The organism is Methylobacterium hispanicum, assembly GCF_022179285.1.
Taxonomy (GTDB): domain Bacteria; phylum Pseudomonadota; class Alphaproteobacteria; order Rhizobiales; family Beijerinckiaceae; genus Methylobacterium; species Methylobacterium hispanicum.
The window spans coordinates 165,519-222,730 of the sequence record NZ_BPQO01000003.1; the positions used below are offsets into that span (position 1 = coordinate 165,519).

General features: G+C 71.5%; 46 protein-coding genes, 1 tRNA gene and 2 pseudogenes (1 of these 49 only partly in view). 21 read left to right on the forward strand and 28 right to left on the reverse strand.

Features of this window, described 5'->3' with window-relative positions; all coding sequences use genetic code 11:
- Positions 1-245: 245 nt before the first annotated feature.
- The gene (gene argE, locus MFF56_RS04800) at positions 246-1,418 is read left to right on the forward strand and encodes an acetylornithine deacetylase (RefSeq protein WP_066919312.1); all 1,173 of its coding nucleotides are present in this window, start codon (positions 246-248) and stop codon (positions 1,416-1,418) included.
- 289 nt (positions 1,419-1,707) lie between these two features.
- Here the strand turns inward: argE and MFF56_RS04805 are convergent, their stop codons facing one another.
- From MFF56_RS04805 to MFF56_RS04865, 13 genes are all read right to left on the reverse strand, one after another.
- A complete protein-coding gene (locus tag MFF56_RS04805; RefSeq protein WP_066919314.1) occupies positions 1,708-2,316 on the reverse strand; it encodes a glutathione S-transferase in 609 nt (202 codons plus the stop codon).
- 52 nt (positions 2,317-2,368) lie between these two features.
- Positions 2,369-3,526, reverse strand: coding sequence for an ABC transporter ATP-binding protein (locus MFF56_RS04810; RefSeq protein ID WP_066919316.1), 1,158 nt, complete (start codon positions 3,524-3,526; stop codon positions 2,369-2,371).
- Positions 3,507-4,325, reverse strand: a complete 819-nt coding sequence (locus MFF56_RS04815; RefSeq protein WP_066919318.1) for an ABC transporter permease — start codon at positions 4,323-4,325, stop codon at positions 3,507-3,509. The genes MFF56_RS04810 and MFF56_RS04815 overlap by 20 nt, the downstream gene beginning before the upstream one ends.
- Positions 4,325-5,188, reverse strand: a complete 864-nt coding sequence (locus tag MFF56_RS04820; RefSeq protein ID WP_238229593.1) for an ABC transporter permease — start codon at positions 5,186-5,188, stop codon at positions 4,325-4,327. Before MFF56_RS04820 ends, MFF56_RS04815 begins: the two co-directional genes overlap by 1 nt.
- An 85-nt stretch (positions 5,189-5,273) precedes the next feature.
- Complete coding sequence (locus MFF56_RS04825) at positions 5,274-6,308, reverse strand: ABC transporter substrate-binding protein (RefSeq protein WP_238229594.1); 1,035 nt, start codon at positions 6,306-6,308, stop codon at positions 5,274-5,276.
- Positions 6,309-6,799: 491 nt separating this feature from the next.
- The gene (locus MFF56_RS04830; RefSeq protein WP_066919578.1) at positions 6,800-7,996 is read right to left on the reverse strand and encodes an alpha-hydroxy acid oxidase; all 1,197 of its coding nucleotides are present in this window, start codon (positions 7,994-7,996) and stop codon (positions 6,800-6,802) included.
- Between the two features lie 61 nt (positions 7,997-8,057).
- On the reverse strand, positions 8,058-8,375 hold the full coding sequence (locus MFF56_RS04835) for a hypothetical protein (protein ID WP_066919581.1): 318 nt from the start codon (positions 8,373-8,375) through the stop codon (positions 8,058-8,060).
- Positions 8,376-8,860: 485 nt separating this feature from the next.
- Positions 8,861-9,139 (reverse strand): hypothetical protein, encoded by a 279-nt coding sequence (locus MFF56_RS04840; protein ID WP_156453543.1) that lies wholly within the window; start codon positions 9,137-9,139, stop codon positions 8,861-8,863.
- A 106-nt stretch (positions 9,140-9,245) separates the two neighbouring features.
- The gene (locus MFF56_RS04845) at positions 9,246-9,881 is read right to left on the reverse strand and encodes a hypothetical protein (RefSeq protein ID WP_066919585.1); all 636 of its coding nucleotides are present in this window, start codon (positions 9,879-9,881) and stop codon (positions 9,246-9,248) included.
- Between the two features lie 8 nt (positions 9,882-9,889).
- Positions 9,890-11,350, reverse strand: coding sequence for an aspartate aminotransferase family protein (locus MFF56_RS04850; RefSeq protein WP_066919587.1), 1,461 nt, complete (start codon positions 11,348-11,350; stop codon positions 9,890-9,892).
- Entirely contained in the window at positions 11,347-12,006 is a 660-nt protein-coding gene (locus MFF56_RS04855) for a class II aldolase/adducin family protein (RefSeq protein ID WP_066919589.1), read from the reverse strand. Before MFF56_RS04855 ends, MFF56_RS04850 begins: the two co-directional genes overlap by 4 nt.
- Positions 11,999-13,627 carry a xylulokinase gene (locus MFF56_RS04860; protein ID WP_066919592.1) on the reverse strand — a complete coding sequence of 543 codons (1,629 nt, stop codon included), beginning with the start codon at positions 13,625-13,627 and terminating at the stop codon, positions 11,999-12,001. Before MFF56_RS04860 ends, MFF56_RS04855 begins: the two co-directional genes overlap by 8 nt.
- 90 nt (positions 13,628-13,717) lie before the next feature.
- Positions 13,718-14,815, reverse strand: a complete 1,098-nt coding sequence (locus MFF56_RS04865; protein ID WP_082772897.1) for an AraC family transcriptional regulator — start codon at positions 14,813-14,815, stop codon at positions 13,718-13,720.
- A 348-nt stretch (positions 14,816-15,163) separates the two neighbouring features.
- Here MFF56_RS04865 and MFF56_RS04870 point away from each other — a divergent pair, with 348 nt between their 5' ends.
- From MFF56_RS04870 to MFF56_RS04890, 5 genes are all read left to right on the forward strand, one after another.
- Positions 15,164-15,334 (forward strand): hypothetical protein, encoded by a 171-nt coding sequence (locus MFF56_RS04870; protein ID WP_156453544.1) that lies wholly within the window; start codon positions 15,164-15,166, stop codon positions 15,332-15,334.
- A 212-nt stretch (positions 15,335-15,546) separates the two neighbouring features.
- Positions 15,547-16,662, forward strand: coding sequence for an outer membrane protein transport protein (locus MFF56_RS04875; RefSeq protein ID WP_066919593.1), 1,116 nt, complete (start codon positions 15,547-15,549; stop codon positions 16,660-16,662).
- Between the two features lie 135 nt (positions 16,663-16,797).
- Positions 16,798-17,970: an alpha/beta hydrolase gene (locus tag MFF56_RS04880; protein ID WP_238229595.1), complete on the forward strand. Its 1,173-nt coding sequence runs from the start codon at positions 16,798-16,800 to the stop codon at positions 17,968-17,970.
- Positions 17,967-20,864 (forward strand): NAD(P)-binding domain-containing protein, encoded by a 2,898-nt coding sequence (locus tag MFF56_RS04885; protein ID WP_082773387.1) that lies wholly within the window; start codon positions 17,967-17,969, stop codon positions 20,862-20,864. Before MFF56_RS04880 ends, MFF56_RS04885 begins: the two co-directional genes overlap by 4 nt.
- A gap of 240 nt (positions 20,865-21,104) precedes the next feature.
- Positions 21,105-22,985, forward strand: a complete 1,881-nt coding sequence (locus tag MFF56_RS04890; RefSeq protein ID WP_066927852.1) for an autotransporter domain-containing protein — start codon at positions 21,105-21,107, stop codon at positions 22,983-22,985.
- Positions 22,986-23,221: 236 nt separating this feature from the next.
- Here MFF56_RS04890 and MFF56_RS04895 read toward each other — a convergent pair whose 3' ends face one another.
- Complete coding sequence (locus tag MFF56_RS04895) at positions 23,222-24,442, reverse strand: lactonase family protein (protein ID WP_238229596.1); 1,221 nt, start codon at positions 24,440-24,442, stop codon at positions 23,222-23,224.
- A gap of 133 nt (positions 24,443-24,575) precedes the next feature.
- Between MFF56_RS04895 and MFF56_RS04900 the strand changes: the two genes are divergently transcribed.
- From MFF56_RS04900 to MFF56_RS04920, 5 genes are all read left to right on the forward strand, one after another.
- Positions 24,576-25,493, forward strand: a complete 918-nt coding sequence (locus MFF56_RS04900; protein WP_066927854.1) for a GntR family transcriptional regulator — start codon at positions 24,576-24,578, stop codon at positions 25,491-25,493.
- 546 nt (positions 25,494-26,039) lie between these two features.
- On the forward strand, positions 26,040-27,698 hold the full coding sequence (locus tag MFF56_RS04905) for a porin (protein ID WP_238229622.1): 1,659 nt from the start codon (positions 26,040-26,042) through the stop codon (positions 27,696-27,698).
- Between the two features lie 387 nt (positions 27,699-28,085).
- Positions 28,086-29,405: an MFS transporter gene (locus MFF56_RS04910; protein ID WP_066921625.1), complete on the forward strand. Its 1,320-nt coding sequence runs from the start codon at positions 28,086-28,088 to the stop codon at positions 29,403-29,405.
- A 123-nt stretch (positions 29,406-29,528) separates the two neighbouring features.
- Positions 29,529-32,159 (forward strand): aconitate hydratase AcnA, encoded by a 2,631-nt coding sequence (acnA, locus tag MFF56_RS04915; protein WP_066921622.1) that lies wholly within the window; start codon positions 29,529-29,531, stop codon positions 32,157-32,159.
- Between the two features lie 186 nt (positions 32,160-32,345).
- Complete coding sequence (locus MFF56_RS04920) at positions 32,346-33,089, forward strand: transporter substrate-binding domain-containing protein (RefSeq protein ID WP_066921620.1); 744 nt, start codon at positions 32,346-32,348, stop codon at positions 33,087-33,089.
- Positions 33,090-34,109: 1,020 nt separating this feature from the next.
- Here the strand turns inward: MFF56_RS04920 and MFF56_RS32070 are convergent.
- Positions 34,110-34,241 (reverse strand): hypothetical protein, encoded by a 132-nt coding sequence (locus tag MFF56_RS32070; protein ID WP_283207405.1) that lies wholly within the window; start codon positions 34,239-34,241, stop codon positions 34,110-34,112.
- A gap of 43 nt (positions 34,242-34,284) precedes the next feature.
- On the opposite strand from MFF56_RS32070, the pseudogene MFF56_RS32265 reads away from it, so the two are divergent.
- A pseudogene (locus MFF56_RS32265) lies at positions 34,285-34,641 on the forward strand (methyl-accepting chemotaxis protein); the annotation flags it as partial.
- Between the two features lie 75 nt (positions 34,642-34,716).
- Here the strand turns inward: MFF56_RS32265 and MFF56_RS04930 are convergent.
- Positions 34,717-34,791, reverse strand: a tRNA-Glu gene (locus MFF56_RS04930).
- Between the two features lie 120 nt (positions 34,792-34,911).
- On the opposite strand from MFF56_RS04930, the gene rlmB reads away from it, so the two are divergent.
- Positions 34,912-35,709: a 23S rRNA (guanosine(2251)-2'-O)-methyltransferase RlmB gene (gene rlmB, locus MFF56_RS04935; RefSeq protein ID WP_066927107.1), complete on the forward strand. Its 798-nt coding sequence runs from the start codon at positions 34,912-34,914 to the stop codon at positions 35,707-35,709.
- Positions 35,710-35,769: 60 nt separating this feature from the next.
- On the opposite strand, the gene purD is transcribed toward rlmB, so the two are convergent.
- The 3 genes from purD to MFF56_RS04950 all read right to left on the reverse strand — a co-directional run bounded on the left by purD (position 35,770) and on the right by MFF56_RS04950 (position 40,485).
- Positions 35,770-37,044 (reverse strand): phosphoribosylamine--glycine ligase, encoded by a 1,275-nt coding sequence (gene purD / locus MFF56_RS04940; protein WP_066927106.1) that lies wholly within the window; start codon positions 37,042-37,044, stop codon positions 35,770-35,772.
- A gap of 1,215 nt (positions 37,045-38,259) precedes the next feature.
- Positions 38,260-39,969: a malate dehydrogenase (quinone) gene (gene mqo / locus MFF56_RS04945; RefSeq protein WP_066921908.1), complete on the reverse strand. Its 1,710-nt coding sequence runs from the start codon at positions 39,967-39,969 to the stop codon at positions 38,260-38,262.
- 156 nt (positions 39,970-40,125) lie between these two features.
- Positions 40,126-40,485 (reverse strand): hypothetical protein, encoded by a 360-nt coding sequence (locus MFF56_RS04950; protein ID WP_066921910.1) that lies wholly within the window; start codon positions 40,483-40,485, stop codon positions 40,126-40,128.
- Positions 40,486-40,728: 243 nt separating this feature from the next.
- Here MFF56_RS04950 and motA point away from each other — a divergent pair, with 243 nt between their 5' ends.
- The 8 genes from motA (at position 40,729) to MFF56_RS04990 (ending at position 47,292) form a co-directional block, all read left to right on the forward strand.
- Entirely contained in the window at positions 40,729-41,598 is an 870-nt protein-coding gene (gene motA, locus MFF56_RS04955) for a flagellar motor stator protein MotA (protein ID WP_066921912.1), read from the forward strand.
- Positions 41,599-41,608: 10 nt separating this feature from the next.
- Entirely contained in the window at positions 41,609-42,586 is a 978-nt protein-coding gene (locus MFF56_RS04960) for a flagellar motor switch protein FliM (protein WP_066921914.1), read from the forward strand.
- Positions 42,570-42,872, forward strand: coding sequence for a hypothetical protein (locus MFF56_RS04965; RefSeq protein WP_066921916.1), 303 nt, complete (start codon positions 42,570-42,572; stop codon positions 42,870-42,872). The genes MFF56_RS04960 and MFF56_RS04965 overlap by 17 nt, the downstream gene beginning before the upstream one ends.
- A gap of 98 nt (positions 42,873-42,970) precedes the next feature.
- Positions 42,971-43,312 carry a flagellar motor switch protein FliN gene (gene fliN, locus MFF56_RS04970; protein ID WP_066921918.1) on the forward strand — a complete coding sequence of 114 codons (342 nt, stop codon included), beginning with the start codon at positions 42,971-42,973 and terminating at the stop codon, positions 43,310-43,312.
- Between the two features lie 10 nt (positions 43,313-43,322).
- Complete coding sequence (locus MFF56_RS04975) at positions 43,323-44,411, forward strand: flagellar motor switch protein FliG (protein ID WP_066921924.1); 1,089 nt, start codon at positions 43,323-43,325, stop codon at positions 44,409-44,411.
- 176 nt (positions 44,412-44,587) lie between these two features.
- On the forward strand, positions 44,588-45,652 hold the full coding sequence (gene flhB, locus MFF56_RS04980) for a flagellar biosynthesis protein FlhB (RefSeq protein ID WP_066921926.1): 1,065 nt from the start codon (positions 44,588-44,590) through the stop codon (positions 45,650-45,652).
- A complete protein-coding gene (locus tag MFF56_RS04985) occupies positions 45,649-46,101 on the forward strand; it encodes a BspJ family T4SS effector nucleomodulin (protein ID WP_066921928.1) in 453 nt (150 codons plus the stop codon). Before flhB ends, MFF56_RS04985 begins: the two co-directional genes overlap by 4 nt.
- 498 nt (positions 46,102-46,599) lie before the next feature.
- Positions 46,600-47,292 carry a response regulator transcription factor gene (locus tag MFF56_RS04990; RefSeq protein ID WP_066921930.1) on the forward strand — a complete coding sequence of 231 codons (693 nt, stop codon included), beginning with the start codon at positions 46,600-46,602 and terminating at the stop codon, positions 47,290-47,292.
- Positions 47,293-47,510: 218 nt separating this feature from the next.
- Here the strand turns inward: MFF56_RS04990 and MFF56_RS04995 are convergent, their stop codons facing one another.
- The 9 genes and pseudogenes from MFF56_RS04995 to fliP all read right to left on the reverse strand — a co-directional run.
- Positions 47,511-47,765 (reverse strand): hypothetical protein, encoded by a 255-nt coding sequence (locus MFF56_RS04995; RefSeq protein ID WP_156453683.1) that lies wholly within the window; start codon positions 47,763-47,765, stop codon positions 47,511-47,513.
- A 214-nt stretch (positions 47,766-47,979) separates the two neighbouring features.
- Positions 47,980-48,363 (reverse strand): annotated as a pseudogene (gene rpsF, locus MFF56_RS05000) (30S ribosomal protein S6); the annotation flags it as partial.
- 179 nt (positions 48,364-48,542) lie between these two features.
- On the reverse strand, positions 48,543-49,172 hold the full coding sequence (locus tag MFF56_RS05005) for a transglycosylase SLT domain-containing protein (RefSeq protein ID WP_082772817.1): 630 nt from the start codon (positions 49,170-49,172) through the stop codon (positions 48,543-48,545).
- On the reverse strand, positions 49,126-50,943 hold the full coding sequence (fliK, locus tag MFF56_RS05010; protein ID WP_238229597.1) for a flagellar hook-length control protein FliK: 1,818 nt from the start codon (positions 50,941-50,943) through the stop codon (positions 49,126-49,128). The genes MFF56_RS05005 and fliK overlap by 47 nt, the downstream gene beginning before the upstream one ends.
- Complete coding sequence (locus tag MFF56_RS05015) at positions 50,940-52,205, reverse strand: MotC family chemotaxis protein (protein ID WP_082772903.1); 1,266 nt, start codon at positions 52,203-52,205, stop codon at positions 50,940-50,942. Before MFF56_RS05015 ends, fliK begins: the two co-directional genes overlap by 4 nt.
- Entirely contained in the window at positions 52,202-53,617 is a 1,416-nt protein-coding gene (locus MFF56_RS05020; protein WP_238229598.1) for a MotB family protein, read from the reverse strand. Before MFF56_RS05020 ends, MFF56_RS05015 begins: the two co-directional genes overlap by 4 nt.
- Position 53,618: 1 nt before the next feature.
- Positions 53,619-54,602 carry a hypothetical protein gene (locus MFF56_RS05025; RefSeq protein WP_066922790.1) on the reverse strand — a complete coding sequence of 328 codons (984 nt, stop codon included), beginning with the start codon at positions 54,600-54,602 and terminating at the stop codon, positions 53,619-53,621.
- Positions 54,599-56,293 (reverse strand): flagellar basal-body MS-ring/collar protein FliF, encoded by a 1,695-nt coding sequence (fliF, locus tag MFF56_RS05030; protein WP_238229599.1) that lies wholly within the window; start codon positions 56,291-56,293, stop codon positions 54,599-54,601. Before fliF ends, MFF56_RS05025 begins: the two co-directional genes overlap by 4 nt.
- A gap of 283 nt (positions 56,294-56,576) precedes the next feature.
- Positions 56,577-57,212, reverse strand: partial view of a flagellar type III secretion system pore protein FliP gene (gene fliP, locus MFF56_RS05035; RefSeq protein ID WP_066921999.1) — the 3' portion only. It continues 147 nt past the right edge of the window; the window shows 636 of its 783 coding nt (coding positions 148-783); its start codon lies off the right edge, out of view — the gene reads right to left on this strand; its stop codon occupies positions 56,577-56,579.

Consider the following 57,212-nt stretch of genomic DNA (forward strand, 5'->3'; position numbering starts at 1 on the left):
GGCGCCGCACGCGACCCGGCCGCTCGACGCATCGGGATCGACCGGCGGCGCCCGCTTCCAGGCTTGAGCGGGGCGAGGATATCGATCCGGCCGGTCCCAACAACTAGCACTTGCCGGGGTCGTGGTTCGGAAAATCCGAAGCCGCCGGAGGCCCCGCGACGGCCGCGGATACGGCTCCGCGTGTTGTCTCCGGTACGCGCCGACCGTAACCATCCGCCCGGTCCAGCGAGGCGCGGAATCCACTGATGGTCACCCCTGTCACGGCATCGCAAGCGCTCATCGAGACGCTGGACAGGCTCGTCGCCTTCGAGTCCGTCAGCGCCAGCAGCAACCTCGCGCTCGTCGACTCCGTCGAGGCGCTCGCCCGGGCGAGCGGGGCCGAGATCGACCGGGTGCCCTCGGAGACGGGCGAGAAGGCCGCGCTCTGGATCACGCTCGGCCCGCGGGACGTGCCGGGCTACGTGCTCTCCGGGCACAGCGACGTCGTGCCGGTGGCGGGGCAAGCCTGGTCGAGCGACCCGTTCCGGCTGACCGAGTGCGACGGGCGCCTCTACGGGCGCGGCACCTCGGACATGAAGGGCTTCGTCGCGGTCTGCCTGGCGCTGATGCCCGAGATGGCGGCGGCGGGGCTCGCCCGCCCGATCCACATCGCCCTCTCGTACGACGAGGAGGTCGGCTGCCTCGGCGTGCGCCCGCTGATCGCGCGGATGCGCGCGCGGGGCCTGCGGCCGCTCGGCTGCTTCGTGGGCGAGCCGACCGAGATGGGCGTGGTGGTCGGCCACAAGGGCAAGAGCGCGGCGCGGCTCACCTTCCGCGGACGGGCCTGCCACTCGGCGATGGCGCCGCAGGGGATCAACGCCGTCGAGTACGCCGCCCGCTTCATCGACCATGTCCGCCTGAGCGCCGAGGGGCTCGCCCGCGACGGCGCCCGCGACCCGCTCTACGACGTGCCCCACACCACCGGGCTCTGCAGCGTCGTCCGCGGCGGCACGGCGCTCAACATCGTGCCCGACGCCTGCGCGGTCGAGTTCGAGTACCGCGCCATCGCGGCCGACGATGCCGGGGCACTGGCCGGGGCCGCGATCGCCTACGCGACCGAGGTGCTGGGCGCCGAGATGCGCGCGCGAGACCCCGCCTGCGGCGTCACGGTCGAGCCGCTTGTCGATTATCCGGGGCTCGAGCTCGATCCGGGGGCGGATCTGGCGCGCCTCGCCAAGCGGCTCGCCGGCCGCGACGACCACGCCAAGGTGTCCTACGGGACCGAGGCGGGCCTGTTCCAGGCGCTGGGCGACGTTCCGGCCGTGGTGATCGGCCCGGGCGCGATGGCGCGCGCCCACAAGGCCGACGAGTACGTCACGCGGGACGAGCTGGAGAACTGCGCCGCCTTCGTCCGGCGCTTGATCGACGTGTCGCGCTGACGTGGAGACCGGGCGCGCGGGCTGCCGCGGCCCGCACCACCCATTTCCCGGGCGCCTGGAACGAAGTGGAAGGTGACCCGGGATCCAGCACAAGACGTCGCGAAGCGTCGATACGCTGCAACGGTGCTGGACATCGAGCCGCTTCGCGGCACGTCCTTCTCTGGGTCCCGGATCATCTTCCGCTGACGCTCCAGGCGTGCAGGCCCGAAGGGCCCGGAAAGGGGCGGGGTCTCTCATCCGCAAGGGTCGGAAGCCGGTCGCGACCGAGACCGCGTGCGGCACTCGCCCCTCAATCCTCGGGCGTGGTGCGCTGCATCGAGGGGCGCCGGCCGAACGCCTCGTACCACGCCGCGGCGGCAGGCCGGCCGGTCCGCCAGCCGAGGTCGGGGAAGCGGAAATCGAGGTAGCCGAGGGCGCAGGCCGTGGCGACGGCGCCGATATCGAGCGCGCTCGCAGGCCCGGCGAGCGTCGCCTCGATCCGGTCGAGGGCGCCGGCGATCTTCGCCACCTGGCCCGCTTCCCAGGCATCCCAGCGCGCGGTGGCCGGCCGCAGGACGCGCTCGTAGCGCAGCAGCAGCGCGGCATCGAGCAGGCCGTCGGCCAGCGCTTGGCGGGCGAGCGCGTCCCAGCGTGCCTCCCCGTCCGGGAAGAGGCGCGGGCCGGCCGAGCGCGCGTCGAGGTACTCGCAGATCACCCGGCTGTCGAACAGGGCAGTGCCGTCGTCCAGCACCAGGGTCGGGACTTTGCCGAGGGGGTTGTGGCCCACTGTGTCCGGGTTGCGCTCGGTCGGCACGGCGGCGACCGGCCCGATCTCGATCGCCTCCGCCTGGCCGGTCTCGTGGGCGAGGACCAGGACCTTGCGGACATAGGGCGAGGTGCGCGCGTAGAGGAGCTTCATCGGATGGAACCCTCCTGTCCCGAGCCTGTCGGCCCGGCTCTCCGTTAGAGCCTCACGGCTCGGGCGGGAAGGCGACGAGGCCCGCCTGCGGCACGAGCAGGCCCACCGGGGTCCCGGGGGCGTAGGTGGCGAGCGCCCCGTGCCCCGGCATCCGCACCACCACGCGCCCGCCTCCGGCGAGGTCGGGATGGAGGTCGGCGTGCAGGTCGATGTGGGAGCCCTGGTAGACCAGGGCCGCGACCCGGGCCGGCAGGGTCCCGGCCTCGCCCGCGGGGCGCACCCCGAGATGATCCGGCCGCACGAACACGTCCACCGTCGCGCCGGCCGCGCAAGCGCCCAGCGAGCCGGCCTCGACCTCGCGACGCAGGCCGCCGACCGCGACCGTGGCGCGCTCGCCCGCCCGGGTTTCCAGACGGCCGGGCAGGAGGTTCACGTCGCCGATGAACCCCGCCACGAAGCGGTCCTGCGGGTGACGGTAGACCTGGTCCGGCGTGCCGACCTGCCGGACGCGGCCGGCCGACATCACCACGATCCGGTCCGACATGCTGAGCGCCTCGCCCTGGTCGTGCGTGACGAAGACCGTCGTCACCCCGAGCCGGCGCTGGATCTCCTTCAGCTCGACCTGCATCGCCCCGCGCAGGTTCTTGTCGAGCGCCGAGAACGGCTCGTCGAGCAGCAGCACCTTCGGGCGGATGACGAGGGCGCGGGCGAGCGCGACGCGCTGTTGCTGGCCGCCGGAGAGCTGGCGGGGCGAACGGTCGGCGAAGCCCGAGAGCTTCACGAGGGCAAGCGCCTCCGCGACCCGCTCGGCGATCTCGCGCTTCGGGACCCCCCGCATGCGCAGGCCGTAGCCGACGTTCTTAGCCACGCTCATGTGCGGGAACAGGGCGTAGTTCTGGAAGACGATGCCGATCTCGCGCTCGTAGGGCGGGGTGGCGGTGACGAGGTCGTCCCCGATGAAGATCTCGCCCGCATCCGCCTCCAGGAAGCCCGCCATCAGGTTGAGGAGGGTGGTCTTGCCGCAGCCCGAGGGGCCGAGCAGCGTCAGGAACTCGCCCTGCTCCACCCGGAGCCAGGTCTCCTCCAGGGCGGTGACCGTGCCAAAGCGCTTCACCACCCCGTCGAGGCGGACCGCCGGGGCGGGCCGGGCGGACACGGCGGCGCCGGGCAGGCTCGCGGGCGGGGAGAGATCAGCGGCCTTGCTCAACATTCAACACCTTGCCGAGCCCGAGGAACGTGTTGGCGACGGTCAGCGCGAGCGCCGTCACCGCGATGTAGATGACCGAGACGGCCGCGAGCGTCGGGTCCGCGAACTCGCGGACGTAGCCGTACATCGCCACCGGCAGGGTCTGGGTCGCCTGCCCCGTCACGAAGAGCGAGGCGGTGAACTCGTTGAAGGAGAGGATCGCGGCGAAGAGCCAGCCGCTGACGAGACCGGGCGCCAGCAGCGGCAGGGTGATGGTCGAGAGCACGCGGCCCGGCCGGGCGCCGAGGCTGGCGGCGGCCAGTTCCAGCCGCTCGTCGATGTTCTGCAGCGAGATGTAGACCGAGCGGATCACGAAGGGCAGCACCACGATCACGTGGGTGAGGACCACGACGGAGAAGCCCCGGGCCGCGCCGATGCCGGTGGCGAGCACCAGGAGGCCGAGGCCGATGGTGAAGTGCGGCACGATCAGGGGCGAGAGCAGCACGCCCTCCAGCGTCGCCTTGAGGCGGAAGCTGTACCGCTTCAGCGCGATCGCGAAGCCGGTGCCGACGCCGAGCGCGATCGTGGAGGCCCAGGCGGTGACCACGAGGCTGTTCCACAGGCCCGTCTGGAAATCCCGGTAGGTCAGGGCCCGGGTGAACCAGCGGGTCGAGTACTTGGCCGGCGGGAAGCTCAGGATCGCCCGGTCGTTGAAGGCGGCGAGCGTCACCACGAAGGCCGGCAGGACGATGAAGGCGAGGATCAGCCCGACGAGGACCTTGCCGGAGATCCCCAGGAGACGGGTGCGGAGGCCGCGGCGCATCAGTGACCTCCGAGCGCTTCGAGCGGACGCGCGGCGCGGCGCACGAGCCACATCGTGCCGAGCGCCAGGACGAGGCCGGCGAGGCTGAGCGAGGCCGCGACCGGGAAATTGAACGAGGACAGGCCGAGCTGGTAGACCAGCGTCGAGACGACCCCGACCTTGCCGCCGCCGATCACCTGGGGCGTGGCGAAGGCGCTGAAGGTCCAGGCGAAGGCGGTGGTGAAGCCCGCCACCACGCCGGGCATCGAGAGCGGCAGCGTCACGGTGAGGAAGGCCCGCACCGGCCCGGCGCCGAGGCTCTGCGCCGCCCGCTCGTAGTCGCGGTCGATATGGGCGAGGGCGGCTGCCAGCATGATCACCATCACGGGCAGCGTCACGTGGACGAGGGCGATGATCACCCCGAGTTCCGTGAACATGAGCTGGATCGGCCGGTCGATCAGCCCGAGCTGGCGGAGCGTCGCGTTCACGAAGCCGGAATTGCCGAGCACCACCGTCCAGGCATAGGTGCGCACCACCTCGCCGAGGAAGAGCGGCGTCACCGCGGTGACCAGGATGACCGATTTCAGGAGCATCGAGCGGCAGCGCACCAGGGCGTAGGCGACGGGGTAGCCCACGACCAGGGTGATCAGCGCCGTCTCGAAGCAGATCAGCACCGTGTCGCGCAGCGCCCGCAGCACGATCGGGCGGCCGAGATCGGTGAAGTTCTCCAGCGTGAGCCCGCCGACGTCGAGGGAGCCCGGCATGTAGGCGTGCAGGCTGTAGCGCAGGATCGCCGCCATGGCGGCCACGATCGCAACGGCGACGAGCACCGCCGGCGTCACGAACAGGGGCAGGAAGGGCCGGCGGCGGATCGCGGGTGTCATCGGGCTTCCGGTCGATCGGGGCGGTGGGCACGATCCCCGCCCCCGGTCGCGGGGAGAGGATCGTGCCCAGGAGGACGATCGCGTCTCAGCGCGCCATGATGTTCTCGGCGAACCACTTGCGCCAGAGCGCCGTCTTCTCGGCCCTGAGCTTCGGGTCGATGTTGATGGCCTGGGTCTTCCACTGCTCGGCGGTGGTGAACACGCCCGGGAGCTTGGCGATCTCGGGATCGACCTTGGCGTTGGTGACGGTGGGGCTGCCCTTCTTCAGCTCGGCGATCTTGGCCTGAACCTCGGGGTCGAGCGCGATGTTGATGAACTTGTAGGCGAGATCGGCCTTCTTCGAGTCCTTGTTGATCGCCACCGTGTCGATGCCGAGCACCCCGCCCTCCTTTGGGATCACCACGGTGATCGGCACGTCCTGGCCCTTCATGTAGTAGGCGTTCATGGTCAGCACGACCTGGACGGGGGTCTCGCCGGTGGCGATCAACTGCTGGCTGTTGGCGTCGTTGGTGTAGAAGGCCCGGAAGTTGGGCTTGAGCGCCTCCAGCTTGGCCTGCCCCTTCTCCCAATGGGCGGGGTCGCTCCCCGAGAGGATCGCCGAGACCGCGATGATGTGGCTCGGGTCGAAATCGGGCGCGGCGAGGCTGTTCTTCAGCCTCGGGTCCCAGAGGTCCTCCCAGGAGCCGAAGGTCATGCCCTTGGGCGTGAGGTCGGCGCGGTAGCCGATCGTGTAGACGTAGCCCCAGGTGCCGAGATGGGCGGGGCTGACCCGGGCCTGCTCGACGAGGTTCTTGGCGTTCGGGATCCTGGCGAGGTCGAGGGTCTCGAAGAGGCCGTCGTTGACGTAGAGCCAGCCGACATGGGCGGTCGTGAAGGTCACGTCGCTCTCAGGGGAGCCCTTGGCGAGCTTGGCCTTGTTGAGCCGGTCGATGGTGCCGCCGGTGATGTACTCGACCTCGACGCCGGTCTCCGCCTTGAACTTCGAGGCGATGGCCTCGTCGATCAGGTCGCGGAAGCTGCCGCCCCAGGTGCTGACGACGAGCTTCTCGGCCGCCTGCCCCGGGATGATCGATGCGACCAGGACGGAGGCGGCGATGAGCGGTGTCAGAAGGCGGATCACGTCGGTGGCTCCTCTCAATGTCGTCTCAAGGTATTCGCAAGCGCGATGCCAATCGCGCCCATCATATTTACAAGTGCGATACCAATCACGCGCATCGTATTTGCAAGCGCGATGCCAATTGTACCCGTCCACGATCAGGCGCGATAGTCCGTTTTCTTCTCGTGCGACCTGTCGGATCGACGTGCCATCGGCCCGAAATCATCCTCTCTTCGATGGAAGGGCAGCCCCCCTTCGCCCGGATCGCGCGAGCGAAGCGGGACCGATCCTGCCCGATCCTGCGCCTGCCCGAACGCGCCGACGATCCGAAGCCCGGCCTCTGGAGGCGGCCCCGGACGGCGAGCGTCGAAGAGCGGATCATCGCCGGGTACGGCCCTCCCTCGGACGGAAAGGCTAAATGGCCGCACCCGTGCATAAAGTACGATTTCCGGAAGCCTCTGGATCGGAAATCCCGAGGCAGCGGGCCGCCGGAGCGAGGCTCGCCCGAACCAGTGTCACGGTGCAGCGGCCGAGGCCCCGTCCCGGGTGCTCGAGCCGACCGCCCGCGCGGGGGGCGTCCGCAGGATCGAGCGATCGACCGCGCGGATGTCGCGGTGGCCGCAGAGCGCCATCGTGGTGTCGAGCTCGTGGCGGATGATGTCGAGCGCCTTGGCAACGCCCGCCTGACCGTAGGCGCCGAGCCCGTACAGGAAGGCGCGGCCGATGAAGACCCCCTTCGCCCCGAGCGCGACGGCCTTGAGCACGTCCTGCCCCGAACGGATGCCGCCATCCATCAGCACCTCGATGCGGGACCCGACCGCGTCCACGATCTCGGGGAGCACGGCGATGGACGAGGGGGCCCCGTCGAGCTGGCGACCGCCGTGGTTCGAGACGATCAGCGCCTCGGCACCCGTAGCGGCCGCCTGCTCGGCGTCCTCCGCGTCGAGGATGCCCTTCAGGATGAGGGGACCCTGCCAGCGGTCGCGGATCCGCCGCACGTCGTCCCAACCGAGGCGCGGGTCGAACTGGTCCGCGGCCCAGGCGGAGATGGAACTGGTGTCGCGCACGCCCTCCACGTGCCCGACGATGTTGCGGAAGGTCCGCCGCCGCGTGCGGAGCATCGACCAGCACCACCGGGGTTTGGTCAGGAGGTTCAACGCGGTGCCGAGCGTCGGCTTCGGGGGCGCGGAGAGGCCGTTGCGCAGGTCCTTGTGGCGCTGCCCGAGGATCTGGAGGTCCAGGGTGAGGACCAGGGCGGAGCAGCCCGCCGCCTTCGCACGGTCGATCAGCCTGTCGTTGAAGGCGCGGTCGCGCATGAAGTAGAGCTGAAACCAGAACGGCTCGGTCACGTGCTCCGCCACGTCCTCGATGCTGCAGATGCTCATGGTCGAGAGCGTGAACGGCACGCCGGCCGCCTCCGCGGCGCGCGCCGCCAGGATCTCGCCGTCGGCATGCTGCATGCCCGTCAGGCCGGTCGGCGCCAGGGCGACCGGCATCGCGACCGGCCGGCCCGCCATCGTCGTGGCGAGCGAGCGGTCGGTCATGTCGACCGCCACGCGCTGGCGCAGCTTGATCGCGGCGAAGTCGGCCTCGTTGGCGCGGTAGGTGGACTCGGTCCAGGAGCCGGAATCGCAGTAGTCGTAGAACATCCGCGGCACGCGCCGCTCGGCGATCCGTCGCAGGTCCTCGATGGTCGTGATGATGGGTGCCATGGTTCCTACGGCCTCTGGTCGGATAGGGAGCGGCCCGGACGGTCGTGCGTGATGTCCGGGATCATGCCCGACGCGGCGTCGCCGCGCCGCGCGACGGGATCGCGGGACGGAGCGGTCGTGCCTCCGAGGAGCCGGCACCTCCCCGACCGGGCGGCCGGGACGCGCGGATCTCCGCCAGGATCGGCGCGATCTGCACGGCCTGCTCCAGGGTGCGCGGCTTGCAGGGCGGGACGCGCGCCGCGCTCGCGCCGGCCGGGTGGGCCGACGCTCCAGGCCGATTCCGGTCGGTCGGCCCGACGAGGAACGCGTGCCGGCGGTACCGGCCGGTGTCGTCGGTGGACCGGATACCCGCGGATGCGGCCTCCGCGATCGCCGTCATGACGTCGAGCGTCGCCCCCTCGCCCCGGCATGGGCCCGACGCTCCGGGGACCATCGGGCCGTGCCGAGGGGACTCACTCATGCCGATGGCGCGACCCTCATCGATGATCTGTCCGCCGCCGCTGCGCGGATGGGCGGCGACGGTCGCACGCTGCAGCGATGATTCTGTCTCGGATCGCCCGGCCTCCGCCGGGCTCAGGCGCACCGAGGAGCCGCATCGCCCTTGGTTCGTAGGCGCCGGATATTTCAGGCGCTGTCAATCCGGTCGATCATCCCGGGATCGGCGACCGGGGCGCGATGGCTCGCGATGCGCATGGGCCCCGCACGAGCGGGCCCTCCTACGCTGCATTCGAATCCGCAGCTTCGGGCCTCCCGATATGAGGTTCACGTCCCTGGGGCCCGCCGCTTTCCCGGGGACACGGCATCAGGCTCGAGGTCATTGTTCTTGCGTGATATTTTCGGGAGGCCGGCTTCCGCTCACAAGAATCATGCTCTCTGCGGGGCCGCTGTCCGGCGGCCGCGCGGTACATCGGGTACTTGGTGCGGGTCGCTGCCGGAATCGTCGCTCGATCCGGCGTTCGGGACGGGGCGGTCGCGGTTCATGGCGGTCGAGTTCCCGCCCGGGTCGGGCGCGTCGTTGGCGCAGCGGCTCCTGTCGCCCATGACGTCCTGCCCCTTGATCGCGCCCAGCGCGGCGAGGGCGGAGGCGGGCGCCGCGAGGGCGAGGGCGACGAGAGCGGCCGCGGGGCGACGGGGATGGGACATCGGGATCTTCCGGCTCCGGACGGGGCGGTAGCCGGTTGACCGCATCCGGGCCGGACGTTTCCGGAAGTAGGATTCCGAGTGCGACGGCCACATCCGGCAAATCCGCCTAGTAGCCGGCCCTGATCACGGATCGCTCGCCGCCCGCATGCCGCTGAGCCGCCTCGGCCTGGTCGCGGGAGAGGCGCCGGTTCGCGACGAGGCGCACCCACCACGGCACCCGCCTGACCCGACGGCCCGAGGTCTCCGCCAGCACGAAGGCCTGAGCACATTTCTCCAGGAGTTCCGCGTTCAGCAGCAGGCGCTCCAGGCCCATGCCGAAGCAGAGGACGCGGTCGTCCCAGACGAGGGCATTCGTGCTCGCGCGAGGCACCGAGAGGGCCGGGCCGGTCGCGAGCGGAACGGCGAGGCCGAGGTGACGCACCTGCTCGTCGAACAACGCCGGCATCGGTCGGCCGACACGGCCGACGGTCCGGCCCCACACCTGGCGGCCTTCGAGGATCGCGCCGACATCTCCGCGCGCGGCGTAGACCGCCCGGTGCGGATCGGGGGATCGTCCCCGGTCGAGCGGGGTCCAGACCACGTCCCGCGCCCGGACGGCAGCGTCCGGGCAGGTGATCCGCGCGATCTCGGCCCGTTCGGGGATCCGCTGCGAGAGCGTATCCCCGGGCCGCATCAGCCCCTTGGCGGCGAGGCGCCCGACGGCGCCGCGCAGGCCTTCCGCCACGGATTCGCGGCTCTCCATGATCGACCTCACACGAGCCGGAACACGTCTTCGAAGCGCGAGAGCGCGTCGTCGATGACCGCGTCGGTATCCGCCATGCTCGTGTAGATGCGCGATCCGGCGAGCGTGAGGATGCCGTGGGCGAGGTAGGCCGCGCCCATCTCCTCCATCGCGTGCTTGCGGGCGGCGTGCTCCCGCATCAGCTTGATCGGGTTGCGCATGCTCATCAGCAGCACCGCAGAGGTCTGCAGGTGCACGATCGAGCCGAAATTGTAGGCGACGTAGGGCAGGCCGAGCCGGTCGATGATCCCGTTCAGGCCGCGGCAGAGCCGGTCGCCGGCGCGTCCGGCGGCCACCGCCGCGCCGGTGCGCGCCATCTCGCCGATGGCGTGGTACCCGGCGACGCAGGAGAGCGGGTTGGCCGACAGCGTCCCGCCGACGAAGGCACGCCGGCTGCCCGTGCCGATGCCCCCGGCCAACAGCATCATGACGTCCCGTCCGCCGCCGATGCCGCCGGCCATCAGGTAGCCGCCGGTGAGGCACTTGCCGAACACGGTGAGGTCGGGGCGCACCCCGAAATAGCCCTGCGCCCCGCCCATGCCCACGCGGAAGCCGGTCACGACCTCGTCGAAGATGAGGAGCGCGCCGAACTCGTCGCAGAGGGCGCGCAGCTGCGCGTTGTAGTCGCGCAGGACCGGGCGGGTCCCGCTCTCCGGCCCGAGCGGCTCGACGATGATGGCCGCCGTGCCGCCGCGGGCCCGGTTCAGCCAGAGCTTGCGGCGCAGGGCGCCGATGTCGTTGGGGAAGACCTCCTGGGTGTAGGCGGTGGACCCCCTCGGAATGCCGATCGCCTCGCGGCGTCCCGTACCCGGAACCCGCATGCCGTAGACGACCTGGTCGCTCCAGCCGTGATAGGCGCCGCCGACCTTGATCACCCATTTCCGGCCCGTATAGGCGCGGGCGAGCCGGATCGCCCCCATGACCGCCTCGGTGCCCGAACCGAGCATGCGGAACATCTCGATGTTCGGCATGTGCTGCCGGATCAGTTCGGCGAGCTTCATCTCGTACTCGTGGAACAGGCCGGTGACGGGGCCGCACGCGTCGAGGAGCGCGTGCACCTTCTCGCGCACGGGCTGGTAGTTGGAGCCCAGCAGCGTCGGGCCGCCCGCCTGCAGGAAGTCGATGTAGCGGTTGCCGTCGGCGTCCCAGATGTAGGGGCCCTCGCAGCGGGTGGCCGCCAGCGGGAAGGGATAGTTGAAGGCGAGGTTGTGCTGCACGCCGCCCGGGATCACCTCCGCGGTGCGCTGGGCCAGCGCCTTCGAGGTCCGGCACCTCTGCTCGAAATGGTCGAGCACGCCCGGCAGCGCGTCCTTGCGGATGCCGCGGACCGGCTGCTTCAGCAGGGCGTTCAGCCGGTCCATCACCGCCGCGTTGTCGGGCCATTCGGAGATGGCGTAGCCCGTCCCCGGCACAGGGCTCTGCATGTTCATGACCGTGCTTCCTCCGCTCGGATCGCGTCAAGACAGGTGAGGACGAGCTCCCGCAGGCCGGCGTCGAGGCCGGGGCGGGCGGCGATGGCGGCGCGCAGATGCGCGGCGGCGGAGGCCTCGACCTCGGCCACCATGGCGGCGGCGTCGGCCAGGCTCGGCGCGGCGCAGATCACGCCGTGGCTCGCCAGCAGGAAGGCGTGGAGGTCCGGGCGCAGGCTCCGGACCAGGGCCTTGACCAGCAGGCCGGTCCCGGAGGGCCGGTAGGGCACGAGGCCGACCTGCGTGCCGTACAGGGCGAGGTCCGTGCCCGGCCGCCAGGCCAGGCGCTCGTGCAGGACCGCGATGGCGCTGGCGACCGGCTGGTGGGTGTGGACGCTGGCGCGCCGGTCCGGCCGGGCGGCGAGGAGCGCCGCGTGCAGGCCGCGCTCGACCGAGGCCGGCCGCGTGCCCGCGATCTGCTCGCGCGTGTCGAGGCGCAGCACGGCGATGTCCTGCGCCGCCATGGCGGCGTAGTCGGTGGCCGAGGGCGTGATCGCGAAGTGACGCTCGTCCAGCCGCAGCGCGACGTTGCCGCCGGTGCCGGCCAGGAAGCCCCGGGCCGACAGGTCCCGGCAGGCATCGACGACGGCCTGCCGCTCCGTCAGGAAATCAGGCATGGTGCCGCCTCGTCCGCTCGGGCTTTTCCGCGCCGTTGAGCCGGCGGTAGAGCGGGCCCAGCCGGCGGTGGAGATCGGTGAACAGCGCGAACCGGTCGTCGTAGAGGCGACGCAGGTCCGGGTTCGGCTCGAAGACGCGATCGATCCGGATGTGCCGGGCCGCCTCGGGGAAATCGGTGAGGCCGAGCCCGACGCCGCCGATCACGGCCGCGCCGACCGCGTTGGCCTTGAGCGGCTCGTGCAGGCGGCGGATCGGCAGGCCGAGCGTGTCGGCGAAGATCTGGCACCACGCCTCCGAGAGGGCGCCGCCGCCCAGGATCGTCAGGTGCTCGGTCGGGCGCCCGAGGAAGCGCCGGACCGGCTTCATCATCCAGCGGGTGTTGAGCGCCGTTCCCTCGAACACCGCCCGCGCGACGGTCTCGCGGGTGTGCTCCATGCTCAGGTTGAACAGGCAGGCGCGCAGCGAGCGGTCGTCGACGGGGCAGCGCTCGCCGAACAGCCAGGGCAGATACATGGCGCCGTCGCTGCCGGGCGGCGTGCGGGCGACGATCCGGTCCAGGACCTCGTAGACGTCCGGCGCGGGCTCCGAGGCGATCAGGCCGTCGTCGTGGAAGATGATACGGTCCTTCAGGAAGGCGACGTTGTTCGCGCCGCTCGTCTGAAGGGCCATCATCATGTAGCGCGCGGGCAGGGCGCACGGCACCGAACTGATCTGGTCGAGGATGCTCGTCTTCTTGAAGGGGACGTGGGCGCCGATCCAGGAGGACGAGCCGACGTAGAGATGCGCGTCGTAATCCGCGAGCGTGCCCGCCCCGATCGCCGCCGCGGTGTTGTCGATCGCCCCGGCCACGACGGCCGTCTCGGGTGGCAGGCCGATCTCCTCCGCCACCGCCGGACGGAGCCGTCCGATCACGTCGGTGCAGCGCACGAGGTCCGGGAACTTGTCGCGCGCGATGCCGCTGCCGGCGATCAGGCCGTCGTGGTAGCGGATCGCGTCCGGGGAGCGGTTGTCCGTGACCCAGGAGGTCAGGATCGAGTCCTGGGTCGCCGCGAAGCGCCCCGTCAGCCTCAGGTTGATGAAGTCGAGGACGTTGAGGAACTTGTAGGTCCGCGCGTACACCTCCGGGCGGTGGTCGCGGATGAAGAGCATGTGGCCGGCCGGATCCTTCCCGGACAGGGCGGGCGCGCCGCCGCAGAGCCGGATCCAGCGCTGAAGCCGGAACGGGTCGTAGCCGGAGACGCTGAAGCGGCCGCCGAACTGCCGCGCCAGGGCCGGCGCGCCGCGCATGTCCATCCAGAGCACGGCGTTCGTCAGGGGCACGCCGTCCCGGTCGACGGGGATCGTGCCCTCCCCTTGCGTCGAGGCGCACACAGCGCGGATGCGCGAGACCGGAACCGCGCCGTGCCCGAGCACCTCCCGGGCGGCCGAGACGAAGGCGCGCCACCAATCGTCCGGCTTCTGCTCGGCGCCGACCTGATCGACCACGACGAGTGGCACCGGACGGAAGGCCCAGGCAACGACCGCGCCGGTCAGGGAGACGAGGCCAACCTTGCAGCCGCTCGTTCCGAGGTCCAGCGACAGGATGTAGGCCTCGCCGGTATCGCGGTCGCTGGGCCGCATCGTGCGTCAGTCCCGGGGTTCGACAATCGTGCCGCGACGATAGTCGGCTCCCGCAGGCCGCCTAAGAGCCGGGAGAGCCCCGCCAAGGGTCTATTCCGGCCATAATCCGGCGGCATCCGAGCGGACCGCCCCCGGTGTGCTGCCGGTCCAGCGCCGGAACGCGCGCCGGAAATTGTGGGCGTCGGTGAAGCCGACGGCGAGCGCGACCTCGTCGATCGTCAGCCCGGCATTGGCCAGGAGTTCCAGGGCCCGGTTCCGGCGCTGCCGGTCGAGCAGGTCCTGGAACGAGGTGGCGAACTCGGCCAGGCGCCGTCTCAGCGTCCGCTCCGACAGGCCGAGTTCCTGCGCGACGCGCTCGCAGTTTGGGGGCTGCCGCAGGTTCTGTCGCAGCACGCGCTCGACCGAGTCGATGACCTCCTGCGCCTCGCGGTTGCGGGCGCGGTTGCGCTCGAGGAAGCTCATCACCTCGCGATGACTCAGCGGGTCCGAGGTGATCAACGGCCTGGCCAACTCCCCCGCGTCGTAGACGAACAGGTTCTCGGTGCACCCGAAGCGGACCTCGCAGTCGAAGATCCGGCGATAGGCCTCCGCGCAGGCGGGGGGCGGATAGGCGAGATCGATCCGCCGCGGCCTGGCCCGCTCGCCCACGAGCCCGCGCCCGATCTGCAGGAAGCTCGCGAAGGCCTCCTCGACCAGGAAGACGGTGATGTCGGGCGCGTGGAAGCGCGTGCTCGCCGAGACGACCACGTCGTGCCCGGAGATCCGCTTGTCGAACTCCAGCATGCTGCCGGTGTCCTTCTGCAGGACGAGGCCGAGGTCGATCGCCGCGCCGAGGGTCCGGCTGGTGATCATGGCGTAGCCGACGAGGCCGATCGAGGTGATCGTCTCGCGGCTGCCGGTCTCCAGCCCGAGGGCGTAGCCCCGCGCCATCCTGAGCGCGCGGCGGATGATCTCGTGGCCCTGGCGGAAGGAGACGCGGCAGCTCGGATCGGCGAGGTCGTCCAGGGTCAGGCCGAAGCCGAGGGTGATGCGCGACGGGTCGAAGCCTAGATCCGCCAGGGTCGCCGCGAGGCAGCGCAACAGGAAGACCGGGATGTTCGCCGTCACGTAGCGCGCGTCGGCGGTCTCGTCCGACGCGGCGCGCGATCCGCCCGGCCCGTCGGCCCGTGCGGTGGCGGGCTCGATCATCGCGCCCACCCCGGATCGCGGCGCAGGAGGTCCGGCCCGTTTGGCCGAATGTGACCCGCGAATGTCACGACAGGCACCTTTCTGAGCCGGCCCACCAATCCTAACGTTCGGCAGCTGATCGCAAGATGATGCGTCTCACTCTTCGGGCCCTGCCGGCCTAATATGGTTCTCGTCGCCTTTCAAGGTGAACCTGCGCAGTCGTCACGAAGATGTTCCCGGTGGACCGCATGAATCCCTTGGTGTTCCGTCACGCGATCGACGCGGCCCCGGCGACGGCGGCCGGGACGGCGCGCGGGCGCGCCGCGGCCCGGCTCCGGCGCTCCGGCCTCCTCTCCCGGGTCTGACCCGATGTCGGTCGGCGTCCCGCCCCTCGCCCCGCTGCCCGAGGCGCAGCGCGCCGCCTTCCTGCGCGACGGCTTCCGCCGCTTCTCCCATGCGCGGCGGGCACGGACGCGCGGGGGCTCGATCCGGCCCGCCACGCCGCCCTACGGACCGCTCGCACGCTTCCTCATGCGGTAGGCGCCCGCGAATACACAATACGAGGGTGAAACCGAATTGCAACACCGTTCAATTCTGTACATCCGCGGCGATATTTTGATAGGATTACATTCAGATCTATGAAAAATAGCGCGTATTCTTCCTAAAAAATGCGGGGGCGAGGGGAAATGTCGATTACAAGCTGCAAAGCCGGGCTGCGCACATCCGTCGCGGCTCTCTGTGCCCTGGGCGGATTGAGTGTCGCCCCAGCCTCCGCCGGCGGCTTCTCGCTCCCGCCCGCCGACACGGACATCCTGTTCACGGAAGGCAAGTACAGCATCCGTCTCGGCGGGGCCGGCATCTTCGCCAACCAGGGCTTCTCGACCATCCGGGGGCAGGCGGTCGGATACAGCAACTACGCGGATCCGATCCCCGCGCCGAGCTTCGCCGTCAAGGTCAAGTTCGCGCCCGAACTCTCCTGCGCCTTCCACTACTCGTACCCCTACGGGATCGGCGCAAGCTACAACCTCGCCGCGCAGAACGGTCAGGCGCTCTCGTTCGCGGAACTCGGCGGGCTGCCGAACGCCACGCGCAACATCCGGCTGACGTCCCAGGAATACGGCGGGACCTGCGCCGCCAGCACCAGCATCGGGCCCGGACGGGCCTACCTGCTCGGCGGCGGCTTCCTGCAGAGTGTGCGCTACCGGGAGAGCACCCGTCTCGGCACGCTGGACATCGCGCAGGACGGGCAGCCGGGCTACCGCGTCGGCCTGGCCTACGCGATCCCCGAATACGCCATGCAGATGCAGGTGTTGTACCGCTCGGCGGTCGATCACACGGCCAAGGGCAGCTTCACCCTCGGCCCCCTGGCCTCGGCGATCGGGCTCACCGGCGGACCGCTCTCCGCCAGGGGCGTGGGCACGCTGCCGCAATCGGTGGTCGTGTCGGCGCAGACCGGCATCGCGCCGCAATGGCTCGTCTACGGATCGTTCGCCTGGGTCAACTGGAGCGTGCTGCCGAAGTTCGACTTCACCATCGATCAGATCGGGCCGGACAGCAAGGCGCTCGGCCTGCGCGACGGCTTCACCACACAGGTCGGCGTCGGCCACGGCTTCACCGACCGCCTGTCCGGCACCGTGAACCTGAACTTCGACACCAAGACCGGCAGCGCCTCCTTCATCCTGCCGGCCAGCGTCGGCGTCGGCCTGGGGCTCGAGTACAAGACCGACTACGGCAAGATCAGCGGCGGCGTCCTGGTCGCGCGGGTCTCGGGCGGCGCGCAGCGCTTCGCCGCCGGCGCCACGGTCGATGGCACCGCGGGCCCCGGGTACGCCGTCGTGACCGCCCTCTCCTACCTGCTCGACTTCTGAACCTGCCTCGCGAAGCGCTTGGACGGTGACCGTGCTTCCTCCTGCGGCGACGGCGCAGCGAGCGTTTCGTGACGGACGAGAGGGCGTCCCCCGGGCCGCCCTCTCGTCTCCACCCGCTGCCATGTTGAGGCTTCGATGATCCCACCCTTCATCACCTTCGGCGATCGGGTCGCGCGCACCGTGATGCGCACGCTCGGGGGACTGCCGATGGGGATCCAGCGCCGGCTGGCGGGCGGTCCCATCCGGATCGACGGACAGACGCTGCATCCGACGGCCCAGCTCGGGATACGGCTGATCAACCTCGTCGGCGGCGAAACCTTCGAGACCAAGCCCCTCGCGCACGGGCGCAGGGAGATCTCGGTCGAGGCCTGGGTGTTCGGCGACCGGCGGCCGGTCGGCTCGGAGATGGACCTGACGGTGCCGGGCCCGCACGGGCCGGTGCCCGCCCGGCTCTACAAGCCCGAGGCGCCGGCCGGGAACCTGCCCCTCCTCGTGTACTACCACGGTGGCGGGTGGGTGCTGGGCGGGCTGGATGCCTGCGACTCGCTCGTCCGCTTCCTCGTCGCCGAAGCCGGAATCTGCGTCCTGTCGGTCGATTACCGGCTGGCGCCCGAGCACCGGTTCCCCAAGGGTCTCGACGATTCGGTGGCGGCCTTCGACCACGCGGTCGCCCACGCCGCCGCCTGGGGCTGCGATCCGAACCTCGTCGGCGTGGCCGGGGAGAGCGCCGGCGGCAACCTGGCGGCGGTGGTCAGCCAAGTGACGGCGGAGCGGGCCCGGCGCGACGGGACGATGCCGGTTCCGGCCTATCAGGTCCTGCTGATGCCGGTCACCGACCTGTCCCGCGAGAGCCGGTCCTACGAACTGTTCCGCGACGGCTTCTTCCTCACCGCGTCCCAGATGCGGTGGTACAAGAACCTCTACCTGTCCGACCCGTCGGAGGCGCTGGATCCGCGCGTCTCGCCACTCCTCGCCCCGGATCTGCACGGCCTGCCGCCGGCCTATGTCGGCGTCGCCGCCTTCGACCCGCTGCGCGACGAGGGCGAGGACTACGCCCGGCGGCTGGAACAGGCCGGCGTGCCGGTGACGCTGCGCCGCTTCCCCGGCGCGACGCACGCGCTGATCAACGCACACGCGGTCGGAGCGCCGGCGCGCGCGATGAGCCTGGAGGTCTGCGGCGCCCTCGGCGTGCTGATCGCGACGGCCCGGGCCCGCAACACGGCCGCCCCCGGGAACGCTCTCCCCAAGGCCCCTCCCCCCAAGGCCCCTCCCCCCGAGAACGCGCCCCCCGAGGGCGCCGCCCGATGAGCCGACCGATCCGGAACTCCGATACCTACCCGACCGCGCAGGGGCGGACGGGGTTCATCGGTCCGGGTCGCGTCGTCGTGCTGGTGGTCGCCGCCGCCGCGCCGCTGGCCGCCCTGGTCGGCAACACGCCGCTCGCCCTGTCGCGGGAGGCGGCGCTGTCGATGCCGGCCGCCTTCGCCCTGGTCGGCCTGACCCTGTTCTGCTTCGCCGTCGGCTACGTCGCCCTCAGCGGCGAGATCGTCAGCAAGGGCGCCTTCTACACCCAGGTGGGCCAGGGCCTGGGCCGGGCGGCCGGGGTCGTGGCGGCCTACGCGGCGGTCATCGCCTACGCGGCCTACGCGGTCGGGACGGGGGCCGGGTTCGGCTACTTCGCGGCGCTGGTCCTGCACGAGGCCGGTCTCGACGTCTCCTGGCTCGCCTGCGCGGCGGCGGGCATCGGCCTCATCGGCCTGCTCGGATACCGCTCGCTCGATCTCTCGGCGAGGCTCCTGACCTGGCTTCTGGCGGCGGAGTTCGCCGTCCTCGTGGTCTTCGAGGCGCTGGTGATCGCGCGCAGGGGCGCGGACGCCTTCCCGCCGGAGGTCTGGAGCCTCGCGCACGTCGCCGATCCGGGCATCGGCGCGGTCATCCCCTTCGCCATCGTCTGCTTCGTCGGCTTCGAGGCGGTGGCCCTCTACGGCGAGGAGACCCGCGATCCCCGGCGCGCCATCCCGCGGGCGACCTACGCCGCGCTCGCCCTCGTCGGCGTGTTCTACCTCGCCTCCATCTGGATCATCATCGGCGCGGCCGGCACCGCGGCGGTCCGCGGGCTCGCGCAGCGCGAGTCCGGCACCTTCCTGTTCACCCTGGCCACTGCCTACGGCGGCGAGGGGCTGGCCGCGGCGTTCGGCCTCCTGCTGGTGATGAGCATCCTGGCGAGCTTCCTGGCGGTCCACAACGCCGCGAGCCGCTACGTCTTCGCGCTGGCCGGCGACCACCTGCTCCCGACGGAGCTCGCGCGGCTCCACCCCGACCACCGCGCCCCCCACGTCGCGAGCCTCGCGATGACGGGCCTCGAAGCCCTCCTGGTGATCGGGCTCGGCCTCGGGGGCATCGACCCCTATCTCGGCATCGCCTCGTCGATGATCGGGCTGGGCACGATCGGCATCATCGCCATGCAGATCGCCTGCGCGCTGGCGGTCGTCGGGTTCTTCCGCGGGGCGCGCCCCGCCCGGCTCCTCGCCACCAAGGTGATGCCCGGCCTCGCCGCGGCGGGGCTGACGGCCTTCCTCGTGCTGGTGATCCTCAGCTACGGAACGCTGACCGGCACCGACAACCCGGTCGTCAACAACCTGCCCTGGCTGTTCCTGCCGCTCGCGGCCGGCGCGATCGGCTATGCCGGCTGGCTGCGGCGGAACCGGCCCGAGGCCTACGCGCGGATCGCCGCGACCGCCTACCGCCCCGTCACCGCGCGCAAGGCCGCGCCGGTCGCCGCCTATCGCGGCCGCTACTGCATCGTCGGCGCCGGGCCGAGCGGGCTGATCATGGCGCGCGCGCTCCTGCGGGAGGGGATCCCGTTCGACTGCTTCGAGCGGCACGGCGACGTGGGCGGCCTCTGGGACCCCGACAACAGCGGCACCCCGCTCTACGAGAGCGCCCACTTCATCTCGTCGAAATGGACCTCGTACTTCTACGGCTTCCCGATGCCGGAGCACTACCCGGACTACCCGTCCGGGCGGCAGATCCTCGACTACATCCGCGGCTTCGCGCGCGCCTACGGGCTCTACGGGCACGTGACCCTCGACACCGCGGTGACCTCGGCCGAGCCGACCGGGGACGGCTGGCGGGTCACCCTCTCGACCGGCGAGGTGCGCCGCTACGCCGGCGTCGTCGCCTGCCCCGGCACGACGTGGCATCCGAACCTGCCGGAGATCCCCGGCCGCGACGGCTTCCGCGGGGAGGTCCTCCATTCGGTGGCGTATGCCCGGCCGCACGCCTTCGCGGGCAAGCGCGTGCTCGTCGTCGGCGCGGGCAATTCGGGGGTCGACATCGCCTGCGACGCCGCGCGGTTCGCCCGCAGCGCCTTCCTCAGCGTGCGGCGCGGCTACCGCTTCATCCCCAAGCACCTCTTCGGCGTACCGACCGACGTGCTGATGAGCGGGCAGGTTCCCCCGCCGCGGGGCATCGCCGTATCGGGCGATGTCGGGGCCCTGCTCGACACGCTGAACGGCGACCTGACCCGGCTCGGCCTGCCGGAGCCGGACCACGACGCGCTCTCCAGCCACCCGATCATGAACACGCAGGTCCTGCACCATCTGAGCCACGGCACCCTGGTCGCGAAGCCCGATCTCGTGGCGCTGCGGGAGGACCGCGCCGTGTTCCGCGACGGCTCGGAGGAGGCGGTCGACGTGGTGGTGCTCGCCACCGGCTACGTCCACGCCCTGCCCTTCCTCGATCCGGCCCTGTTCACCTGGACGGGCGGTCGGCCGCTCCTCTACCTCAACGCGATCCACCGCGAGCGGCGCGGGCTCTACGTGCTCGGCTTCGCGGAGTTCGCCGACGCTGCCTATCGCCGCTTCGACGAGATGGCCCAGCTGATCGTCGCCGACATCCACGCGACCGAGACCGGCCGGGACCGCGACTGGCTCGACGCGCGGCTCCGGGAGGACGATCCGGACCTGCGCGGCGGCCGGCGCTACGTCGACTCGCCCCGCCACGCCACCTACGTCCACACCGAGACCTTCCGGACCGAGATGGCGCGCCTGCGCCGACGGCTCGGCTGGCCGGACCTCGACGACGCGTCGTTCGAGCATCTCCGCGCCGGCACCGTGCAGGCGCCCGCGCCGCGTCCGGATCCGGCAGGGGGTTCGGCCGCGGATGCCGGTCGCGCGCGCGCCGCCGACGCGGCGGAATGAGAGGTGCCCGCAACGGCGGGCTCGCGCGGCGCCGCGCCCGGGGACCGTCGAGGCCGAGACCGCGTTCGGTCACGCTCCCAACCCCCGGCAGGGGCGACCGAGATCAGACGAGCGCCGCAACTTGCGCGGTATTTGTGAAGGATTGGCAATCTAAAATCGAAATAGATCAAGCTTGACGGGAATGCTCCGCGCTATTATTCCGTGACGATAGTAATAAACGACAATGCTGGGGGAAAATCGATGGCACGCGTTGCCAAATCATCGCTGCGCGGGGCGCGGATCGCGACCTGCGCCGGGGGCATGGTGCTGGCCATCTCCCACGGCGCGGTCGCGCAGGGCGTGTCCCGGCTGGTCGTCTTCGGCGACAGCTACGCCGATACCGGAAATCAGGTCCGCCTGTCGGGCATGCCCCTGCCGCCGATCTACGTGAACGGCCGTTTCTCCAACGGGGCGAACTTCGTCGATGGCTTGCAGGCATCGTACGGGCTGCCGGACACGGCGGTCGTCAACTACGCGGTCGGCGGCGCCAAGACCGACGCCACCAACGTCGTGCCGGGATTGCCGGGCCTGACCCAGCAGGTCTCCGCCTTCCGGAGCACGGGCGGCCGCTTCGGCCCGGGCGATCTCGCGGTGATCAACATCGGCGGCAACGACCTGATCTACCCGTCCGCCGGGGGCATCACCGCCGCGCAGGCGGTGCCGCTGGGGCAGGCCGTGGCCGCCAACGCGGTGGGCAACGTCGCCCCGCTCGTCGCCGCCGGCGCGCGGACGATCGTGTTCAATGCCTTCAGCAGCCTCTCCCCCCTGCCGGTGGTCGCCGCCTCCGGCAACGCCGCGGCGGGCGACGTGCTCGCGCGAAGCTACTTCAACGGCCTCCAGGAGGGACTCGCCCCCTTCGCCCAGGCCGGCACGCGGATCTTCCTGCTCGACAACGGCCTCATCGGGCAGCTCGTGCAGGCCAATCCCGGTCGCTACGGCTTCGCGAACGTCACGGTGCCCTGCACGGCGGTCGCGGCGTGCATCGGCGGCTCCCGGGCCGTGCAGAACACCTTCCTGTCCTACGACGGCGTCCACCTCACCGAGGCCGGCTACCTGAACCTCGCCCGCTACATGGTCAACGTGCTGGCGGCGCCGAACGGGATCGCGGCGCAGGCCGAGATCGGGCAGATCAGCACGACGAGCTTCGGCGCCACGCTGCTGCAGCGCCTCGACGCGATGCGTCTCTTCCCGCAGGTCCCGGGCGCGGCCGAGGCCGCGGCCGGCATGCCCGTTCCCGGGGCGGCGCCGAGCCCGGTGATCGTCTGGGGTCAGGCGACCTACGCGGGCGGCACCGTCGGCACGCGCGGCTACGCCACCGGCTTCGACTACGACAGCCCCGGCGGCATGGTCGGCATCGAGGCGACGCCCGCGCGCGGCGCCCGGTTCGGCCTGGCGTTCAACTACCTGAACCCGGATGCCCGGCTCCGCGACGGCGGCGGCAGCATCCGGGCGGACGCCTTCCAGTTCGCCACCTACGGCTCCTATACGGGCACCAACCTGTTCGGCGACGCCGCCGTGGTCTACGGCCGTCACGACTACGCGATCGAGCGGCCCGGCGTCATCGATCAGCTCAGCGCGCGCACCACCGGCAACGGCGTCGCCGTGGTGGCGAAGGGCGGCTACCTGTTCGACGACTGGAACGGCTGGCGCGTCGGCCCGATCGTGGGTCTCGGCTACGCCAACACCCGGGTCAACGGCTACACGGAGCGCGGCGACCCCGGGCTGACGCAGTCGGTGCGCGACACGGGCTTCGACACCCTGGTCGGCCGGGCCGGCGCCCAGATCCGCACCGTGCCCCTCGCCGTCGCGGGCAGCCTCGTCACCGGCTTCCTGAACGTGACGGCCGAGCACCAGTTCCTCGACGGCAACCGCATCCTGGTGACGACCCTGACCGCGACGCCGCTCCTGCCGATCCAGACGCCGCTCGGCGGCCTCGGACGCGGCGTCTACGGCCAGGTCGAGGGCGGGCTCCGGGCCGATCTCTCGGCGAATGTCAGCGCGACGCTGACCGGGGCCACGACCTTCGCCCGCACCGGCGGCGACGCCTTCGCGGTGAGCGGCGGCCTGACCCTGCGCTACTGACCCGGTCGCGGGCGTCGCGGGCAATCGCGGCCCGCGGCGCCCGCGCGATCGGCGTTCCCCGGTCTTCGGCGGTCGCCCCCCGCTTATCCGGCGCGCGAGGCGGACCCGCCCCCTTCCCCGGAGATGCCCGCCCCATCGCGGGGCCTGAGCGCCCGCGGGCGGCCGCACGCGGCGATCATTCGGTCATCGGGGTCCGGCCGGATAGGCCGCCCCGGCATCGACGGCCGATCGGGGCGTCAGCCGGCTCCGACCAGCAGGCATGTCGGGCTTCCGGTCCGGGCGACCGGCGAGGGTTCGAGCAGGCGGCCGCTGTCGGGATCGCGCGCGAAGCTGACGACCCCGTCGCTGTCCTCGTTGGCGACGAGGACACGGTCCGCCGAGGGATCGAGCGTGAAGAAGCGCGGCGTCCTGCCCGCGGCGTCGGTCCAGCCCACCGGCGCCAGGCGTCCGGTCGCCGCATCGACCGCGAAGGCCGCGATGGATTCGTGCCCGCGGTTGCTGGCGTAGACGAAGCGGCCGTCGCGCGCGATCTCGATCTCGGAGGCGCGACTGAAGCCGACGAACGTGTCCGGAAGCGCGGAGATTTCCTGGTGCGGCGTGATCGCCCCGGTATCGGGTGCGTACGCGCAGGCCATCACCGTCGAGGACAACTCGTTCAGGACGAAGACGAAGGGCAGCGTCGGATGGAAGGCGAGATGCCTCGGCCCGGCTCCCTCCCGCGCCGCCGCGGGCGGCGCGCCGGACGGATGCAGCCGTCCGGCCTCGTCGAGGCGGAAGGTCGATACGAGATCGAGCCCCTTGTCGGGAACCGCGAGGAAGCGGCCGGCGGGGTCGAACACCACCTGATGCGGCTTCGCGAAGGGCTGCTCGGTCCGATGCGGTCCGATCCGCCCCGTCAACGGGTGGTGATCGACGACCTCGCCCAACGCGCCGTCCGCGCCGATGGCCAGAACCGCGAGGCTCGACACGTGGGGGCCGACCGTGAGGTGATTGGCGACGACGAGATGGCGGCCCGACGGCGCGACGACGAGGTGCACCGGGTTCTTCCCGCGGCAGCCGACGCGGTTGATGAAGGTCAGCCGTCCGTCCCGCGCATCCACGCGGAAGCTGCTCACGTCGCTCCCGTCGCCGTGCACGGTGTAGAGCGTCCGCCGCGCGTGGTCGAAGGCCAGGAACGACGGGTTCACCAGGCCGTCGAGGCGCTGGATCTCTTCCCAGGCCGCGCCGTCGTCGGGCGCGCGGTACACCGTGATCCCGTCGCCGCGCGCGTTGCGCTCGCGGGTCGTGCGGCAACCGACATAGACGATGCGGGATCGGGTCGGCACGTGGGCGTCCTTCGTCTGCGGCGTGGCGCTGAGATCGCTCGCTCGGGAAACCGCCAGCGCGATGCCCGCGATCGTCCGGATCGCGGTCCGACGATCGCACGCGACCTCTCGGACATCGCGACCGTTCGACACCACATCCTCCCAATTTGACTTTTATGGACTTTAAACACAATTCAGGTCGAGCGGCAAGCGCGCGCGCGCTGGACGGGCACCGGATATGGATGCATCAGACGACGAAACCGCGAAGGCGCCCTTCGAAGCGAAGATGCCAAGACCCAGTCTCGTCCCCCAGGTGACCGCGCAGATCCTCGATCAGATCCGGGAGGGAAGACTGATCCCGGGGCAGCATCTGCCGAGCCAGACCCTGGCCGACAGCCTTCGGGTCTCCCGGGCGCCCATCAACGCCGCGCTCCGGGAACTCGAGAGGAGCGGCGTCGTCCGGTCGGAGCCGAACCGGGGCTACTTCCTCTCCGACGCGGCGGGCCGGCTGGCCGAGATCGAGCGCTCGAGCCTGCCCGCGGCGGATGCCGAGGACGCGACCTATCTCAAGATCGCGGAGGACCGCCTCGACGGCAAGCTCGCCGACCGCGTCAGCGAGGCCGAGCTGATGCGGCTCTACGACGTGCCGCGCATCCGGCTGGCCAAGATCCTCTACAGAATTGCCGAGGAGGGTTGGGCGGAGCGTCTTCCCGGCAACGGTTGGGCGTTCGGTCCGATGCTGAACTCGCGCGACGCCTACGAGCAGGCCTACCAGTTCCGCGCCTCGATCGAGTGGGAGGCGATGCGGCTGCCAAGCTTCAAGCTCGATGAGCAGGCCTTCAATGCCGCCAGGCAGGAGCAGGAGCGCATCCTGCGCGATCACCTGACGATGTCGCGGGCCGAGATCTTCCACAGCAACTGCGCCTTTCACGAGATGCTGATAGCTTGTTCGGGGAACGACTTCTTCCTCAGCTCGCTCAAGCGGGTGAACCGCCTGAGGCGTCTCATCGAGTACCGGATCACGATCGACCGCAGCCGGCTGCCGGTGCAGTCGCGCGAGCACCTCGCGCTTCTCGATCTTCTCGCGAGCGGCCATCGCGAGGCGGCCGCCGTGTTCCTGCGCCAGCACGTTCTCGGCGCCTGCGCGCTCAAGAGTCCGCAGGTCGGCGGCCTCGGCGGGGATTTGCCTTTACGCATCATATAATGTAAACCCGGATCCATGTCAGGGTGGTCGCCAGAACCATCCGGCATTGTCCGGGGAGGCAGGGCGATGCGCGCCGATAGAGTGCCGTCACGTGGGCGTGTCGCGGTGGGCCGTCCCTTCGCCCGGGCGATGCGCGGGCCCGACAGGCGCGCGATGCGGCCCGGTACCGTCCGACGATCGTGATGCGCCCCGTCGAGCCCCGGGCGGCCGGCAGGGCCGGCGTCGGGCTCGGGTCCATCCCCATCGCGGCCTTCGCCCATCGCGGCCTTCGGCGCGGCTCCCGCCGTGCGCGGTGACGCGCCGGTCTCGGGCTGAGGCAAAATTACAACATTTCTGTATTCGTAATTTTGTCGGCCCGGAGAGAGCTGATTTTATAGCCACATCGTCTTGATTGGCTGTATCGAATCAAATCAAAATCCTGAAGAAGATCAATGTTCTTCCGAATGTGCGTCGTCAGCGCCGACGCGTGCATCCGACAACTGTGTCTGGGGAGCGGTTGGCCGAACCGTGAGACGCGGGCGGCTGACGACTGGAGGGTTTGACGTGATGAAGACCAAGCGGATCCTGCTCGGGTCGGTGGCAGTTCTTGGGGTGAGCGGTGCCTATGCGGCGGATCTGCCGACGAAGAAGGCGGTGCCGATCGAGTATGTCCGCATCTGCACCACCTACGGTGCCGGCTTCTTCTACATCCCGGGTACCGATACCTGCCTGCGCCTGTCGGGCCGCGCGCGGTTCGAGTACGGGGTCCAGGGGCCCTACAACCGGAATCCCGGCACGGCGACCGGCGTCGGGAGCGGCGATTACAGCGGCTACCGGGGCCTCGCCCGCATCAACCTCGATGCCAGGACCAAGACCGACTACGGGACGCTGCGCGCCTTCCTCCGCCTCGAGGCGGCGAGCCGCACCGGCATCCCGACCTTCCACTCGACGACGCAGATCCGCATCGGCAACGCCTATTCGGGCACCGGCGTCGACGCCTTCGGCCGCGTGCAGCAATACTTCAACACGGACAAGGCCTTCGTGCAGTTCGCCGGCTTCACGGCGGGCCGTGCGTCCTCGTTCTTCGACTTCTACGCCCACGACTTCGAGATGATCGGTGCGACCGCCGGCTCGGACGCGGCCTCCACCAACCTCGTGGCCTACACCGCCACCCTCGGCAACGGCTTCTCGGCGACCCTCTCGATGGAGGATCCGAGCTTCCGCCGCACGCCGATCTTCTCGGCCCAGGCCGCGGCGGTGACCGCGGCGGCGGCCGGAAACTCGACGGCCGGCATCTTCGCGCAGACCAACTCCCTGACCCCGATCTTCGTCGGCTACTCCGCGGACGGTCTGCCGACCGGCGTCGGCTTCGTCGATCTGATCGAGCGCAACCGCATGCCCGACTTCGTCGGCGTCCTGCGCTACGACCAGCCCTGGGGCTCGGCCCAGATCTCGGCCGCCGTGCACGAGCTGAACGTCGGCAACGCCGCCCTGGGCACCTTCGTCGGCACGAATCTCGGCGCCGCCCTCAGCAACACGAACCAGCGCGGCATCGGCCGGACGCCCACCGAGTACGGGTGGGCGGTCCAGGGCGGCGTGAAGATCAACCTGCCCTTCATCGCGCCGGGCGACACCCTCTACCTCCAGGGCGCCTACGCCAACGGCGCGCAGCTCTACGCCGGCGTGTCGGCGCAGCCGGGCTCCTACATCCAGGCCGTGGCGGGCATCCAGGGCGCCGGATTCACGCCGTTCTTCACCGACGCCGTGCTGAACCCGTTCACGAACAAGATGGCGCTGAGCGAGAGCTTCTCGGTGGTCGCCTCCCTGCTGCACTACTGGACGCCGCAGTGGCGCTCGGCCTTCTACGGATCCTACGGCGAGAACAGCTTCGCCGCGGGCGCCCGCTTCGCGCAAGGGTCGTTCTTCGGGCTGCTCGGCACGGGCCCCGGCGTGCCGGGCAGCCGCTACTACCAGCTCAACAATATCCTGCGGGACAACTACCAGATCATCACCGGTGCGAGCTTGATCTGGTCGCCAGTCAAGGACCTCGATATCGGCGTGGAGGGCGCCTACTTCCAGTACGGCGTGACCAGCGGACGGGTGCTCGACCTGAACAAGTTGCCCGGGCAGAACCCGGCCTACGTCAACAACCTGGCCAATCCGGTCCGCACGATCACGAACGTCGACGCCTTCCAGGCGCGCATGCGGGTCCAGAGGGACTTCTAGAGCGCTCTCGCGCCGAAGCGGACGCCGGTTCGGCGCGAGAGAGCGCGTCCAGACAAGAGGTTGGAGCCGTTCCCGATCGCAACGCGATCGGGAACGGCTCCAGCCGCGCCCCGTGGGCGGGGGACCCGGTTCGCCGGCCTGGCCGGTTCTACCGATGTGGATTTCATATCAAGAAAAGACATTCGGACTTCGCGCGGGTCGGGGCGGCGGATTCTGTCCAACGGACGGCTCCGAAGTTTGCGCAAGGCGAGGGCGGAGCGTGGCGCGCGAATGCAAGCGCGGACGGCGCGCCCTCGATTGCATTTAAAGACTATATAATGTAGATACCGCGACACCGGGATGGGCCACTCAGAGCCCAGAGCAGCGACCCGCAGCCGGGAGGAGACGATGACAGCAGCCGACGACGCAGCGCTCGAGCGCTCGACCACGCGCAAGGTGTTCTGGCGCATCATTCCCTACACCTTCGCCCTCTACGTCATCTCCTACCTGGACCGGGCCAACCTGGGCTACGCGGCCCTGCAGATGAACAAGGAGCTCGCGCTCACGAGCGAGGCCTTCGGCTTCGCGGCCGGGATCTTCTTCATCGGCTACTTCCTGTTCGAGGTTCCGAGCAACGTCGCCCTGAACAAGTTCGGGGCGCGGGCGTGGATCTCCCGGATCCTCATCACTTGGGGCATCATCGCGACGCTGACGGCCTTCGTGCAGAACGCCACGCAGCTCTACATCCTGCGCTTCCTGCTCGGCGTCGCGGAGGCGGGCTTCTTCCCCGGCATCATCATCTATCTGACCTTCTGGTTCCGGGCGAAGGAGCAGGCCACGACGGTCGCCTTCTTCACGGCGGCGATCCCCGTCTCCTACCTGATCGGCGCCCCGCTCAGCACCTGGATCATGGATCACGTGTCGGGCTTCGGCCTGTCGGGCTGGCGCTGGATGCTGCTGATCGAGGGCCTGCCCGCCGTGATCGCCGGCATCGCCAACTACTTCGTCATGACGGACCGCCCCGAGCAGGCGCGCTGGCTGAGCGCGCAGCAGCGCGACTGGCTGGTCGGCGAACTGCGCAAGGAGCAGGCGACCAAGCGCGACGTCAAGCATCTCGGCCTCTGGGCCGCGATCACGAACCCGAAGGTGCTCTTCCTGTCGGCGATCTACTTCGTCTACCAGGTCGGCAATCTCGGCATCGGCATGTGGATGCCGCAGATCATCAAGAGCATGTCCACCGACCTCACCCATTTCCAGGTCGGCCTGGTCGCCACGATCCCCTACGCCTTCGCGACGCTCGTGATGGTGCTCTGGTCCAAGAACTCGGATCGGACGGGCGAGCGGCAGAAGCATACCGCGCTGCCCCTCCTGGCGGGCGCCGTCGCGCTCGGCTGCACGGGCCTCGTCGCGGGGCCCGTCGCGGGCCTCGCCCTGATCTCGGTGGCGCTGGCCGGGATCTACGCGTTCAAGTCCCCGTTCTGGTCGCTGCCCGGCCTCTTCCTCACGCGCTCCACCGCGGCGGTCTCGATTGCGGCGATCAACTCGATCGGCAACCTCGGCGGCTTCGTCGGGCCCTACGCCATCGGAGCGATCAAGGACTGGACCGGGAGCGCGCTGGGCGGTCTGATCTTCCTGTCCGGGCTCCTCTTCGTGTCGTTCCTGATGACGTGGTTCGTCCGGATGACGAACGGGCCCGCGGCCGTCACGCCCGCCGGCGCGCACGCCTGAGACTCCGCGCGCCCGGCCGCTCGCCGTGAGACGACGTCACCGGCCGGGCCGCGTCGGCCCGTCCGGATCCGGATCCGGACGGGCGCATCCGCAGAGCGCTCCCTTTCGCCAGAGGTCTCGTCCATGACCGTCTCCGACACCGTCCTCGCCGGCCGCGCGTGCCGCGTGGTCGATCTGCCCGCCTTCGCGGGCGCGGCCCTCGGGCGGCTGCCGTGGCTGCACCGGGTCCTGCTGGAGAACCTCCTGCGCCGGACCGCCCCGGGCGACCCGGCGCGCGACGCGATCCCGGGCTGGCTGGCGGACGGGCGGAGTGCTGCCGAGATCCCGTTCCACCCCGGCCGCATCCTCATGCACGACACGACCTGCGGTCCGGCGCTCGTCGACATCGCGGCCTCCCGCTCGGCGCTCGCGGAGGCGGGCGGCGATCCCACCCGCCTCAACCCCGTCCTGCCCGTGGATGTCTCGACGGACCACTCGGTCGCCGTCGACGTGTTCGGGACGCCCGACGCGCTCGCGCGGAACATGGAGGCCGAGCTGCGGCGCAACCTGGAGCGCTACCGCTTCATGAAGTGGGCGACGCGCGCCCTCTCCAACGTGACGGTGCATCCGCCCGGCACCGGCATCATGCACACGATCAACCTGGAGCGCCTCGCGACCGTCGCCACGACCGAGACCCGGAACGGCACGGTCTGGGCCGTGCCCGATACGCTGATCGGCACGGACAGCCACACGCCGATGATCAACGGCATCGGCGTCGTGGCCTGGGGCGTCGGCGGCCTGGAGGCCGAGAGCGTGATGTTCGGCATGCCGGTCACCATGCGGGTCCCCGAGGTGGTCGGCGTGCGCCTGACCGGCCGGCTGCGGGAGGGCGTGCTCGCGACCGATCTGGCCCTGCGCGTGACGAGCCTGCTGCGCACGATCGCCCTGTCGGGGCGCTTCGTCGAGTTCTTCGGCCCCGGCGTATCCACGCTCTCGGCCGGCGACCGATCGGTCGTGGCCAACATGGCGCCCGAATACGGCTCGTCCTCCGGCTACTTCCCGATCGACGACCGCACGATCGCCTACCTGCTCGCCACCGGCCGAACGGCCGAGCACGCCGCCTTCGTGGAGGCCTACGCCCGGCGGACCGGCCTCTGGTTCGATCCCGAGGCCCGCCCGGTCTACGACCACGTGCTCGACCTCGATCTCGACACGGTGACGGTCGCGCTCGCCGGGCCGCGCCGGCCCCAGGACCTGCTCACGCCCGACAGGACGCGGGCGGCCATCGCACCGATGCGCCGCGCCGACGCGCTGCCGCCCACCCCGGCCGATCCGGTCCCGGACGCCTGCGTCGCCATCGCCGCCATCACGAGCTGCACCAACACCTCGGACCCGCGGCTGCTCGTGGCGGCCGGGCTTCTCGCCCGCAAGGCCCGCGCCCTCGGCCTCGCGCCGCGGGGATGGGTCAAGACCTCCCTCGCGCCCGGCTCGCCGACCGCCGAGCGCTACCTGCGTCGCTCCGGCCTGCTGGAGGATCTGGAGGCGATCGGGTTCGGCATCGTCGGATACGGCTGCACCACCTGCATCGGCAATTCGGGCGCTCTGCCGGCCGCGGTGACGCAGGCCGTCTCCGCGCGCGGCATCCTCCCGGTGGCGGTGCTGTCGGGCAACCGCAACTTCCCGGGCCGCGTCCATCCCCAGCTGGAGGCCGGCTTCCTGGCGTCGCCGCCCATGGTGATCGCCTACGCGCTGGCGGGGGACGTGGATCGCGACATCCTGCAGGATCCCATCGCGGCGGCACGGGACGGGACCGCAATCCACCTCGCCGACCTCTGGCCGAGCGGCCGCGAGATCGACGCGGCGATGACCCGGGCCGCCCGCGCGGAGGATTACGCGCCGGCCTACGACGCGGCCGAGGCCAACGCGGTCTGGGCCAAGCTCGACGCGCCGGCCACGCCGCTCTACCCGTGGGATCCGGCCTCGACCTACATCCGCCGCCCGCCCTTCGCGGCCGTGACGGGCGAGGAGCGCCTCGGCGTCTATCGGGCCGACGCGATCCTAGTGGTGGGCGACGACATCACCACCGACCACATCTCGCCCGCCGGCGCCGTGCCGGCCGGGAGCGAGGCGGCCGCCTACCTGATCGCGCGTGGCGAAGACCCGCGGGACCTCAACGTCTTCTCCTCCCGGCGCGGCAACTGGGAGGCGATGGTGCGCGGGTTGTTCACCAACAAGACGGTGAAGAACCTGATCGGTCCCGCGATCCCGCCGGGCAGCACGATCCATGCGCCGACCGGCGACGTGCTGCCCCTCTACGAGGCCGCCGCCCGCTACCGGGCCGAGGGCCGATCCGTCGTCATCGTCGCGGGCGAGCGCTACGGCATGGGATCGTCGCGGGACTGGGCGGCCAAGGGGGCGAGCCTGCTCGGAGCGCGCGCCGTGCTGGCCGCGAGCTTCGAGCGGATCCACCGCTCGAACCTCGTCAACATGGGCATCCTGCCGCTGCGCCTGCCGCCCGGGCTGCATCCCTCGACCCTGGCGTTGCGGCCCGGGGACAGCCTGGAGGTGAGGGCCCCTGCCGAGCGGCTGGCGCCCCACGCCCCCATCGACGTCACGATCCGTCGGGCCGGGGGATCGACCGAGGCCTTCGCCGCGGCGGCGGCCGTCGAGACGAGCCTGGAGGTGGAGGTTCTGATCGCCGGGGGCGTCATCCCGTTGATCCTGCAGCGGTCCCTCGGGGCGGCGCCGGACCGGCCCGCGACGAGCGCGGCCTAGAGCACGATGCGGGAAAGTGGAAGCCGGTTTCCCGCAAAAATCATGCGAAAACAATAACCTGGAGCCTGCTGCTGTTTCCGGAAAAAGCAGCGGGCTCTCGCACGAACCGTCCGGGTCCGGGCCTCGCGCGCCGGCCTCGGGGACCCTCTCGCCTCGCCGAACCTCTCGCCTCACCAGGACTCGCGAATGGATCCGTGCGCCCCGTCCGACCTCGTGCGGGCCATCGCCCCGACCGGCACGCTGCGCGTCGCGATCAACTACGGCAACGTCGTCCTGGCCCAGACGGGGCCGGACGGGGCGCCCGCGGGCGTCACGGCGGACCTGGCCCGCGAACTGGGCCGGCGTCTGGCGGTCCCGGTCCGGTTCACGACCTACGACACCGCCGGAAAGGTGGTCGAAGCGCTAGGCGGAGACCGTCCGTGGGACATGGCCTTCCTGGCGATCGACCCGCTGCGGGCGGAGACGATCGCGTTCAGCCCGCCCTACGTGATCATCGAGGGGGCGTACATGGTCCCCGCGACCTCGACCATCGCGTGCAACGACGACGTCGACCGGGCCGGCATCCGCATCGCGGTCGGCCGTGATACCGCCTACGACCTCCATCTCGGCCGCCACCTCAAGGCCGCCGAGCGTGTCTTCGCGCCGACCTCGGCCGCGGCGCTGGAGCGCTTCGAACGGGGCGATGTCGATGCGGTCGCATCCGTCCGACAGCCCCTCGAAGCCCGCGCCAGGGGACGGACGGATGTCCGCGTTCTGCCGGGATCCTTCATGGCGATCCGGCAGGCCATCGCCATTCCCCGGGGCCGCCCGCTGGCGGACGGCTACATCCACGCCTTCATCGAGGCGTTGAAGCAGGACGGTTTCGTCGCCCGCTCGCTGGAGCGGAGCGGCCAGCACGAGGCGGTCGTTGCGGCAGGACATCGATCGTGACCGCCTGTGATACCGTTCCCGGTCGATCGCATCGGTCGTCGGCGCGGCAAGCCGGCGTAGCGATCCCGGCGGGATCGACGCGACGGTGAGGGGGCGTCGACGGGGGCGGCTCTTCCGGACGCGCCCCCGCACCGCCGCTCCGGCTTACGCCTGCGCTTCCCGTCCGCACGGCACGGTGCGGACAGGCCTCTCCCCGCGCGCCGGGAGAGGGGGGAGCTGCGGTGCCCGAACGAAGCAACCGGAAACCGTATGACCCGAGAAGGGCCTGACCGTCCGGTCTCGTGACCGTCCTGTCCGCGCATCCGGTCGTGCCACGGCCGGCACTCTCACGCAGGGAATGCGTCCGCGGTAGAGGCTCGTCATAGAGAGGCTCGTCATGGAGGTGGCCCCGATTCGATCCGGCGGGTCGCGCGCCCCTCCGTCAGCCGCGGTTTCCAGACCGGGAAGGCGCGGCCCGCGCTGTCCCCGTCGGCATCGCCTGGCACGACGCATCGTGCGCGGAACGGGGCAACGGGTCGGACGAGAGACCGTGTGACGAGCCCGTCGACTCCGACAGGCCTCGAGCCTTCGACCCACGGCAGCCACGCGCGGCAGCTAACCGGAAGCGCTAGCAGCGCCAGGCGTACTTTAGGAAAGCATTGAGCACCCGGACACCTACATCACGCATGCGCCTCGCGTCCGAGAGGCCTCTCATCTTGGTCTGATCCACCAAGACGATACTCGAGATCGTTTTTCCCGAGGATAGACTTCATGGCTCTCGTGAAGAAGGCGGCTCTGCCCGGGCCGCAGGCGTTGGCGCGCGGCGGTGAACAGGCTGCGATGAAGCAGCTCGGTCGCCTCAACGAGGCGAACCGGCGCAAGGCCCGCACCTTCGCCAAGCAGCAGAAGGCGGCCGAGCGCATCGCCGCGGCCACGGCCCAGCTCGCCAGCGGTGTCGCGGAGGCCTCCTCGGCGGCCGAGGCGCGCGATGGAGCAGAACGCGGCCGGCGCCGAGCAGGCCGCCAGCGCCTCCGAGCAGTCTCAGCGCGCCGTCACCGTGGTCTCCGAGGTCATCGGCACCGCGCGCAACGAGGCGGAGACGTCGCGGCAGAAGAGCGAGGCCCTGCAGGGGCTGATCGCCGGTGTCGGCCAGCAGATCGCGGCCAGCATCATGTCGATCTCGACGGCCGCCGACCGGCAGGCGGCTTCGGTGACGATGATCGTCGAGCTGGAGCGTCAGGCCGCCAATATCGGCGACATCGTCCGCGCCGTCGCCCGCATCGCCGACCAGACCAACCTGCTCGCGCTCAACGCGGCGATCGAGGCGGCCCGCGCGGGCCAGCACGGCAAGGGCTTCGCGGTCGTCGCCGACGAGGTCCGCACGCTGGCCGAGACCTCCGAGAAGAGCGCGCAGGAGATCCAGGAACTCATCGGCCGCATCCAGGCGGACGTGAAGGTCATCGCCGACGGCATCAACCGCTCGGCCGAGGGCACCCTGCAGGAGGTCGAGAAGGGCAAGGTCATCACGGCGCAGCTCGGCAGCGTGCGCTCGGCCATGGTCGAGGTGATGAAGGGCGCCGAGACGATCGCCCGCACCGCCGTCGAATCCGAGAAGGCCGCCGTCGAGGCCCAGAAGGGTGTACGCAAGTGGCGCGCCCTGCGGGAGTCGAACCCGCCTCTTCAGCGTGAAAGGCTGACGTCCTAACCGATAGACGAAGGGCGCTGGCGCTGGGCCGGGGCCTCTATAGGCGGGTGCGTCCCGGAGGGCAACGGTTCGTTTGCGGCTTGACGGAAGCGGCCGCGGCCGGTTTGTCGCGGACGAGACCGTTTGGACGAGGATCGTATGACCACCCGGCGCGACGACAGGCCCGCCCGCCCCCGCGTCCCGCGGCCGGCGCAGGGGCGGCGGCCCGGACGCCCGCAGCGGCCCGCGGGGCCCGACGGCGTCAGCGTGCTCTACGGCTGGCACCCCGTGGTGCAGGCGCTGGGCAACGCCGGGCGCCGGCTGCACCGCCTGCTGGCCACCGAGAACGCCGCCGCCCGCCTCGCGGCCGAGCTCGGCCCGCTGCGGATCACGCCGGAACTCGTGCGGCCCCACGACATCAACGCGCTGCTCGGGCCCGACGCGGTGCACCAGGGCCTCTACCTGGAGGCCGAGCCCCTGCCCGCCCCCGGGCTCGATGAGCTGCCGGACGACGCGCTGCTGCTGGCGCTGGACCAGATCACCGATCCGCACAATGTCGGGGCGATCGTGCGCACCGCCGCGGCCTTCGGCGTCACCGGCATCGTCACCACCGCCCGGCACGCGCCCGGCGCCACCGGCGTGCTGGCGAAATCCGCCTCGGGCGGCCTGGAGCACGTGCCCTTCGTCACCGTGCGCAACCTTGCCGAGGCGCTGATCGAGCTGGGCGAGCGCGGCTTCACCCGGATCGGGCTCGATTCCGAGGCCGCGGTCGATCTCGACACCGTCACGCCGTCCCGCCCGGCGGTCATCGTGCTCGGCGCCGAGGGCCGGGGCCTGCGCGAGCGCACCCGCACCTGCTGCGACGTGCTCGCCCGCATCCCCTTCACGGGCGAGATCCGCAGCCTCAACGTCTCGAACGCAGCCGCGATCACGCTCTACGCGCTGCGGATGCGCTGACCGGGGCTCTGCCCCCGGACCCCGCCGAAGGGTGTGACACCCTTCGGGATCCCCGGGACTTCAGCCCTCCAGCAGCTCGCGGGCGACCGCCCGGTAGCCGATGTCGCGGCGGCAGAAGCCTTCCGGCCAGTCGATGCGGGCGACCGCCGCGTAGGCGCGGGCCTGCGCCTCCTTCACGCTGTCGCCGAGCGCCGTGACGGCGAGCACCCGGCCGCCATCCGCCAGGAGCCGCTCGCCGTCCTGGCGGGTGCCGGCCTGGAACACCAGCGCCCCGTCGGCCTCCGCCGCGTCGAGCCCGCGGATCAGGGACCCGCGCACCACCGCGCCGGGGTAGCCCGCCGCCGCCATCACCACGGTCAGCGCCGCCCGCTGCGGGTCGAACTCGAGCGCGACGCCCGTGAGGTCGCCCTCGCAGGCCGAGAGCAGGGCCGGCACCAGGTCGGAGCTGAGGCGCGGCATCAGCACCTGCGCCTCGGGATCGCCGAAGCGGGTGTTGTACTCGATGAGCTTCGGCCCGTCCTCGGTCAGCATCAGGCCCGCGTAGAGGATGCCGGTGAACGGCGTGCCCCGCGCCCGCATGCCGGCCAGCGTCGGCGCGATGATGCGCGCCATCACCTCCGCCTCGAGCGCGGGCGTCAGGATCGCGGCCGGCGAGTAGGCGCCCATGCCGCCGGTGTTCGGGCCGCGGTCGCCGTCGAAGACCCGCTTGTGGTCCTGCGCGGTGCCGCAGGGTATCGCCCGGGTGCCGTCGCAGAGCGCGAAGAAGCTCGCCTCCTCGCCGAACAGGCATTCCTCGACGACCACCGCGGCGCCGGGCTCGGCGAAGAGGGCGCGCAGCGCGCCTTCCGCCTGGTCGAGGGTCTCGGCCACCGTCACGCCCTTGCCGGCGGCGAGCCCGTCGGCCTTCACCACGATCGGCGCGCCCTGCGCCCGCACGTAGTCGAGCGCCGGGTCGAGGGCGTCGAAGCGCGCGAAGGCGGCGGTCGGGATGCCGTACGCGGCGCAGAGATCCTTGGTGAAGCCCTTCGAGCCCTCGAGCTGGGCGGCTTCCCGCGTCGGCCCGAACACGCGGATACCCGCCGCCGCGAGGTCGTCCACGAGGCCCGCCACCAGCGGCGCCTCGGGCCCCACCACCACGAGGCCGACGCGCTCGGCCTCGCAGAAGGCGCGGACCGCCGCGTGGTCGGCGACGTCGAGATCCGGCCGGTTCTCGCCGTGGCGCGCCGTGCCGGGATTGCCCGGCGCCGCGAACAGGCGGGCGCAGAGCGGGCTCTTGGCGAGCGCGTAGGCCAGGGCGTGCTCGCGGCCGCCGGAGCCGATCAGAAGGATGTTCATGGGTCGACGCTTGTCCCGGAAAAGCGGCCGCGGGGAAAGGGGGGACCTGCCCCGTCGGGGCCGTCCGGCCCGATCCGGGCGGTTTTTCCGGGGTATCCCCAGCGTGAGCGCCCGCCCCCGGATGGTCCGCGCGCGTTCAGCTCCGCGCGGGTGGCACCGCCGGAGGGATGGCCGGAAGGGAGACGCGGGACGCCGCGGAACCCATGAGTTGTGCGTACGGATGCCGAGTTCCCCGGCGTCCCGCGGGTCGGAAGAGGCGTCTGCGCCCGGTCCGGCCCGGCTTGTCGTCGCGGTTTCTTCTCTCTCGCCTGCATCGACCCCGATCTTGCGGGGGCGGGTCATGCCGTTGCCCGGCGCTCCCACCCTCCGCTCGGCAGACTTCACGCGTCCTGCACCGGACCTCGTAGTAGGCCCGGCATCGGTTCCAACGACCTGTGCAGGCCGGACTGTCGGCGCTGTCCCGTGTTGCTCCGGGCTGGCGGCCGAGAACGGCCCTGAGTCGCGCAGAGGCGCCCGGGGCACCGGCTGACCGGCCGGTGACGCGGGAACCGCCGCGCCGCCCATGCACCCGCTCCGACGGTCATCCGGTACAGGCTCCCTGCTGCGGCGCCGCGGCGGGGTGCAGGCCCCGCCGCGACACCGGGGCGGCGCGTGCGAGGTATGTACTTGTTTTGTTCTCAGATGTCCAGACTTTTGTCTTAGAGAAGGCGCGCGATCGCAGCCGCCTCTTCCTCCCCCGCACCGCAGGGCGATCGCATATGCCGAGCGAGCCTAACCCCGGTCAGGCGCGGGTCCCCTCTCCCATAGGGAGAGGTCTGCTTTCGCAGAAAGCCGGGTGAGGGGTATGACGCTTCAGAGTGAGGCGCTGAACTGAACGCGCGTCGACCGCGTGCTCAGGTCTGCGGCGTCATACCCCTCACCCCAACCCTCTCCCTATGGGAGAGGGGGCGCGGCGCGGTTCCAGTCGCGATCTCGGAGACGACCCCCGCCATATGCGATCGCCCTGCCCTATGGGAGAGGGGGCACGGCGCGGTTCATCTCACAGGGCCGAACCCATCACCCGGAAACCGCATGAGACCCGCGCGAGGGCTGCAACGCGCCCCTCTCCGGTGCGGCAGAGGGGACCCGCGCATCGTCCGCACACGGTTGATGACGGGTTGGATGTCCGTCATCTGCTGCCGCCCTGCCCCGAGGGACAGGGCGCGCCGCGCGGCCTCAGGGCGCCATGTCCGGCACCGGCTTGACGGTGCCGGTCTCGGCCGCCGCGGCGGGCTGGGCCGGGGCCGCCATGGCCTTGGGCGGGGGCGTGAGCTGCAGCGTCTCGCTCGTGTAGGCCAGCGTCTCGTAGGCCTTCTCGGGGCTGTCGTTCAGCTTCGTGCCGTAGCTCGGAACGATCTGGCGGATCTTGGCCTGCCACTCGGGGCTGGCCACCTTCTGGGCGAAGACCTTCTCCAGCACGTTCAGCATGATCGGTGCCGCCGTCGAGGCGCCCGGCGAGGCGCCGAGGAGTGCCGCGATGCTGCCGTCCTTCGCGCTCACCACCTCCGTGCCGAGCTTCAGCACGCCGCCCTTCTCCGGGTCGCGCTTGATGATCTGCACGCGCTGGCCGGCCTGGATCAGGCGCCACTCGTCCTTCTTGGCGTTCGGGAAATACTCCCGCAGGGCCTGGTATCGGTCCTCGTCCGAGAGCATCACCTGGCCGGCGAGGTACTCGATCAAGGGGTACTGCTCGACGCCGACCTTCACCATCGGCCAGACGTTGCTGGTGGTGGTCGAGGTCAGGAGGTCGAAGTAGGAGCCCTCCTTGAGGAACTTGGTCGAGAAGGTCGCGAAGGGCCCGAACAGGATCACCCGCTTGCCGCCGAGCACCCGCGTGTCGAGATGCGGCACCGACATCGGCGGCGCGCCGACCGAGGCCTTGCCGTAGGCCTTGGCGAGGTGGCGGGTGGCCACGTCCGGGTTCTCGTTGACGAGGAACGAGCCGCCCACGGGGAAGCCCGCGTAGTCGTCGGCCTCCGGGATGCCCGACGCCTGCAGCAGGTGCAGCGCGCCGCCGCCCGCGCCGATGAACACGAACTTGGCCTCGACCGTCCGGCGGGTGCCGTCCTTCAGGTTCTTCGAGGTCACGCGCCAGCCGCCGTCCTTGGCGCGCTCGATCGACTCAACCTCGGTCGAGAGCCGCAAGGAGAACTTCGGTCCGTTCTGCAGCGCGGCGACGTACTGGCGGGTGACCTCGCCCCACTCGCAGTCGGTGCCCACCGGCGTCCAGGTGGCGGCGACCCGCTGCTTCGGGTCGCGCCCCTCCATCATCAGGGGGACCCACTGCTTCAGCTGCTCGGGATCCTCCGAATAGTCCATCCCGGCGAAGAGCGGGCTCGCCTTCAGCGCCTCGAAGCGCTTCTTCAGATAGGTGATGTTGTCCTCACCCCAGACGAAGCTCATGTGAGGCGTGGAATTGATGAAGCTGCGCGGGTTCTTGAGCACGCCCTGCCGGACCTGCCAGGCCAGGAACTGGCGGGTGACCTGGAAGGCCTCGTTGATCTTGATCGCCTGGTCGATCCGGACCGTGCCCTTCGAATCCTCCGGCGTGTAGTTCAGCTCGGCCAGCGCCGAGTGGCCGGTGCCGGCGTTGTTCCAGCCGTTCGAGCTCTCCAGCGCCACGCCGTCGAGGCGCTCGACCATCTCGATCGACCAGTCGGGCTCGAGCTCGCGCAGCCAGACGCCGAGCGTCGCGCTCATGATGCCGCCGCCGATCAGCAGCACGTCCACCTTGCGGGCCGGGGCCTGCGCCAGAACCGAGGCGCCCGGCGCCGCCGAGACCGCGAGGCCCGCCAGCGCGCCGCCGACGAGCTGGCGGCGGGTCAGCGGCAGCGCACTATGTTGCGCCTGGCCGCGGACGGACTGCACTTTATCGTCAGTATTCATAATTTTCTTTGCGCCGATCTAAAGAATTCTTTTCGTCGGCGCCCCGCTACAGCAAGCGTGGCCGCGAAACAACCCGTCGGTTACATGGCTGCCATGTGCCGAAATCTTTAACGGTTCCAAGGCGCTTCTAAGACGCTCCGGCCGCCGACCCGCCCCTCAGGGCTGCTTGGCCGCCCAGGCCATGACCGCCGAGACGTGCCAGGCATGGATGCCCAGCATGACGCCGCAGGCGGCTACGAGGGCGATCCAGTCCGAGACCCCCGCCGGCGGCTCGGACTGGCGCGCCTTGAGCAGAAGGCTCGCGGCGACCACGACGGCGATCGCGACCGGGAGCCACAGGCCGGCGGCCTTGCCCGCGAGCCATGTCGGCTCCCCCGACAGCGACCACTGCATCGGCACCTTCGGGGTCCCGATCCGCGGGGCGGCGTACAGGTTGATCCCCGCCATCGCCGCGAGGGTGACGAGGCAGGCCGCGTGCCCGAGGAGCGGCAGGAGCTTGGCCACAGCGAAAGGCATGTCGGCTGATCCCGGACGTGTCGGAGGCGTGGAACGCCATCCTGGCATGGGTCTGCGCTCCTGTCCCGTGGGCGGGGCGGACGACCTGCCGCCTTGGTTTACGAATGGGGCGCCGATCCCGCCAAGCCCTCCGCCAAGCCCCGCGCAAGGGACGCGCCGTACCTCCCGGATCTCACGCTGAAGGCGCCATGACGGCGCCGTCACGGCGCCTCGCGGCGCCGCATCGCATCGGGGATCCCGCCCATGGGCATCGGAATCGGCCTGGTCATCGCCATCGGCTGCATGCTCGGCGGCTTCGTCGCCATGGGCGGGCACCTGATCGTGATCTGGCAGCCCTGGGAGTTCGTGATCATCGGCGGCATGGCCATCGGCGGCATGATCATGGCCAACCCGATGAAGATCGTGGTCGATTCCGGCAAGGCCACCATGGAGGCGGTCACCGACAAGGTGCCGAAGCGCAAGGACTTCCTGGCGCTCCTGGGCCTCCTGCACGCGCTCCTGCGCGAATTGAAGACCAAGCCCCGCAACGAGGTCGAGACGCATTTCGACGACCCGGCCAATTCCGAGATCTTCAAGAACTATCCGGACGTGACCAAGAACCAGGATCTGGTGACGTTCATCTGCGACTATTGCCGGCTGATCCTCATCGGCGGCGCCCGGAGCCACGAGATCGAGGCGCTGATGGAGGAGGAGATCGGCACCCACAAGAAGAGCGCGCTGAAGCCCTACAACGCCATCAACACGGTGGCGGAGGCGCTGCCCGCGCTCGGCATCGTGGCGGCGGTGCTCGGCATCGTGAAGGCGATGGGCGCGCTCGACCAGTCGCCCCAGATCCTCGGCGGCCTGATCGGCGCGGCGCTGGTGGGCACCTTCTTCGGCGTGTTCGCCTCCTACGGGGTGCTCGCGCCGCTGGCCGTGAAGATCAAGGGCGTGCGCGAGAAGCAGTGCGCCGTCTACACGATCGCCAAGCAGAGCCTGATCGCCTACATGAACGGGGCGCTGCCCCAGATCGCGATCGAGCACGGCCGCAAGGGCATCGCCTCCGCCGACCGCCCGACCATCGACGAGGTCGAGGCCGCGACCGTCCCGGGCGCCCGCGCGGAAGCCGCCTGAGGCGCCCCCGATGGAGACCCCCGCGACGCAGTCCGCCACCACCCCGGCGATTCTCCGCGACCCGGCCGGCATCCGGGCGCGCATCCAGGAGGCCGCCGGCCTGTCCCTCGACAGGCTGCCGATGCTCCAGCTCATCCTGGACCGGCTGGCCACCGCCTGCGGCGACGCGCTCAAGCACCGGGTCGCCTCGACGGTGTTCTACGCCCTCTCCGGCGTCGAGAGCGGGCGCTTCGGCGAGTTCCTCGACGTGCACGACAACAACGCGGTGGCGGGCATCTTCCACGCCCCGGGCTGGGACGGGCACATCCTGGTCGGGCTCGACCGGGACCTCCTCTACACGATGGTCGAGGTGCTGTTCGGCGCCGACGGCTCCGAGCCCGCGGCCGAGGACGAGCGCGCCTTCTCGGCGATCGAATTGCGCGTCGCCCAGATGGTGTTCGAGCAGGTCGGCCGGGCGCTCGAGGCCGCCTTCGGCCTCGTCTCGCAGACCGCCTTCCGGCTGGAGCGCACCGAGACCCGCATGGAGTTCGCGGTGATCGGCCGGCGCACCAACAACGCCGTGCAGGCCAAGTTCCTGTTCCAGGCGCTCAACCGCAGCGGCGAGATGTTCCTCGTCATCCCGCAGGCGCTGCTGAACCCGCTGCGGGCGAGCCTCGCCAAGGTGCTCACCGGCGAATCGACCGCGCGCGACCCGCGCTGGTCGAGCCAGATCGCCGCCGAGGTGCAGAAGGCCGAGGTGACGCTCCGCGCCGTGCTGGAGGAGCGCCACCTCACGCTCGGCGAGATCGCCGGGCTGACGGTCGGCCAGGTGATCGGGCTCGACGCGACGCCCGCCACCCGGATCAAGCTCGAGGGCAACGACCGGCCGCTGTTCTGGGCCCGCGCCGGACAGGCGCAGGGCTCGTACGTGCTGCGGATCGACGAGGTCATCGCCCAGGACGGCAAGGACCTGAAGGACAAGGACGGACCCCATGGCCTCGCTGGTTGACGGCGTGCTGCTCACCGCGCTGGTCGCGACCAGCGCCTGCGTGGTGCCGATGTACCTGAAGCTCAAGCGCCTCGACCGGGCCCAGGCCGAGTACGGCCGGGCGGTGGCCGCCTCCGGCCACGCGCTGGCGAGCGCGGGCGAGGCCGTGCGCAGCTTCGCGGGCGAGGGCCGCGAGGTGCTCGACGCGCTCGGCCGCAGGATCGAGGAGGCGCGCGCCACGCTGGCCGAGCTGGAGGCGGCCCAGCGGCGCCTCGATACGCGCCGCGACGTTCCCCCCGCGGCCTGACGCGCGGGCCGCCCGGCACCGCGAGGCGGCGACAGCCTCGCATCAGCCAGGACCGCTAGAACCGCCCTCGCCGCCCGGTCCACGACCCCGAGTCCCCGATGAGCACCAGCCCCTTCCCCGATGCCGAGACCCCCTTCGGGGCACAGCCGGCCGCCGAGCCCCGCGTCGGCGACGGGCGCAACCTCGACTCGATCCTGCGCATCCCCGTGCTGGTGCAGGTCGTGCTGGGCTCGGCCACCATGCCGGTCGCCAACCTGATGAAGCTCGGCCGCGGCGCCGTGGTGCCCCTCGACCACCGGGTCGGCGAGCCCGTGGACGTGATGGTCAACGGCCGCGTCGTCGCCCGCGGCGAGATCGTCATCGTCGAGGAGGACTCGTCGCGCTTCGGCGTCTCGCTGACCGAGGTGGTCGGCCCGGCCGATTCCGCCCCGGCCGCCTGAGGCCGCAGCCGTGGCGGCAGCTCCCCTGGCAGCATCCCTGGCGCCACCCGCCCTGGCCCCGACGGCGCCGGCCGCCGCCCCGGCCCTGCGCGGCGCGGGGCGCCAGCTCGCGCCGGTCGACCGGGTCGCGACCCTGCTGCTCGCCATGGGCAAGCCCGCGGCGGGGCGCCTGCTCAAGTACTTCGAGCCCGACGAGATCCGGCGCATCACGCGCTCGGCCGTGCAGCTCGGCGCGGTCAGCCCGGACCAGCTCGACGGCGTGGTCGAGTCCTTCGCGGTCGAGTTCGCTGGCGGCGCGAGCCTGGTCGGCACCGTGCAGGAGGTCGAGAAGCTCCTCACCGGCCTGATCCCCGCCGAGCAGCTCTCCGAGCTGCTCGCGGAGGTGCGCGGCAACGGCGCCCGCTCGGTCTGGGAGCGCATGTCCGCCGCCTCCGAGAGCGTGCTGGCGAGCTACCTCGTCAAGGAGCACCCGCAGACGGCGGCGCTGATCCTCTCGCGCATCAAGCCGGCGGTGGCCGCCAAGGTGATGAGCCAGCTGCCCGCGCCCCTGCGCAACACGCTGGTGCGCCGGATGCTCAGCTTCAAGCCGGTGGACGACGAGATCCTGTCCATGCTGGAGCGGGCGCTGCTGGAGGACTTCATGGCCAACGGCGCGCGCAATTCCGGCGCCGACACCCACGCCAAGATGGCCGACATCATCAACAAGATGGACCGGGCCCAGATGGACGAGGCGCTCTCGGCGCTGGCCGACGCGCGCCCGAAATCGGTCGAGATCTTGAAAGGTCTGCTCTTCACCTTCGACGACATCGTCAAGCTGGCGCCCCGCGCCCGCACCACCCTGTTCGACGCGGTCCCGAACGACCGCCTCGTCCTGGCCCTCAAGGGCACGGACGCGGAGTTCCGGGGCGTCATCCTGTCGGCGCTCTCGGCGCGCGTGAAGCGCATGGTCGAGCACGAGCTGAACGGCGGCGAGCCGGCCGCCCAGCGCGACGTCATGGAGGCGCGCCGCTCCATCACCGACCTCGCCATGGACATGGCGGGCCGCGGCGAGATCGAGATCAACGCCGAGGAGGGGGCGGGCGATGCGCTCATCCGCTAGACCCGATCGGTGCCCGATCGGCTCCAGCTTTTCTGGGTGCGGTCGGTCCGAGGATCGGACCGACCGGGATCCGGCGCACGCACGCCGACGCGCAGTCGCGCTCGCGCCCTTCGGGCGGGCGGCACACGCCTGCCGCGGTCGAATGAGCGAGCGGGCCGTCAGCGCGGGCCGCCCGCATGGCTGAGGACGTCGATCACGAGAGCAAGACCGAGGCCCCGACCGAGCGCCGCGTGCGCGAGGCGCTGGACAAGGGCGACATCCCGTTCTCCCGGGAGGCGCCGGTCTTCGCCTCGATCCTCGGCCTCCTGATCGGGCTCAGCCTGTTCGCGCGGGGGCAGGCCGCCCAGCTCGCGCGGGATCTCGCGCCCTTCCTCGACCATCCGCGCGGCTTCGCGCTGGCGAGCGCCGGGGACGTCCTGCTGCTGCTCCAGGCCGTGGCGGGCGCCACCGCCCGCTTCCTCCTGCCCTTCGTCCTGCTGCTGGCCGCCTGCGGCCTCTCCGCCTCGATCCTGCAGAACGTGCCCCGCTTCGTCGGCGACCGGATCCTGCCGAAGTGGCGCAACGTCTCGCCCGCCTCCGGCCTCGGACGGATCTTCGGGCGCCAGGGCCAGATCGAGTTCCTGAAATCGGTCCTTAAAGTCCTCGGTGTCAGTCTGGTGGTCATCCTGCTCCTGCGCTCGGAGCGGCAGAAAGCCGTGAATGCCATGTTCGTCGATCCGAGCCAGCTGCCGGAGCTGATCCTCACCATCTCGATCCGCCTCGTCTCGGCGGTGTCGATCGCCACCATCGTGATCGTGGCGGGCGACCTCGTCTGGGCGCGGCTGCGCTGGCAGCGCTCGCTCCGGATGTCGGTCCAGGACGTCAAGGACGAGTACAAGCAGACCGAGGGCGACCCGACCGTGAAGGCGCGCCTGCGCTCCCTCGCCCAGGACCGCTCGCGCAACCGCATGCTCGCGGCCGTGCCCCGCGCCACCGTGGTGATCGCCAACCCGACCCACTTCGCCGTGGCGCTCCGCTACGAGCCCAGCGAGAACCCCGCCCCCCTGGTCGTCGCCAAGGGCCAGGACCTGATCGCCCTGCGCATCCGCGCCATCGCCGAGGAGAACGGCATCGCGGTGATCGAGGACAAGCCTCTCGCAAGGTCGCTGTACGATGCTGTGCAGGTGGATCAGACGATCCCGGCCGAGTTCTACCGGGCGGTCGCCCAGATCCTGTTCTTCCTGTTCGCGAGGCCCCGATGATCCCCCAGGCCTACGACCCGGCCTTCGGCCGGACCGCCCCGGCCGACGTGATCGCGGCCTCGGAGCGGGTCTTCGCCGAGGAATTGCGCGACTTCATCGCCGAATTGTGCCTGCTCGACGGCGGCGTGCTGATCGGCTGGGTCCGGGGGGAGCACCACGGCAACATCGCCGACCTCGTCGCCTCCTCGGCCGAGCCCTTCTTCAAGGACGCGACGCTGGCCTACGCGGACGCCGCCGACGTGACGCTGGCCTGGGGCCGCTCGCTGCAGGTCGTGCTCGACATGGAGTTCGTGACGAAGCCCGTGACGGTGTTCTTCAAGCTCGTCCTCGACGGCTACTTCGCGGGCGTGGCGATCCAGCGGATCCTCGCCGAATCCGAGCCGCCCTTCTCCCCCGACGTCCTCGCCCGCGCGCTCACCGACGCGCGCCTGGAGCGCGCCCAGGCCTGAGCGACAAGGACTGAGCGACAAGGACTGAGCCACAGGGCCTGGGCGACAGGGCCTTGGGCCGGCACCGCGCGCAGGCCGGATCCCCGGCACTGGCGGGTGGTCCCCGGGGGGAGGTCCCCGGGCGATGGCCCCAAGTCCTCCGCGCCGGCGCGCCCGTAAGGCCAAGGTCGAAGGCGGCCGCCGTGCCTGCCCGGCGCGGCGCGGCCAAGCTGCGGCGAGACGACGCGCCGCGCGGGGTCTCTGCGTAGTCTTCCGGCATATCCGCAACACCGGCCGAAAAGCGGCCGCGATCCCGCGCGCCGCCGCGCGGCGCCGTTGACCTGCGGCCCGGAACGCAACATCTCAGGAATCGGGCCGTGCGTCTCAAGAAACCGAGGGAGGCGGGCGCCGCGGACATAATTGCGCCATACAATTTCCAATTGTATATTTCCGCACATTTACAAGTTGCGGTGTGTTGAGGGTCCGACGAGATCTGCTGAGCACCGGGGGCTGGGGCGGATGTACTGTTTGGTGGATGCCAGGGATTCGGTGAATGCCGGTTACGCGGCGAGCTTCGACCGCGAGGGCGTCTCGGCCTTCGGGCTCTCGCCGGAGGAGTTCACCGGCTGGCTGCAGACCGCCTCGCGCGGCGACCTCGACGCGGTGCAGGGCTTCCTGCTGGGCGATTTCGAGGACCGGGCGCGCTGCGCCGGGATCATCCGCAAGCACTCCCGCGCGCCGATCATCGCGCTCGCCGACCAGCGCTCCCTGGAGCAGACCCTCGTCCTGTTCGACGCCGGCATCGACGACGTGCTGCCCAAGCCCGTGCATGTCCGCGAGATCCTGGCCCGCTCGGAGGCGATCTGGCGCCGGGTGAACGGCGGCGTGCTCCCGGTCGCTCCCGGCGCCGAGGCCCCGGCCCGGCCGGAGCGCCTGCGGGTGTTCTTCGACGGGCGCGACCCGGAGGTGGACGGCGAGCCCCTGCCCCTGCCCCGGCGCGAGCGGCACATCCTCGAATACCTCGTGCGCAACCGCGGCCGCCGGCTGACCAAGGCGCAGGTCTTCAACGTGATCTACGGCGTCTACAGCAACGGCGTCGAGGAGAGCGTGGTCGAGGGCCACGTGAGCAAGCTGCGCAAGAAGCTCAGCCAGCGCCTCGGCTACGACCCGATCGAGGCCAAGCGCTACATGGGCTACGTCTACGTGGGGTGAGGCCGGCTCCGCCGGTTCCCCGGCCGGTTCTCTCCGGCCGGTTCGGGGGGCTATCTCGATCGCGCTCGGCTATCGCCCGGATGTCGCCTGCATTCGGCGCGGGTTGCCGGCGGCGGGTCGGGCTCGGGACCGATCCGGTCGGGACAGCCTGCGCCGCGCACGGGCACGACGGCGCAGGGCTGACGGTCGGGTGAGGCTCCTCTCCGCGGCAAGCCGGATCATTCGCTCGGACCGATGCGCTTGGGGTGTGCTCCGGCGTCCGCCTCGATCGTCATCTCGAGGCGGACGATCCTTTCGATCAGACGGGCGTGCGTCTCGGCGGATGCAGCCTTCGTCGCGGCTTCGAACTTCGCGATCAGCGCCTCGTCCCGGACGGCGGAAATTTGATTTCCCGTATCGATTTTGTCTAGGCGGTTCTCGAGCTCTTCGACGCGGTCAAGAATTTTCTTTATATTGTCCTTGAGGCGATTCATCTCCTCCAGTATCAATATTCCATTCTTTATCGCGCCGAACACTCCCCCGCTCATCGTTGATGCGCCCCCCAAGTCGCTCTTCGATCTCTTCGTTCAGAATTCTTAGCTGGCTCAATATCAAATCGTACTGGGTCTCCAGGATTGCATCATGACCCTCGTCGGCCGGAAGGCCGTAGAGGCCGTAGGCGGTTGGATCCGGGCCGTGCGCGACGGCGCCGTGCACGCTGCCGGCGAATTCGTCGCCGCGACGGAGCGGGCGTTCCTTATGACCGCCGCCCTGCCGTTGCGTCAGGACAGGCGGTTCGGCCTCCAGCTCCTCGACGCGGATCGTCATGAAACGCAGGATGTCTTCCGAGATCTGCATCTGACGCTCCATCTCGGCGATCGCGGCCGGCGGGGCGTCGATGTTGAGGAGTGCGAAGTGCGCCTTGCGGTTCTTCTTGATGCGGTAGGCGAGGGACTTGACGCCCCACATCTCGATCTTCTCGAGACGGCCGCCGTTCTGCTCGATCACACCCTTGTAGGTGTCGATCATGGTCTCGACCTGCTGGGACGTCACATCCTGGCGTGCGAGGAATAGGTGCTCGTAGATTGCCATGGTTGCCTGTCCGGGAGTGCAACGATCCACCCTAGCGCATATGGAAATGCCGGTGGCAAATTTCCTGCCCGCCCCGATGGGACTGAGGCGGCACGGTCGGTCCTGATCGGCTCGCGAACGGCCGGTGCGGCCGGCCGCGCGGTCGAGCAGGCCGACCGCGCTCCCATGCTCGCCCGCCCCTACTGGCAGAAGGTCTTCGCGCCGGGCGTCCAGCTGCCGAAGCCGGTGGCGACCATGTTGGTGATCACCCGGCAGACGTAGAGCTTCTGGGCCGGGTTGTTGTTGGGGCCGGCGTGGTAGCGCGCCACGGCCAGGGTCCAGCTGCCCTCGCGCTCCTTCAATTCCTTCAGGAAGCGGGTGGCGTACTCGACGTTCTGGCGCGGGTCGATCATCGCCTCGAGCGAGGGGAACTTCGCCCGGTGATAGTGGTGGTTGATCTGCATGCAGCCGAGATCGACCAGCCGCGTGCCGGCCGCCTGCGCCTCGCCGAGCTTGCGCAGCACGTCGGCCGGGCCGGTGCCGAAATAGGCCCGGCCGCCGATGTTCATCGCGTAGGGCTGGAGCGAGCCGCGCTTGCCGCTCTCGGTCAGCCCCACCGCGTAGAGCATGCCCAGCGGCACCCCGTGCTTGGCCGCGGCCTGCGCCATCTGCTGCTCGCAGACGCGGCTGGGGGCGGCCGGCACCGGCACGTCGGCCGCCGAGGCCGTGGGACTCGACACCGCGGGCGCGGGCGCGGTGGCGCCGGCCGGCGCCCCGCACAGGCTAGAGATACAGGCCGCGACGATCGCGCGCGTCAGGATACGCCTCATGTCCCCTCTCCCCGCTCCGGGGTCCCTCGCTCCCGCGGCGGGCGGTCTGGTCGGGGTTGCGCCCCTCCCCGCCCTGGCCGCCACCCTGGCTCCCGCCCTGGCCGCCCTCGGCCGGGAAACCCGGCAGGCCGCGGCCCGGCGCGGCCTGAGCGCCCTGCCCGGCGCCCTGTCCGGCCCCTTGCCCGGCTCCCTGGCCCGAGCCCGGCTGGCCGCCCGACAGCTCCGCCCCGCCCGCCTGGATGGCGACGAGGTCGGTCTGGTAGCCGGCCCCGCGCAGCAGCTCGGTCAGGGCGCCGCCGTCGCGGCGCAGCAGTTCGGCGGTGTCGTGGCGGCCGGTCTCCAGGCCGATCTCCAGCCGGCCCTCCTGCAGGCGCATCCGCACCGTCACGGTGCCGAGGTCGCCCGGCTGGAGCTGGATCGTGAGCAGGCGCAGCGGCCCCTCGGGCAGCTGGCCCGGCCGCGCCGCCTGGGCCGGCGCCGCGGCGGCGGGAGCCTCCGCGGCGATCGCCTGGGCGAGCTGGCGCAGCGTCGCGGGCGGCAGCCCGGCCTGACCCCCGGCCGCGCCCGGGACCGCGTCGGTCGCCTCGGCCTCGCCCGGCGCCGGGTCGGGGACGGCGCCCTCCCGGCCCGCGGTCCCCGCATTCTGGCCGGCATCTTGGCCGGAGGCTTGGCCGGACATCTGGCCGGACGCTTGGCCGTGTGTCCGCGCCACGGCCGGGGCCGTGCCGGCCCGGGCATCGACCGACTCGGTCCCGGCCTGCACCGACGGGCTCCCCGACCGGGCACCGGCCGCCGTCCGCTCCGCCTCGCGGGCCTGCGCCGTCCGGCCGCCGGCCGGGACGGGCGCGGGCGTGTCGGTCGCCGCGGAGGCCGCCGCCGCGACCGCGGCCGGCGGGACGGCCGATGCGGCCGGGTCCGCGGCCGGGACGGCCGGCGCGGCCGCCCGCGGGGTTTCCGGAGGCGGCGCGACGGTCGCGCCGCCGGTCCGCAGTGCCGCCGGCCCGGATCCCGGCAGCGCGGCGCCCTCCGCCTGGGCATTCGCCCCGGCGGCCCGCGCGTCCGGGCCCGTCACCGCGGCGAGGGCGGCCGCGGCGTCCGGCACGGCACCGGCCGCGGGGCCGGCGGGCAGCCCGGAGGGCGCGACCGGCGCGAAATGCGTCTCCTGCGCCAGGACCGCGAGGGTCGGCCGCGCGGCCGGAGGCTCCGCCGAGGCGGCCCGGCGCGCGGCGCGCTCGGCCAGGGCGGCGAGGTCCGTCGCGGCGCCGGCACCCGGGGCGGCGAGCGCCGCCGCGGCCGCCTGGACCTGTGCGGCCGGCGTCTGTGCGGTCAGCGTCTGTGCGGTCTGCGTCTGGGCGGCCTGCATCTGTGCGGCCTGCGCGGTCTGCTGCACCCCCGCCTGCTGCCCGAGGACCGGGGCCGCCTCCTGCCCCGCGCCGAACAGGGCGCGCAGCGCGGCCTGCGGGTCGATGGCCGGCTCGGCGGGGGCGCGCCGGGGCGCCTCCTCTTCCGCCGGTACCTCCGCGGGGGCGTCGTCGGCAGCCGCCGCGGCCCTGCGCCCGCCGCGGCCCTGCGGTCGTTCCAGGCGGTCGAGTTCCCGGCCGAAATCCCGGCCCGCGTCCTTGGTCGGATCCTTGGAGAGGTCCCGGCCCGCGTCCCTGGCCGAGTCCCGGGCGGAACCGGGCTCCGTGTCGCGGGCGGGCGCGTCGGGGCTCTTCGGAGCCGGATCGGGGCGCTGCCGCAGGCCGGGCAGCAGGGCGTCGAGGGCGGTCACGGGTCGCTCCTGTCGTCCATCAGGCGGTCGATGCGCGCCAGCGCCTCCTGGGCGCGCCCGATCGCGGCGGCCTCGGGCAGCGCACGGGCGCCGGCCGGCACGGGGTCGGGCTTGGCAGAGCCGGCTTGCGCGGGGATGCGGATCTGGGTCGCGGCCGAGAGCGCCTCGTCGAGGAGGCGCCGGTCGGCCTCGCCGAGCTGCGCCCGGTCGATGGTTCGCAGCGCCTCGACGCTCTCGTCGAGGCGCCCGTCCACCACGACGAGCGCGGCGGCGCGGTAGAGCCGGGCCTGGGCGGCGGCGCGGGAATCCGGCCCGGCGAGGCCGGCGGCGCGCTCGGCCGCGAACAGGGCGGTGGTGCGCCGGCCCCCGTCCAGCCCGGCCCGGGCGACGAGCAGGTAGAGGTCGCGCCGGCCCTCCGGCTCGATCTCGTCGAGCATGCGGGCGAGCTGCGCGTCCCGCGCCCCGTCGCTGGCGAAGTCGAGCCGGGTCAGGGCCGCAGCGAAGCGCTGGCGGAAATTGCCCGCGTAGACCGAGCGTCGGAAGCGGCGCAGGTACTGGATCGACAGGGCCTCGAAGCGCTCGGCGTCGCCCCCTTGCGCCACCACGAAGATCTCGCGGCGCAGCGCCCCCTCCTCCACCAGGGTGCCGGGCGCGAGCAGCCGCGCCTGGCCCAGGAGTTCCAGCGCCCGGCGCGGGGCCTCGCGCACGGTGACGGCGGCCTGGGTCAGGGCGAGCTGGCCGGCCAGACCCGGGGGCATCTCGCGGGCGTCGAACCGGGCGAGCAGCGTGCGCGCCTCCCGCTCCCGGCCCTCCACGTAGGCGAGCGCGCCCTGCACCAGCGGCACCTCGGCCTCGCCGAGCTTGGCGCCATCGAGCATCCGCCGCAGCACCGCGGGCCCGCCGCCCGCCAGCGCGAAGGCGACGCCCGCGCGCGCGTTGGCCGGATCGGCCCAGGTCTCGGGCTCCAGGGCGAGGAAGCGGGCCTCGATATGCACCAGGAGCTGGCGCTGGGCGGCGTGGGCCTGGGTCGAGCCGCGGGCGATGCGGTCCTGAAGCAGTTGCAGGGTGCGCACCAGCTCCACCGGCAGCCCGCGCGGCGCGACCGGCAGGGGCTCGATGGGCTTCGGGGGCTCGCCCCCGTGCCCGCCGCCCGCCGCCAGCGCCGGCGCGGCGAGGAGGAGGGCGAGGAGGGCGAGGAGGGCCGCGAGGCGCACCGCCACCCCCCGCGGGCGGAGGCGGACGGTCTTCGAGGCGCCGCTCATTCCGGCTGGCCCCGGAGCAGGATCTCGATGCGGCGGTTCTCGGCGGCCTTCGGGTCGGGGTTGCGGGGCTGGCGGTCGGCGTAGCCCTCGATGCGCTCCAGGCGGCCCTCGTCGAGGCCGGCGCGCACCAGCGCGTAGGAGGCCATCTGGGCGCGGGCCGAGGAGAGGCGCCAGTTGTCGTAGGTCTCCGAGCGGAACGGGCGCCCGTCCGTGTGGCCGCGCACCACGATGCGGCCGGGCCGGGCGTTGAGGATCCTGGCGATCCGCTCCAGCGCGCGCACCACCTTCGGGGCGGGCTCGGCCGAGCCGATCTCGAACATGCTGAAGTTGATCTCGTCGGTGACGCTGATCAGCACCCCCTCCCCCGTGCGGCGCACCTCGACCCGGGGCGCCGGGGCGCGGGTGTTCGCGGGCTGCACGGCGCGGGCGATCTCCGCCTTGATCTCGGCCATCGCGGCGGTCTCGGCCGCGCGCGGGTCGGCGGCCTCTTCCTTGGAGGCTTCCTTGGAGGCTTCCTTGGGAGCGTCCCTGGCGGGCTCCGGCCTGAGGTCCTTCGCCGGGTCCTTCGCCGAGTCCTTGGCGGGATCCAGGGCGGCCTCCTTCGGCGGATCCTTCGCATCCGGCACCTTCTCCGGCGCCTTGGGCCGCGCCGGGCCGAGGGCGTCGCGCACGGCGGCCGGCAGGGCGGCGTCCGCCGAGGCGACCTGCAGCGGCTTGGCGGCGGCCCTGTCCTTCGCGGGATCCTTCGCGGGATCCTTCGCGCCGTCCTTCGCCGACTGCGCCCGCGCGTCGAGCCGGGTCTCGCTCGGCGCGTGCGCCACCGTGCCGACCTTGCCCGGCTGCTCGCTGCGGGCCTTCGGCAGGGCCTCGGTCTGCCAGTAGAGCGGGTCGAAGGGGTCGCGCGCGGCCTCGCCGCCGGCCACGCCCGGCAGGCCGGCCTCGCTGGCCGCGGCATCGACGCTCGCCACCTCCGAGCGCTCGCCCTCGGCCGCGAGCTTGGCCAGCACCGCGTAGGGGTCCTGGAACAGGGCGGATTCGCGGGCGCGGCTGCCGGGGGGCGCCGGCTGGTCCTTGTCGGGCCCCTTGCCCTCGCCCCGGCCCTCGCCCTCCCCCTTGCCCTCGGCCTCGGTCCTGCCGCCGCCCGCGCTCGCCGGGTCGGAGGGCGCGTCCTGCGGGTCGGAGAGGCCCTTCCGGTCGTGCGTGACCTCGGCGAGCTTGACCGGGTTGAAGTACTCGGCGATCGACTGCTTCTGCGCCTTGCTGGTGGAGTTGATCAGCCACATCACCAGGAACAGCGCCATCATCGCCGTCATGAAGTCGGCGAGCGCGATCTTCCAGGCGCCGCCGTGGTGACCGTCCTCGTGGTCGCCGTGGCGCTTGATGATGATGATCTCTTGGTGGCCCTCGGCCATCTCAGCTCTCCGCATCCGCTGCCGGATCCGCCGCGGCAGCGGCCAGCAGGCGGGTCCAGGCCGCGAGCTGCGTCTCGATCACGGTCTGGTCGGCCACGACCGAGACCTCCGGCGCCGCGCCCGGCGCGAAGGCGATCCCGTCGGCCTGCGCCCCGAGCCTCTGGCCAAGGGCCGCCAGCAGGTCCTCGGGCCCGCTCACCCGGATCGCGGCGTGGTTCGGGTCGGCGGTGAGCCGCCCGAGCGCCTGGGCGAGGTCGTCCACCGCGCGCCGCCGCAGGGCGTCGGTGAGCACCGGCACCAGCAGCCGGCCGATGCGCCGGGTCAGGTCCGCATCGAGGGCGCGCAAGGCCGCCGCGAAGCCCGCGGCCAGCCGCTCGGCCTCGCTCTCGCTCCAGCGCGCCCGCTCGGCCGCGAGCTCGGCCGCGAAGCCCTCGCGCGCGGCGGCCATCGCGGCCTCGGCGTCCGCCCGCGCCTCGGCGAGCCCCTGCGCGCGCCCCGCCGCCCGGCCGCGCTCCTCGGCCTCGGCGACGCGCTGGGCGCGCTCCTCCGGCGTCTCGACGGGCTCGGGCGGGGTGGTCGGGGCCGTGCGCTTCAGCCCGGCCCAGGGATCTGTGAAGGACGGGTCCGCGCCCTGGGGCACGAGCGGGATCACCTCGGCCGGCGGCCGGGACGGCCCTTCCGGGGACGGGACCTGCGGTCCGGGCCGGGCCGCGGGCTGGCCCACCAGCGCCTGCAGCGCGTTCAGGGCCTCCGGCACGGTCATGGGCTGGAGCGGCAGGGACGTGAGGGAGGCGGGCTGGGACGCGGGCTCGGGCGCGCGGGCCTCCGGCGGCTTCGTCCGGACGACCCGAGTCGGGATCCAGGGAGCCGGGTCGGGCTGCGCGTCCTGCGGGGCCCGCGCCGCCTGCGCGTCCTGCGCCGCCTGCGGGGCCGGCTCCAGCGCGTCCGAGAAGTCGGGCAGGAAGCTCGCCAGGATCGCGCTCACGCGGTGGCCTCCTCACGCATCAGCCAGCGCTTGAGGATCTGGGCGACCTGCTCCTCGTCGAGGTCGATCATCTGCTCCAGCCGCTTCTGGGGCGAGTGCTCCATCTTGGCGGCCATGGTCTGGGCCATGTCCTCGATCAGGTTCGCCATGGCGGGGGGCGCCAGCGCGGTCGGGTCGGCGCCGGGGGGAGCGAGCGCCGCCTCGCCCGCGCCGGCCGCGGCGAGCGCCGGGTTCGCGGCGCCCTCGATCGCCGCCATCTCGGTCTGGGCGGCCTCGGGCGTGGCGAGGATCGCGCGCAGCGCCGGGCGCAGGCCGAACCAGATCAGCAGGGCCGCCACGACCAGGATGGTGGCCGCGTTGATCAGGGTGCCGGACTGGCGCAGCAGCACGTCGGTGGCCGAGAGCGGGGGCACCGGCTCCAGGGACTGGCCGTCGTTGATGAAGCCGACGGCGGCGACCTTCACGGTGTCGCCGCGCTCCTTGCTGAAGCCGGCCGCCGAGGCCACGAGCTGCTCGATCTCGGCGATCTGCGCCTCGACGCTGGGGCCCTTGCCCTCACCTTTGCCGTCCGGCCCGCCCTGCGCGGCCAGCCGCGAGCGGTTGACCAGCACCGCGACCGAGAGGTGGCGGATAGCGTAGCCGTCGCTCACCGTCTGGATCGTCTTCTGGGAGATCTCGTAGTTCGTCAGATCCTCCTTCTTGGAGGTCTCGTTCGACGAGGTGTCGTTGCCGTCCGAGCGGGTGCGCTGGTCGGGCAGGTTCTGCTGGGCGCTGGTCGGGCGGTCGGACTTGCGATTCTGGGCGTTCTCGCTCTCGCGCACCGAGCGGGTCGAGCGCTCGACGCGCTGGTCGGGGTTGTAGATCGTCTCGTTGGTGCTCGTCTTGTCGGTGTTGAGCTGGGTCGCGACGCTGACCTCGAAGTTGCCGGTGCCGAGATAGGGGGTGAGCGTGCGCCGGATGTTGTCCTGCACCTCCCGGCTGACGATCCGCTCCAGGCTCGCCATCTTGCCCGAGGGCGCGAGGCTGCTGTCGTCGCCCGACATCAGGATGGTGCCGTCCGAGCTGATCACGGTGACGCGGTCGGCCTTGAGGCCGGGGATCGCCGCCGCCACGAGCTGGCGGATCGCCTGCGCGCCCGAGACGTCGTCGGCGGGCTCGGTGCGCACCACCACGGAGGCCGAGGGGGGCTGCTGGTCGCGCCGGAACGAGGCGCGGTCGGGCAGGACGATGTGGACGCGGGCGGCGCGCACGCCCTTCATGCCCTGGATGGTGCGGGCGAGCTCGCCCTCGAGCGCGCGCACCCGGGTCACCTCCTGCATGAACGAGGTCATGCCGAGCGAGCCCAGATCGTTGAACAGCTCGTAGCCGGACTTGGCGCTCTGCGGCAGGCCCTTCTCGGCCAAGAGCATTCGGGCCTGGGCGGTGTTGCCGTAGGCCACCATCACGGCGGTGCCGTCGGCGCTGACGTCGAACGGGATGCCGTTGTCCTTCAGCACGCCGCCGATGCGCCCGACATCCTCGCGCGAGAGCCCGGTGTAGAGCGGCTCCTGGGCGGGGCGGCTGAGATAGTAGGCGCCCAGCCCCACGCCGACGAAGACGAGGAGGCCGACGAGCCCTAGGGCCACGAGCCGGCGCGGCCCGAGCTCGATGATGTTGCTCCACAGCCTCTCGGCCTGCTCGCGACCCGACATCCCTGCACCGATCCCGCTGGCGACGTGACATGCGTCGCCAGCCTGTCTGGCGGGTCAGCCTTGCGCGGGGGTTGCGCGACGCCAAACGCTCTACCCCCTGTGCGGGGGCGTATGGCGGGCAACCTCTGCCGGATCGCGCCCGAACCGCGCCGCGCCCCCTCTCCCTATGGGAGAGGGGACCTGCGCCTCATGGGGCATCCGGGTGGCCCGCCGAGCGATCCGGCCTGCCCCCGCCCCATGCGATCAGCTTGCCCGCAGAGGGGAAGTGAAAGGCCGGTGCGCCTCAGAAGAACGATCGCACCAGCCCGCTCACCAGGAGGTTCCAGCCGTCGATCAGGATGAAGAACAGCACCTTGAACGGCAGCGAGATCACGGTGGGCGGCAGCATCATCATGCCCATCGACATCACGATGGTGGAGACGATCACGTCGATCACCAGGAAGGGCAGCACGATCAGGAAGCCGATCTCGAAGCCCCGGCGCAGCTCCGAGATCATGAAGGCCGGGATCAGGATGCGCAGGTCGATCTTGTCGCCGGACTCCGCCTTCGGGAAGTTGCGGCTGGCGAGATCCGAGAAGGTCTGCAGGTCCTTCGGCCGGACCTGGGCGGTCATGAACTCGCGGAACGGGTCGACGATCTTGGAATAGGCCTCCTCCTCGGTAATCCGGTTCTCCTGCAAGGGCTTCAGGCCCTCGTTCCAGGCCCGGTCGAAGGTCGGCGCCATGACGTAGAAGGTCATGAACAGCGCGAGCGAGACCATGAACAGGTTGGCGGGCGTGCTCTGCAGCCCGAGCCCCGAGCGCAGGAAGGAGAGCGCCACGGCGAACCGCGTGAAGCTCGTCATCATCACGAGGAGCCCCGGCGCCAGCGACAGCACGGTGAGCAGCGCGACGAGCTGGAGGATCCGCCCCGAGGCGGC

What these genes read in the sequence shown, in the direction of transcription:
- MFF56_RS04805 (WP_066919314.1), bottom strand. Translation starts at nt 2,316, where the DNA reads ATGAAGCTCCTCTACGCGCGCACCTCGCCCTATGTCCGCAAGGTCCTG.
- MFF56_RS04850 (WP_066919587.1), bottom strand. Translation starts at nt 11,350, where the DNA reads ATGAACATGCAGAGCCCTGTGCCGGGGACGGGCTACGCCATCTCCGAA.
- MFF56_RS04950 (WP_066921910.1), bottom strand. Translation starts at nt 40,485, where the DNA reads ATGCCTTTCGCTGTGGCCAAGCTCCTGCCGCTCCTCGGGCACGCGGCC.
- MFF56_RS04905 (WP_238229622.1), top strand. Translation starts at nt 26,040, where the DNA reads ATGAAGACCAAGCGGATCCTGCTCGGGTCGGTGGCAGTTCTTGGGGTG.
- flhB (WP_066921926.1), top strand. Translation starts at nt 44,588, where the DNA reads ATGGCTGAGGACGTCGATCACGAGAGCAAGACCGAGGCCCCGACCGAG.
- rlmB (WP_066927107.1), top strand. Translation starts at nt 34,912, where the DNA reads ATGACCACCCGGCGCGACGACAGGCCCGCCCGCCCCCGCGTCCCGCGG.
- MFF56_RS05015 (WP_082772903.1), bottom strand. Translation starts at nt 52,205, where the DNA reads ATGAGCGGCGCCTCGAAGACCGTCCGCCTCCGCCCGCGGGGGGTGGCG.
- purD (WP_066927106.1), bottom strand. Translation starts at nt 37,044, where the DNA reads ATGAACATCCTTCTGATCGGCTCCGGCGGCCGCGAGCACGCCCTGGCC.
- MFF56_RS04890 (WP_066927852.1), top strand. Translation starts at nt 21,105, where the DNA reads ATGGCACGCGTTGCCAAATCATCGCTGCGCGGGGCGCGGATCGCGACC.
- fliF (WP_238229599.1), bottom strand. Translation starts at nt 56,293, where the DNA reads ATGTCGGGTCGCGAGCAGGCCGAGAGGCTGTGGAGCAACATCATCGAG.
- MFF56_RS04835 (WP_066919581.1), bottom strand. Translation starts at nt 8,375, where the DNA reads ATGACGGCGATCGCGGAGGCCGCATCCGCGGGTATCCGGTCCACCGAC.
- MFF56_RS04840 (WP_156453543.1), bottom strand. Translation starts at nt 9,139, where the DNA reads ATGTCCCATCCCCGTCGCCCCGCGGCCGCTCTCGTCGCCCTCGCCCTC.
- MFF56_RS04830 (WP_066919578.1), bottom strand. Translation starts at nt 7,996, where the DNA reads ATGGCACCCATCATCACGACCATCGAGGACCTGCGACGGATCGCCGAG.
- MFF56_RS04920 (WP_066921620.1), top strand. Translation starts at nt 32,346, where the DNA reads ATGGATCCGTGCGCCCCGTCCGACCTCGTGCGGGCCATCGCCCCGACC.
- MFF56_RS04860 (WP_066919592.1), bottom strand. Translation starts at nt 13,627, where the DNA reads ATGCGGCCCAGCGACCGCGATACCGGCGAGGCCTACATCCTGTCGCTG.
- MFF56_RS04985 (WP_066921928.1), top strand. Translation starts at nt 45,649, where the DNA reads ATGATCCCCCAGGCCTACGACCCGGCCTTCGGCCGGACCGCCCCGGCC.
- MFF56_RS04965 (WP_066921916.1), top strand. Translation starts at nt 42,570, where the DNA reads ATGGCCTCGCTGGTTGACGGCGTGCTGCTCACCGCGCTGGTCGCGACC.
- MFF56_RS04810 (WP_066919316.1), bottom strand. Translation starts at nt 3,526, where the DNA reads ATGTTGAGCAAGGCCGCTGATCTCTCCCCGCCCGCGAGCCTGCCCGGC.
- MFF56_RS04820 (WP_238229593.1), bottom strand. Translation starts at nt 5,188, where the DNA reads ATGACACCCGCGATCCGCCGCCGGCCCTTCCTGCCCCTGTTCGTGACG.
- argE (WP_066919312.1), top strand. Translation starts at nt 246, where the DNA reads ATGGTCACCCCTGTCACGGCATCGCAAGCGCTCATCGAGACGCTGGAC.
- acnA (WP_066921622.1), top strand. Translation starts at nt 29,529, where the DNA reads ATGACCGTCTCCGACACCGTCCTCGCCGGCCGCGCGTGCCGCGTGGTC.
- MFF56_RS04995 (WP_156453683.1), bottom strand. Translation starts at nt 47,765, where the DNA reads ATGAATCGCCTCAAGGACAATATAAAGAAAATTCTTGACCGCGTCGAA.
- MFF56_RS04885 (WP_082773387.1), top strand. Translation starts at nt 17,967, where the DNA reads ATGAGCCGACCGATCCGGAACTCCGATACCTACCCGACCGCGCAGGGG.
- mqo (WP_066921908.1), bottom strand. Translation starts at nt 39,969, where the DNA reads ATGAATACTGACGATAAAGTGCAGTCCGTCCGCGGCCAGGCGCAACAT.
- MFF56_RS04900 (WP_066927854.1), top strand. Translation starts at nt 24,576, where the DNA reads ATGCCAAGACCCAGTCTCGTCCCCCAGGTGACCGCGCAGATCCTCGAT.
- MFF56_RS04910 (WP_066921625.1), top strand. Translation starts at nt 28,086, where the DNA reads ATGACAGCAGCCGACGACGCAGCGCTCGAGCGCTCGACCACGCGCAAG.
- MFF56_RS04880 (WP_238229595.1), top strand. Translation starts at nt 16,798, where the DNA reads ATGATCCCACCCTTCATCACCTTCGGCGATCGGGTCGCGCGCACCGTG.
- MFF56_RS05005 (WP_082772817.1), bottom strand. Translation starts at nt 49,172, where the DNA reads ATGAGGCGTATCCTGACGCGCGCGATCGTCGCGGCCTGTATCTCTAGC.
- MFF56_RS04845 (WP_066919585.1), bottom strand. Translation starts at nt 9,881, where the DNA reads ATGGAGAGCCGCGAATCCGTGGCGGAAGGCCTGCGCGGCGCCGTCGGG.
- MFF56_RS04990 (WP_066921930.1), top strand. Translation starts at nt 46,600, where the DNA reads ATGTACTGTTTGGTGGATGCCAGGGATTCGGTGAATGCCGGTTACGCG.
- motA (WP_066921912.1), top strand. Translation starts at nt 40,729, where the DNA reads ATGGGCATCGGAATCGGCCTGGTCATCGCCATCGGCTGCATGCTCGGC.
- MFF56_RS04870 (WP_156453544.1), top strand. Translation starts at nt 15,164, where the DNA reads ATGTCGGTCGGCGTCCCGCCCCTCGCCCCGCTGCCCGAGGCGCAGCGC.
- fliN (WP_066921918.1), top strand. Translation starts at nt 42,971, where the DNA reads ATGAGCACCAGCCCCTTCCCCGATGCCGAGACCCCCTTCGGGGCACAG.
- MFF56_RS04960 (WP_066921914.1), top strand. Translation starts at nt 41,609, where the DNA reads ATGGAGACCCCCGCGACGCAGTCCGCCACCACCCCGGCGATTCTCCGC.
- MFF56_RS04855 (WP_066919589.1), bottom strand. Translation starts at nt 12,006, where the DNA reads ATGCCTGATTTCCTGACGGAGCGGCAGGCCGTCGTCGATGCCTGCCGG.
- MFF56_RS04815 (WP_066919318.1), bottom strand. Translation starts at nt 4,325, where the DNA reads ATGCGCCGCGGCCTCCGCACCCGTCTCCTGGGGATCTCCGGCAAGGTC.
- MFF56_RS32070 (WP_283207405.1), bottom strand. Translation starts at nt 34,241, where the DNA reads ATGATGCTGGCCGCGATCTGCTGGCCGACACCGGCGATCAGCCCCTGC.
- MFF56_RS05020 (WP_238229598.1), bottom strand. Translation starts at nt 53,617, where the DNA reads ATGGCCGAGGGCCACCAAGAGATCATCATCATCAAGCGCCACGGCGAC.
- MFF56_RS04865 (WP_082772897.1), bottom strand. Translation starts at nt 14,815, where the DNA reads ATGATCGAGCCCGCCACCGCACGGGCCGACGGGCCGGGCGGATCGCGC.